Below are 54,781 nucleotides of genomic sequence, written 5' to 3' on the forward strand. Positions count from 1 at the left end.
GGCAGCGGCAGCTCGACGGGCGCCGGCTCCGCCTCGGGCGCGGCCCGCCCGGGTGGCATCGGCGCGGCCGAAGCGGCCGCCGGGCGCGGCATGGGTGGCCTCGGCGCCGGCAGCGCGTCCGGGCGCGGCGGGATGGGCGCGGGCGGCATGGGCCGCGGCCAGAAGGGCGAGGGCGACGAGGACACCGAGCACTCGCGGCCGACGTACCTGGTCGAGGGTGACCCCGACGAGGTCTTCGGCACCGACCTTCGCACGGCCCCGCCGGTCATCGGCGAATAACGGACAAATGAGAAACGGCCCCGGGGAACCGGGGCCGTTTCTCGTTTGCGCAGCTCCCGGAACCAGTAGCCTTCGCTCCGCGTCGGACACCGCGGAGGCCGGGATGACACCTGAGGAATGGCTGGCGAACTTCGAAACGAAGATCGCCGACGTGCGCGAGAAGGCCGAAGAGTTCCGCGTGGGTCTCGAAGCCGCCGGCACGACGGTGGCCTCGCCCGACGGCGCCATCCGCGTCGGCGTCGCCCCCAACGGCTCGCTCACCGACCTGCAGCTCGCCGACTCCGCGCTGGCCGGCAAGTCCGGCGCCAAGCTCGCCGAAGAGATCCTCAAGCTGGCCCGCAAGGCCCAGCGCGGTGCCGCCGTCAACGTCGCCGCCGCGTTCGCGCCGCTGGGCGGGGACTCGGAGGCGATGCACATGGTGACCGGCTACGTCCCGCCGGAGGAGCCCGAAGAGCCACCCGCGCCCGAGCCGGTCCGGGAACGCCGGCTGTGGCAGCACGAGGAGCCGGAAACGCCGCCACCGCCGCCCGTCCGCCGGCCGGCCCGGCCATCGCGCGACGACGATGACGACTTCGGGGACAACACGTTCATGCGCCGGGACTGAGGGGGAGAGAACCCATGACCACCGCGACCTCCGGGGCCGGGATCGCCGACACCTACGCCGGGCTCGTCGACTCGATCAAGGCCGACTCCGAATCCGAGGGCGAGCGCGTCCTCGAGGTGTCGATCAGCGCGGCCGGCGCGGTCGTCGACACCGTCGGCGCCGCGATCGACCCGCTCGGCGCCATCCTCAACGCCGGCGTCGGCTGGCTGCTCGAACACGTCAGCTTCCTGCGCGAGCCGCTCGACGCGCTGCTCGGCAACCCCGACGAGATCAACGCGAACGTCGACCAGCTCAAGTCCGCCGCGGTCGAGATGCACACCCTCGCCCAGGAGCACCGCGAGGACCTGCGCAGCGTCGCCGAATGGACCGGCCAGGCCGCCGACGCCTACCGCGACAGCCTCTCGAAGATGGCCGAGGAGCTCGAGTCGCTCGGCAAGACCCTCGACGGGACCGCCGCCGTCGCGGGCATCTCCGGCATGCTCGTCTGCACGCTGCGCGGCATCGTCTTCGGGCTCATCTCCTCGGTGATCGCCGAGCTGATCCGCGACGCGCTGATCGCGGCGGCCTCGGCCGTGTGCACCTTCGGCGGGTCGATCGCCGCGTTCTGCGGGGTCGCGTCGGCCCGCGCCGCGGCGACCGCGTCGAAGATCGCCGGCAAGATCAGCAAGCTCCTCGAGGGCTTCGGCCGCCAGGGCGGCCGGCTCGCCAAGCTGCTGGAGGCGATGGAGAAGCTGACGAAGGGCCTCGACCGGTTCTCCACCGTCGGCGGGCTCGCGATGGGCGCCTACCAGGCCGCCAAGCCGTACGACACCCAGCAGCCGGCGGAGGCGTGACGTGGTCACCCACCACACGGACGTCACGCCGACGCACCACACCAGTACCCCGCATCCCGAAACCCCCACGACGCATCCCACCGAGCCACGCCCGGCGCGCGAACCGCACCCGAGCGACGGCGGCCACAGCGGCGGGTACGGGCTGCACACCGAGTCGCTCGGCACGATGGAGGGCAACCTCGGCCAGACCCGGGACAAGGTCCACGCGGTCGGGCGGACGGTCGCGGCCACGAACCTCGGACCCCAGTCGCTGGGACTCGCCGGGGCGGGGATGGCGGGTGTGTTCAACGGCCACGTGACGGCGGCCCAGGAGCACGTCGCGCTGGCCGCGAAGGCGGTGGACGCCGCCGGGGAGCGCACGAAGGCCGTCCGCGAGCACTACGAGACGACCGAGGCGAACAACGCGACGACGATCGCGTCGGCGGGTAAGCCGGTCGACGCGCCCCCGGCCAAATCCGGCGGTGGTGGCGGCGGCGACAACCCGCCTCCGACCCCGCCGGGCGGTGGCGGTGGGATGGACAACAACGGCGGCCACCACGCGTCCGACGACGAGCTGCGCGGGCAGTACACGCGCGAGTCGATGCAGACGCGTCCGACGTCGACCGACGACCAGATCCGCGACGCGGCCGCCCGCCTGGGCTACGACCCGGACCAGCACCTGGCGATGACGCTGAAGCCGACCGCGGACCTGACCCCGGCGCAGCGGGCGGAGATCGTCGCGGTCCGCGACGAGCTGCGTGCCGACCCGGGCGAGATCATGACGAAGGTCGTGAAGCCGGAGATCGGCGAGGCCACGCTGGCGAACCAGACCACCTACGTGGACGCCCACAAGGGCACGACGGAGACGAACTACCCCACCTCGGTGGCCGGCTCGATCGCCCGCGGCAGCGACACGTCCCAGTACGGGACGCCCGGCGAGTTCCGCGACAAGCTCGCGCTCGACGACAAGGGCCTCGGCTGGACACCGATCAAGGCGAACGCGAACGAGGCCTACCAGCTGCGCTTCCCCGCGTCGGGCAAGGCCGACGCGATGGAGATCAGCTACGGCGGGACCGACCCGGTCACCGCGGGGGACATGCAGGGCCTGTCGCACCAGTCCGCGCCCCGCGAGATGCAGCCGCCGTTCCTCGGCACCGGCTACACGGGCGGCGGGGTGCCGGAGTGGCTCCACGCGCCACGGGGCTACGCGGGCCGTGGTGAGATGTGGCTCGTGCACGCGGACGGGACGGAGTCCCTGGCGGGGGTCTACCTGCCCGACCGCGGCTGGTTCGACGTACGCGGCCGAGGAGGGGCGAATGCCGGAAATCCGTAGAGTCTCGCCCGCCGAGCGGGCGGTCTACCGGGGCGAGACCTACGACGCGGCCGAACGGGTGCCCGCGGACGTGCAGCTCTACCGCGACGGCGTGCCCTGGAAGCTCGTGCCCATCACCGATCTCGACGAGTGGTACACGATCCGCGTCCGGGGCACCTTCCTCGAGCACGAGTTCGAGGTGGTGGACGAGCGTGACGGCCGCTACTCGCTGTTCCTGATGGCCGGCGACGGCAAGTGGGCGGCCCGTGTCTGGGCCGAGCCGGAGCGCCACCCGGACGTCGACTTCCAGCGGCAGGACCAGTTCACCTTCGTGGCCGTCGTGCCGAAGCACCTGGTCACCGACCTGCGCGAAATGCGCACCGACCACCTCCGGCCGGGTGGCGCCCGATGAGCGCCGACGCACCGGCCGGGCTCTCCGGCGCCACCGTGGTCCAGCTCCCGGTGAAGCCCGGGCTCGCCGGTCTCTACCTCGGCAACGTGCTCGTCCCCGGCCGCTTCGAGCCGCACCGCGTCCAGGGGTTCGCCGGCCGCGTCGAGGACGTCGCCGAGCTGGACACTGCGGCCACCGTCCGCAACTACGGCCTGGCGAAGATCCCCGGCTGGGGGCCGCTGGACGAGCTGTACCTGCTGCGGTTCACCGCCGGGCACCCCTTCCCGTTCCGCACCTCCTACGGCTCCACGGACCGGGAGATCGCCGCCGAGCTGGGGATGTCGCGGGTGTACCCGCCGCCGTTCCTCGGCACCGGGTACTTCCCCGGCGAGGACCACCCGCTGCCCGAGTACGTCCTGCGGCTGATCGAGCTCCCCGTCGGCGCCGAGCTGTGGGTGCGCCGCCTCGACAACACCGAGGAGCGCCTCGGCCAGTACCACAGCCGGAAGGTGGGCTGGATCCCCGAGCGGAAGGACGCCTTCGGCGAGGCGACCTGGTTCCCGCCGCCGGTGCCGCTCCCGCCGCTCGTGCGGCGCGGCTACACCGCGCGTTACCGCGGCGGCGACTTCGACGCCGAGTTCGCCGGCCCGGGCCGGGTCGTCCTGCACCCGTTGCCGGGCGCCGCGGCCCCGGCCGACTTCGGCGAGACCTACGGGCACCGGATGAAGGCGCTCGACCAGGTCGAGCTGGCCGAGCTGACCTTCGTGCGGACGCTGTGCCGGTGGCGCGGTGGCACGTTCGAAATCCTCGGCCGCACGCGGGAGTCCGCCGACCTGCACCTGGTCGACGAGGACTACGTGCTCGCCCGCGACCTCGGACTGTCCGAAGTGGACTACCGGGTGTGGCGCCGGACCGTGCCGGCCGCCGAGCTCACCGACGTCCGGACCGAGTCCGTGCCGGTGCCGCTCGAAGGGCGGCTTCAGTAGCGGTAGAACTTCTCCGCCCGGCCCTGGCGGACCAGCTTGAGCCACTGCAGGAACGCCTTCGGGTCGCGCTTCACGCCCACGAAGTACAGGCCGAAGCGGACGATCTCGAGCGCGCCGATCTTCCGCATGCCCGGCTGCGACAGCAGGTAGCCGCGGTTGCGGTAGGTGTAGTAGCGCTTGACCTCGTTCTCGGGGTCCTGCGCGTGGAACTTGCCGCCCAGCATCGGCTTGAACTCGTCGGAGCCGTCCGGGTGCAGGTACTTCGTCTTCAGCGACGTGCCGAACGGCAGGCCCGAGCGGGCCAGCCGCCGGTGCAGCTCGACCTCGTCGCCGCGGAAGAACAGCCGCAGGTCCGGCACGCCCACGACGTCCAAAGTGGACGCGCGGAAGAGCGCGCCGTTCATCAGGGACGCGATGCCGGGCAGGAAGTCCACGCCCAGCTCGGACTGCGACCGCTTCCAGGTGAGGCCGCGGCGCAGCGGGAAGGCCAGCTTGTCCGGGGCGTCGATGTTAGACACCACCGGCGAAATCTCGGCCAGGCCGCGCTTTTCGGCCTCTTCCAGCAGGATCGCCAGCACGTTCTCGTCGGCCGGGCGGCCGTCGTCGTCGGCCAGCCAGACCCAGTCCGCGCCGAGCGAGAGCGCGTGCAGCATGCCCAGCGCGAACCCGCCGGCGCCGCCGAGGTTCCGGTGCGACGGCAGGTACGTGTGCGGCAGCGGGTAGTTCTCGACGACCTCGCGCGCGGAGTCGTCCGGCCCGTTGTCCACCACCACCAGGTGATCGACCGGCCGGGTCTGGGCCGCGATGACCTTCAGCGAGTCCGCGAGCAGCTCGCGCCGGTGCCGCGTGACGACCACGCCGACGACCGCACCTTCGGGCAGCTGCCGCGTCTCGCTCGTCATCATTCCCCGCCGTTCTTCGTCGCTGCCGGTTCGATGCCGAAGCGCTCCAGGGTTTCCTGGCTCATGTTGTCGAAGGGGTCGCGCCCCTTGTACGCCGTGAGGACGTCCCGCAGCGAACCCTGTTGCTTGAGGTGACCTTCATCCATCCAGATGGCGGAGTCGCACAGCTCGAACAGGAACTCGTCCGAGTGGCTGGCGAAGACCAGGATGCCGGAGCGCTTCACCAGGTCCTTGAGCCGGTCGCGCGCCTTGTTGAGGAACGCCGCGTCGACCGCGCCGATGCCCTCGTCGAGGATCAGGATCTCCGGGTCGATCGAGGTGACGACGCCGAGCGCGAGCCGCACCCGCATGCCGGTGGAGTACGTCCGCAGCGGCATCTGCAGGTAGTCGCCGAGCTCGGTGAACTCCGCGATGTCGTCGACCCGCTTCTCCATCTCCTTGGCGGTCATGCCGAGGAAGAGGCCGCGGATGATGATGTTCTCGACGCCGGAGATCTCCGGGTCCATGCCGATGCCGAGGTCGAACACCGGCGCGATCTTGCCCTGGATCCGCGACGAGCCGCGGGTGGGCTCGTAGATGCCCGCGAGCAGCCGCAGCAGCGTGGACTTGCCGGCGCCGTTGTGCCCGACCAGGCCGACGCGGTCGCCCTCGCGCAGGTTCAGGGTCACGTCGTGCAGGGCCTCGATGATCGGCACCTTGGACTCGGTGCCGATCTTGCCGCCGACCTTGCCCAGGACGCGCTTCTTCATCGACCGGGTCTTCGCGTCGAAGATCGGGAAGTCGACGAAGGCGTTGTGAACGTCAATGGAAACCATGTGTCACACCCAGTAGGAGACGCGGGCACGGTAGTTGCGCATCGCGACGAGCGCGAGCGCCCAGCCGACGACGGTGATGGAGCCGACCACGATCCAGTTGCCGACGCTGAACTCCTGGCCGAGCAGCGGTGCGCGGACCACCTGGATGAAGTGGTAGAGCGGGTTCGCCTTGACGATCGGCAGGATCCACGAAACGCCTTCCCGGGCGCCGCCGCTCATCAGCTGGTCCACCGGCCAGACGATCGGCGTGCCGTAGAACAGCAGCTGGATCAGCGAGTTCACGACCTGCGGGATGTCGCGGAAGCGGGTCGAGATGATCCCGAACAGCAGCGTCACCCAGGCGGCGTTGACCGCCAGCAGCAGGAACCCGGGGATGGCCAGCAGGATGTTCCAGCTGAGGCCCGGGTGGCAGATGTGGTCGGGGAGGCACGTTCCGTTGCCCAGCAGGGAGTACTGCTTGCTGAGGGCGCCGAAGAAGATCGCCAGCACGGCCACGTAGACGATCATGTTGTGCGCCAGCATCAGCGTCTGCCGCCACACCGTGCGCAGCATGTAGACGCTCAGCGGCGCCGGGAGCTGCTTGATCAGCCCCTCGTTGGCGATGAACGTTTCCATGCCTTCGGACAGGCAACCGCTGATGAAGCCCCAGATGATGAAGCCGGTGGAGATGTAGGGCAGGAACACCTCGACGGGCAGCTTGAACAGCTGCGAGTACAGCAGCCCGAGCCCGAGGGCGAGGACCGCTTGGCTGATGGTGATCCAGAACGGCCCGATCACCGAGCGGCGGTACCGCTGCTTGATGTCCTGCCAGCCGAGGTGACCCCACAGCTCGCGAGCGTTGAACCCGGCCTTGATGTCGGCAAAGGCACGCGCGAACGTCTTGCTGTCCGACGCCGGCGGCGCCGACGTCGCAACGGGTGAGTTCGCGGCCTGAACCGTGCTGGTGGCATGCACGTGGACGAGGGTACCGATGGGATGCTGGGCGGCCGGGCCACCCCGCCCGTGTGATAGAGCTGTGAGACCGCTACGCGGCGGGCGGTGTCACCCGTACTGGTACTTTCTCCGCTTATGACTGCTGCTCTCGGCGCGGCGAGCCTCATGGTCAACCTGCTCGCGGCGTATGCCGATCGGCCGGACCCCCGCTCGGTGGCCGTCGTCGGAAACCAGCCGCTCCCGCCCGACCCCCAGCGGGCGAAGGCGGTCGACGCCTGTGACCTGGTCATCCGCGTCAACGGCTTCGTCGTCGACAAGCCCGGCGAGGAGATCGTCGGCACCCGGACGCACGTCGTGGTGTTCAACCGCGCGATCCGGGCCACCCCGTACGTCTTCCAGGACTACCGCAGGCGGCTCTACCTGCTGGTCGAGCCCGGCCGGATGCACTGGGAGCCGGAGGACGTGCCGGGCTGGTGGCCCGCCGACCTCGGCGCGGTCCCGGTGTCGAACCGCGAGGTCGTGCTGCCGCTGTCGGACGCGCTCGGCCTGCCGACGCGCGACGAGCCGACGTGGTCGACCACCGGCACGCTGGCGGCGTGGATCGCGCGGACGGCGTTCCCGACCGCGCAGCTCGTGCTCACCGGGTTCTCGTTCATCGACAACCCCGACCAGACCTCGTGGGAGCACGCCGCCGGCGACTCCTGCATCGTCGGGCCGGAGCACCAGATCGCCGCCGAGGGGCGGCTGCTGGACTCCTGGACCAAGACCGCGGTGACATGCGGGGCTTCGCCCCGAGTCGGGGGCTCCGCCACCCGAACCCCCGAAAGCGGCGTAACCACCCTCCTGCGCTGACGCGCCTCCCCACCCAGGTAAGGAACACCATGGCTGTCCAGAAACTCGGCAGAGGACTGCTCGAGCGGATCGTCCGGGTCGTCGACTTCCGCGTCGACGAGCGCACCCGCGGCCTCGCCGAGCGCGTCAACAACCTCGAGCACGCCACCGCCGACCACCGGCGCCGGCTCGACAGCGCCGAGCACGGCCTCGAGCAGGCCCGCGGTGACCTGCGCTGGGCCCGGGCCGAGCTCGACCGGCTGATCCCGCACGTGGCCGCCCAGGAGGGCCGCCTGGAGACGCTGCGCGAGTCGATGTCGCTCGTCCCGAACGCCGACGCCCCGCAGATCGCCGAAGCCCGCACGCTGATCGAGGAGATCCAGCGGCAGCACGCGCAGATCCGCGTCCGGCTCGCCGGCATCTCCCGCTACGAGGACCGGCTGCGCCGCCTCGAGGACTCGCTCAGCGTCCCGGCAGGCGAATGACCGCCGTTCTGCGCGAAGCGGACGAAACCGACCTGGACCGGATCCGCCGGTGGCGCAACCACCCGGCGGTCCGGCAGGTGAGCTTCACCACCCACGAGATCGGCGCCGACGAGCACCGCGCGTGGTTCGCGAAGGTGCTCGACGACCCCACCCGGCGGGTGCTGGTCTACCTGCACGACGGCGTCCCGGCCGGGGTCGTCCTGTTCGCCGACGTCGACGGTGGCAGCGCCGAATGGAGCTTCTACCTCGACAACGAGGGCTTGGGCCGGAACGTGCTCGCCGCCTGGCTGCGGCTCGAGCAGGCGGCGGTCGACTACGCCTTCGACGAGCTGGGCCTCGACGTCGTCGGCGGCGCCACCCTGGCGGACAACCGACAGGTGCTGCAGCTGCACAAGCGGTTCGGCTTCACCGAAGCACGCAGGTATGTTCGGGACGTCGACGGCGTGCCCCGCGAAGTGGTCTGGACCGAACTGCGGGCCGCCGACCGCCGCCAGGGAAGGAAGCGATAGCCCGATGACCACCGAGGTGCGCATCGGCGCCCACGTCGTCTCGCCCGAGCAGCCGCCGTTCGTGATCGCCGAGATGTCCGGCAACCACAACGGCGACCTCGGCCGCGCGCTGGAGATCGTCGACGCGATCGCGGAAAGCGGCGCGCAGGCGGTCAAGCTGCAGACCTACCGGCCGGACACGATCACCATCGACGTCGACACCCCGGCGTTCCGGATCGGCGACTCGCACTCCCTGTGGGGCGGCGAGAACCTGTACAAGCTGTACGAAAAGGCCCACACGCCGTGGGAGTGGCACGAACCGCTCTTCGAGCGCGCCCGCGCGCGCGGCCTGGAGATCTTCTCGAGCCCGTTCGACCCGACGGCCGTCGAGCTGCTGGAGTCCCTCGGCGCGCCGGCGTACAAGATCGCGTCGTCGGAGATCGTCGACCTGCCGCTGGTCGAGCTGTGCGCGCGCACCGGCAAGCCGCTGGTCATCTCCACCGGCATGGCGAACGTCGCCGAGATCGACGCGGCGGTCCGCACCGCGCGGGCGGCGGGCAACGACCAGCTGATCGTGCTCGGCTGCACCGCGAGCTACCCGGCGTCGCCTTCGGAGAGCAACCTGCGCGGCCTGCCGCTGCTGGCGGGGCTCACGCAGACGCTGGTGGGCCTGTCCGACCACACGCCGGGCATCGGCGCGCCGGTCGCGGCCGTCGCGCTGGGCGCGGTGGCGATCGAGAAGCACGTGACGCTCGCCCGCGGTGACGGCGGCGTCGACTCGGACTTCTCGCTGGAGCCGGCCGAGCTGGCGGCGTTGGTCACCGAGACGCACCGGGCGTGGGAAGCGCTGGGCGCGCCGGTGCTCGGGCCGCGCGAGAGCGAGGCCGAGGGGCTGCGCTTCCGCCGTTCGCTCTACGTCGTCGAGGACGTCCGGGCCGGCGAAGAGGTGACGCCGGCGAACGTCCGGTCGATCCGGCCGGCCGGCGGGCTGGCCCCGGCCGAGATCACCAAGGTCGTGGGGCGCACCTTCCGCGTCGACGCCGCGAAGGGCACGCCCCTGACCTGGGACCTGCTCTAGAAGAACGCGCGCACGGCGTCGATCACGCGGTCGACGTCGGCGTCCGTCAGCGCTGGGAACAGCGGCAGCGAAAGCTCCTGCTCGTAGTACGCCTCGGCGTTCGGGCACAGGCCGCGCCGGTAGCCGAGGTCCTCGAACACCGGGTGCCAGTAGACCGGGATGTAGTTGACCTGCACCCCGATGCCGACGCCGCGCAGGTGCTCGAACAGCGCCTTGCGCCGGCCCTCGAGCACGCGCAGCGGGTAGAGGTGCCACACCGGGTCGGCGCCCGGCCGGCTCGGCGGTGTCGCCACGCCGTCGACGTCGCTCAGCGCGGCGGTGTAGCGGGCGTGGATCTCCGCGCGGCGCTTCTTGAACTCCGCGAGCCGGGTGAGCTGGCTGGACCCGAGCGCGCAGAGGACGTCCGGCAGGCGATAGTTCAGGCCGAACTCGTGGACTTCCTGGTGCCAGCCGCCTTCGTCCGGGTGGCGCTGGTCGGCGCGGTCGCGGACCAGGCCGTGGTTGCGGAACTTCCGCGCCCGGTCCAGGAGGCGCTCGCCGGGGGTGACGACCGCGCCGCCCTCGGCCGTCGTGAGGTTCTTGGTCGGGAAGAACGAGAACGTCGTCAGGTCGGCGATCGAGCCCACCGGGCGGCCCTGCCAGGAGCCGCCGACGGAGTGCGCCGCGTCCTCCAGGAGCAGCGCGCCCGCGTCGTGGGCCGTTTCGGCGAGCGCGTCCAGCTCGGCCGGGTGGCCGGCGTAGTCGACGGCCGCGACGACCTTCGTGCGCTCGGTCACGGCCGCTTTCGCCGCCTCGACGTCGAGGTTGCCGGTGTCCGGCTCGACGTCGGCGAAGACCACCTTCGCGCCGAACAGCGCGGCCGTCGCGGCGGTCGCCACGAACGTCATCGGGCTCGTGACGACCTCGTCGCCCGGCTTGACGTCTGCCGCCGCGTACGCGACGTGCAGGGCCGCCGTGCCCGAGGTGACCGCCACCGCGGGCGTGCCGCCGGTGTGCGCCGCAAGGTCCGTCTCGAACCGCTGGACTGCGGGCCCGGTGGTCAGCCAGTCGCCGCGCAGGACGTCGACGACGGCCTGGATGTCCTCTTCGCTGACCGACTGGCGGCCGTAGGGGAGGAACGGCTCAGGCATGCTGCTCGACCAGCTCGCGCAGCTCTTCCGGGTTCAGCCAGAGGTCGTTGGTGTCCGAGCGGTAGGCGAACCCGTCCGGCATCGGCGTGCCGTCGGCCGGCGGCTGGTAGCCCCAGCCCGCGAGGTGCGGCTGGACGACGTAGCGGTCCTTGAGCTGGACCGTCCGGCGCGCGTCGTCGGGGGCGATCATCTCCTCGTGCAGCTTCTCGCCCGGGCGGATGCCGACCTCGTGCATCTCGCTGCCCGGCGCGATCGCCTGGGCCAGGTCGACCAGCCGCATGCTCGGGATCCGCGGCACGTACAGCTCACCGCCGTGCATCTGGTCGAAGGAGTCGACGACGAACCGCACGGCCTGGGGGAGCGTGATCCAGAACCGGGTCATGTCCTTGTGCGTGATCGGCAGCGACTCGCCCTGCTCGGCCAGCTTGCGGAAGAACGGGATGACGCTGCCCCGCGAGCCCATGACGTTGCCGTAGCGGACCACGGAGAAGCGCGTCACGTGCGCCGCCGCGTAGTGGTTGCCGCTGATGAACATCCGGTCGGCGCACAGCTTGGTCGCGCCGTAGAGGTTGATCGGGCTCGACGCCTTGTCCGTCGACAGCGCGACGACCTTCTTGACGCCGGTGTCGATCGCCGCCTCGATCACGTTCTGCGAGCCCATGACGTTGGTCTGGACGAACTCGAACGGGTTGTACTCGCCGGTGTCGACCTGCTTGAGCGCGGCGGCGTGCACGACGTAGTCGACGCCGTGCATGGCGCGCTCGAGCCGGCGCCGGTCGCGGATGTCGCCGATGAACCAGCGCAGCCGCGGGTCGTCGCCGAACAGCTGGCGCGTCTCGTACTGCTTCAGCTCGTCGCGGGAGAGCACGACCAGCCGGCTCGGGTTCAGTTCGGCGAGCGCGTGCGCGATGAACGCCTTGCCGAAGGAACCGGTCCCGCCGGTGAGCAGGATGCTGGAGCCATCCAGCTCGGACATCGTTGACCTCCGCGTTTCGGTGACTGTGGCCGTCGGCCATCATGTCACCCATGCGTGAAGCGCCCGTGGTCAACGCCGTCATCCAGGCCCGGTCGTCGTCGACCAGGCTCCCCGGCAAGGTGCTGCGCCCGCTCGGCGGCCGCAGCGTGCTGGGCTGGGTCGTCCGGGCCGCGGCGGCCGCACCCGGCGTCGACCAGGTGGTGGTCGCGACCTCTTCGGACGCCTCCGACGACGCCGTCGCCGTCGAGGCGGCCCGCTGCGGGGCTGCGGTGGTGAGGGGCCCGCTCGACGACGTCCTCGAGCGGTTCGCGGTGGCGGTGCGCGAGCACCCGGCCGACGCCGTGATCAGGCTCACCGCGGACTGCCCGCTGCTGGACCCGGCGCTGATCGGCCAGCTCGCGACGCTGTGGCGTGCCCAGCCGTCGCTGGACTACCTGAGCACGACCCTGGTCCGGACGCTGCCGCGCGGCTTCGACGCCGAGCTGGTGCGGGCCGACGTGCTGCTCGAGCAGGTTGCGTCCGCGGTCGGCGCCCATCGCGAACACGTGACCTCGGCGATCTATTCGCAGCCGCTGCGCTACTCGTGCGCCGGGGTCGTGGTGAGTCCTCCGGCCGACGACCTGCGCGTGACGCTCGACACCGCCGAGGACTGGGAGCTGCTGTCGGCGATCGTCGACGAGCTGGGCGACCGCGTCGGCGACTGGCGGGCGGTGGTCGCGCTGCTGCGGGCGCGGCCGGAGCTGGTGGCGCTGAACGCGCACGTCGAGCAGAAGAAGGTCGGCCGGTGAGGCTGCTGCTCCGGGCGGACGCGTCGGGTTCGATCGGGGCCGGGCACATCTCGCGGATCGTCGCCTACGCCGAGCGCGCGGTGGCGCGGGGTTTCTCGGTCGCGTTTTCGGGAAGCGTGGACAACGCGGAGTGGCTCGCGGCGCGGCTCGACGAGCTGGGCGTCGCCCGGGTGCCGTTCGACGCGACGGGCTTCGACGCGGTGATCGTCGACCACTACGGCCTCGGCGACCTGCGCGAAGAGGTCAACGCGGCGGGCGCACTGCTCGTCTCGATCGAGGACGACGTGTTCGGCCGCCGTCCGGCGGACATCGTCGTGGACTCGGGCTTCGCACCCGCGCCCCGGCCGGACGACGGCTCGGACGTCCTGCTGCGCGGGATCGAGTACGCGCCGCTCCGGGACGTCGTGCTGGCCACGCGCCGCGCGCCGGCGGGCCCGCCACCCCACGTCACGGTGGTCCTGGGCGGCGGCGCCGAGTGGTCTTCGACAGTCGCGTTGCTGCTTCGCGCTCTTCGCGACACGGAGCTGCCCTTCGTGGCGGACGCGCTCGTGCGCGGGGAGCCTTCGGTGCCCTCACTGCTGCCTGGCCAGTCGATCCGGGTCGCGCCACCGAGTCCGGCGTTGCTGGAGCTGTTCGCGACGACGGACGTCGCGGTGAGCGCGGCCGGGATGACGTTCGTGGAGCTGTGCTGCCTCGGCGTCCCGGCGGCGGTGGTGCAGCTGGTGGACAACCAGGAGACGGGGTACAGCGCCGCGCTGGAGCTGGGCCTGGGCATCGGTCTCGGCCACGCGGACACCCTCGCGGACCGGCTGCCGGCGGTCACGGCGTCGCTGCGCTCACTGCTGTCCGACGCTTCGCTGCGCGCGTCGCTGGCGGCCACGGCGTCGTCCACAGTGGACGGCAGAGGTGTCGACCGCGTCCTGGATCGGCTGGCTTCGAGGACGGGAACTGTCCGCGATGCTTCGTACCGTTGAGGCATGACCACACCGTTTCGCATCGAGATCCCGCAGGCTTCGCTCGACGACCTCCGCAGCCGCTTGGCGAACACCCGCTGGCCGGACCAGCCGGCCGGCGCGGGCTGGCGGCTCGGGGCGCCGGTCGACTACGTGCGTGAGCTGGCCGAGTACTGGCGCACGGGCTTCGACTGGCGGGCGCAGGAGGAGCGGCTCAACGGCTTCCCGCAGTTCACGACGGAGATCGACGGCACGAAGGTGCACTTCCTGCACGTGGTCTCACCGGAGCCGTCGGCGACGCCGGTGCTGCTGACGCACGGCTGGCCGGGCTCGATCGTCGAGTTCCTGGACGTCATCGGCCCGCTGACGGACCCGCGCGCGTACGGCGGCGACCCGGCTACGGCGCTGACGGTGGTGGTCCCGTCGATCCCGGGCTACGGCTTCTCGGGCCCGACGCCGACCCCGGACTGGGGCCCGGACCGGATCGCCCGGGCGTTCGCGACGCTGATGACAAGGTTGGGCTACGAGCACTTCGGCGCCCACGGCGGCGACTGGGGCGCGATCATCTCCCGGGAGCTGGCGGTGCAGTTCCCGTCGCGCGTGCGGGGCATCCACGTGACCATGCTGCCGACGGCGGTGGTCCGCACACCGGCGGACCTGGAGGGCCTGCCGGACGCCGAACTCGGCCGGCGTTCACTGGAGAAGGGCCAAGCGTTCGCGGCGACGGGAACGGGCTACGCGATGATCCAGGCGACGAAGCCGCAAACGCTTGCGTACGGCCTCCACGATTCCCCGGCGGGCCAGCTGGCGTGGATCGCGGAGAAGTTCCGCTCGTTCTCGAACACCTCGGCGGATTTGATCGACCGCGACGACCTGCTGACGGACGTGTCGATTTATTGGTTCACGGAGACGGCGAACTCATCGGCCCGGCTGTACGCGGCTTTGACGGGTGGGTGGGGAGCACCGCCACAGCCCAATACGGTCCCGACCGGCGTAGCGGTCTTCCCGGACGACATCGGGTTGCCGATCCGGACGCTGGCCGAGCGGACGGACAAGATCGTCCGCTGGACGGAGTTTCCACGGGGCGGGCACTTCCCGGCGCTGGAGGAACCGGACGCCCTGATCGGCGACATCCGGGAGTTCTTCGGAAGCCTGTGAAGCCGGGGCCACGGGAGCCGTGCCTAGACGGGTTCGAGACCGTGCTTCACACAGCCGCTCCTCGGCGCCGACCGACGTGTCCTCGCGGTTCTTGAGCCTGCGGGTGCGGATCCGGATCGCCGATCGGGTCCGCTGGCCTCGCTGCGGACGATCGCGGCGAAGCGGGAACTGGACCGCAACCAGCAGTCCGACGGCACCCATCACCCGCATACCGCGCACGGGTGGCAGCGCGGCGCGCTTGCCCCGACGCCGGGAAGCTGGTTGTGGATCCGGAGTTGTGGGCGCGCACCACCCGCCACGTGATGCTGCTGCACTCGCCCGACGGTTACACCCCGGCCTTCGTCCGCGATGTCCTCAATTGCCAAGATGGCCACGCTGCCGAAGCAGCTGCGGCCGTCCTTAACCTGGGATCAGAGCAACGAGGTCCGCGGTCGGGTGCCGTTGCGGAGCATGGCGTAGAGAACATCGCAGCGGCGGCGGGCGAGGCAGATCAGCGCGGCGTTGTGCTCTTCCTGTCGTAGTAGCGTAGTAGGTCCCGCTGGCCGGGGCGGGACAGCGAGGCATAGGCGGCGAGGAAGAACGCGCGTTTGAGCTGGCGGTAGCCGGTCCGGGCGGCGGTCCAGCCGTTCGCCCGTGCGAGGCGCGTGGACATTCGCGATCGCGGTGAGTTTGCGGCGCCCGGCTTTGGCGATGCCAGGCTATCGCCACCCCCGGACCAACCAGCCTCAAAGCCGACTTATCCACAGGGGTTGTCCACATCCCCCTCAGTCTGTGGACAACCCCTCTCCCCGAAGAATCAGAGGAATCAGAGGTACTGCCCAGTCCCCGAAATCCCCGGCCCATGCGGCGCCTCAGGCCCCGCACCAGCGGAAGGCCCGGCAGGCAACCCCCGCCGCATCTGCTCGAGCTGTACCCGAGCCGCCATCTGCTGGGCGAACAGCGCCGTCTGGATTCCGCTGAACAACCCCTCCAGCCACCCGACGAGCTGCGCCTGCGCGATCCGCAGCTCCGCGTCCGAAGGCGTCGAGTCGTCGGTGAAGGGGTGGACCAGGCGCTCCAGCTCGCTCTGCAGCTCCGGCGCCAGCGCGTTCGCCAGCTCCTTCACCGACGTCTGGTGGATCTCGCGCACCCGCGTGCGGGACGCGTCGTCCAGCGGTGCCGCGCGGACCTCCTCCAGCAGCTGCTTGATCATCGTGCCGATGCGCATCACCTTGGCCGGCTCTTCGATGAGCTCGCCCACCGCCTCGGCGTGCTCCGCGCCCTCGACCGGTGAGCCGTCCTTTCCGACTACCACCACGTGGGGTGAAGATTGCTGGCCCGCGTCACCCGCTGTGAAGTTCGGCTCGGTCATGTGCTCCATCCTGGCTCGCCTTCGCCACGCTCCGCGACACCCACGGGGCGTCCGTCTCCGAGCGTAGCCGCAATCGGGGTTCCCGGTGGCTCTCCACCCAACCCCGGGCGCGCGGCGAAACCGCACGTCCGTACGGTGTCCACATGGCGTTCGACGTCGCTCGTATCCGTGGGCTCTTTCCCGCGCTGGGTGACGGCTGGATTCACTTCGACGGCGCCGCCGGAATGCTGGTCCCGGAACAGGTCGCTTCGGCCGTTTCCACGGCGATGCGCGCCCCGGTGTCCGGGCCGGGTGGAGCGTTTCCGGCCTCACAACGCGCGGAAAGCATCGTGACCGCGGCCCGCCGGGCCGTGGCCGACCTGGTCGGGGCCGACCCGGCCGCCGTCGTGCTCGGGCCGAGCGCGCCGGTGATGCTGCGCCGGCTCTGTGACGCGCTCGCCGAGCGCTGGACGATCGGCGACGAGGTCGTCGTGTCGAGGCTCGACGAACAAGCCAACCTCGCGCCGTGGCAACGCGCCGCGAAACGCGTCGGGGCCGTCGTGCGCTGGGGTGAGATCGACATTGAAACGTGCGAACTGCCCGCGTGGCAGTACGAGCAGCTCGTGTCGGCGCGCACCAAGGCCGTCGCGGTCACGCTCGCGTCCGGGTCCGTCGGCACCCGGCCGGACGTCCCGACGATCATCGAGTTCGCCAAGCGGGTCGGCGCGCTCGTCGTCGTCGACGCCACCTACGCCGCGCCCTTCCTGCCGCTCGACATCAACGCGCTCGGCGCCGACGTCATGGTCGTCTCCGCGCAGGCGTGGGGCGGCCCGTCCGTCGGCGCGCTCGTCTTCCGCGACCCGGAGCTGATCGAGCGGATCCCGTCGGTCTCGCTCGACCCGACCGCCCGCGGCGCCGCCCGGCTCGAGCTCGGCCCGCACGCGTACCCGCTGCTGGCCGGGCTGATCGCGTCGATCGACTACCTGGCGGGCCTCGACGACGCCGCCGCCGGGTCACGCCGCGAGCGCCTGGTCACCTCGCTCGGCTCGGCGAAGTCGTACCACGCCGGGCTGCTCGCGCAGCTGTCCACGGAACTGCTGTCGTTGCGGCACATCATGGTCATCGGCAACGCGATGAGACGCATTCCCGCGCTCGCGTTCGCCGTCGCCGGCAAGAAGGCGCCCGAAGTCGCCGAATACCTGGCGTCGCAGGGGTTGTGCGCCTTCGCCGACGACGGTGCGGCGGGCGTCTTCGCGTCGCTGGGAGTCGGAGAAGTGGGCGGCGCCGTGCGGATCGGGCTCGCCCACTACTCCAACGTCTTCGAAATCAACCAGCTGGTGCGGGTCCTCGAAGAACTGCGTTAGGACTTCGCGGCCAGCAGGATCTTCCCGAACACCGAGCCTTCGTCCATCGCGCGGTGCGCCGACGCGGCTTCGGCCATCGGCACGACCTGGTCGACGATCGGCTTCACGGTGCCCTCGGAAACCAGCGGCCACAGGTTTTCCCGGACGTCGGCGACGATCGCGGCCTTCTGCTCCAGCGGCCGGAACCGCAGGCCCGCGGCGAACACCTGGGCCCGCTTGCCGAGCAGCGCCCCGACGTTCAGCTCGCCCTTGACCCCGCCCTGCATGCCGATGATCACCAGCCGGCCGTCCTGCTGCAGCGCGTTCACGTTGCGCCCCAGGTAGGACGCGCCCATGTTGTCGAGGATGACGTTCGCGCCGCCGGTCTCCTTCCGGAGCACCTCGACGAAGTCCTCGTCCTTGTAGTTGATCGCGATGTCGGCGCCGAGCTGGCGGCAGCGGTCGAGCCGCTCCGCCGAACCCGCGGTGACGGCGACGGTCGCGCCGAGCGCCTTGCCGACCTGGATCGCGTGCGTGCCGATGCCGCCGGCGCCGCCGTGGACCAGCAGCACCTCGCCTTCGGTGAGCTTCGCGTGCATCACGACGTTCGCCCAGACCGTGCACGCCACCTCGGGCAGCGCGGCGGCGGTGATCAGGTCCACCTCGGCCGGCACGGGCAGCAGCTGCCCGGCCGGGACGGCGGCCTTCTGCGCGTAACCACCGCCGGCGAGCAGCGCGCAGACCTCGTCGCCGACCGCCCAGCCTTCGACACCTTCGCCGAGTTCGGTGATCGTGCCGGAGCACTCCAGGCCGATGGTTTCGCTGGCGCCAGGCGGCGGCGGGTAGTTGCCCTGCCGCTGCAGGAGGTCCGCGCGGTTGACTCCGCTCGCCGCGACGTCCAGCAGCACTTCGCCGGGCCCGGGACGCGGATCCGCGACCTCCGCCCACTCGAGAACGTCCGGGTCACCTGGTTCACGGATGGTGATCGCGTACATGTGTCGACTGTATACCGGCCGCTGAACTTCCCGCCGAATGACGCATTGACGTACTACTCATTCGGAACAAAGGTGAGCAACCATGTCACCCATTCGAAGAAGAATCCTGCCGCCGGTGGCCCTGGCCGCCTGCGCGACGCTGGCGCTCGGCCTGACCCCGGCCGCCGCCGCGAACACGGTCCCCGACGGCCCCGCCCTGGCGAAGCAGCTCGTCAAGAAGGTCGGCGTCGACGGCGTCAACCGGCACCTCATCGCCCTGCAGCGGATCGCCGACACCAACGGCGGCACCCGGGCGGCGAGCACCGAAGGCCACAAGAAGTCCGCCGAGTACATCGCGAACAAGCTCACCGCGGCCGGCTTCCAGGTGACCCGCCAGGAGTTCCCGTTCACCTACGCGGAGACCCTGGCCGAGAAGCTCACCGCGGGCGGCGCGAACGTCCCGGTCATCGCGATGGAGTACACCGTCTCGACGCCCGTCGGCGGCATCACCGCGCCGCTCGCCGTCGTCCCGGTCGACGACACCAGCGGCTGCGAGGCCACGGACTACAGCGCCGACGTCGCCGGCAAGATCGCGCTGATCAAGCGCGGCGGCTGCTCGTTCGCGCAGAAGCAGGAGACCGCCGCGGCGGCCGGCGCGATCGGCGCCATCGTCTACAACAACACCGACGGCGCCCTGAACGGGACCCTGGGGGACCCGGCCGTCGCCAAGATCCCGACCGGTGGCGTGACGGCGGCCGCGGGCGCGCAGCTGGCCACCCTCGGCGGCCAGAGCGTGACGCTGGAGCTGCGGGCCTTCCAGGAGGCGCGGACCAGCTACAACGTCATCGCCGAGACCAAGACCGGGCGCAAGGACAACGTCGTGATGCTCGGGTCGCACCTCGACAGCGTCCCGGCGGGCCCGGGCATCAACGACAACGGCTCCGGCTCGGCGACCCTGCTCGAGACGGCGCTGCAGCTGGGGAGCAGCCCGAAGGTCAACAACGCCGTCCGGTTCGGCTTCTGGAGCTCGGAGGAGTTCGGGCTGATCGGCTCGACCTACTACGTCGACCAGCTGAGCTTCGAGCAGCAGCTGGACATCGCGCTGTACCTGAACTTCGACATGATCGGCTCGCCGAACGCCGGGTACTTCGCCTACGACGGTGACAACTCCGACGGCGTCGGCGCGGGCCCCGGCCCGTACGGCTCGGCGCAGATCGAGAAGACCTTCGTCGACTTCATGCAGGCCGCGCGGGGCGTCTCGCTGGAGGGCACCGACTTCACCGGCCGCTCGGACTACGGCGAGTTCATCGCCGTCGGCATCCCGGCCGGCGGTCTGGACACCGGCGCCGAGGTGCTGAAGACCCCGGCGCAGGCGGCGAAGTGGGGCGGCACGGCGAACATCGCATTCGACCCGTGCTACCACCAGGCCTGCGACAACCTGGGCAACATCGACCGGGTCGCGCTGGACCGCAACGCGGACGGCGTCGCCTGGGCCCTCGGCGTCTACGCGACGAGCACCGAGAGCGTCAACGGCGTCAAGCCGGGCAAGAGCAAGACGGTCAAGCAGAAGGCCGCCGAACGCGGCGCGCAGCGGAACTTCTCCGCTCGTGCCGTCGCCGGTGACCCGCACGCGCTGACCGCGTAAGCACGGAAAAGGGGCCGTCCCACGCCGGGACGGCCCCTTTTTTCGTGTCTCAGCCCAGGTTGCTGGTGCCGAACGTGTCGCACCGCGCGGGTTCGCCGGTCTGGAAGCCGGTGGTGAACCACTTCTTGCGCTGCGCGGACGTGCCGTGGGTGAACTTCGAGCGGTCGACCTGGCCGCCGCCGAGGTTCTGCTGGATGTAGTCGTCACCGATGCGGGACGCGGTGTCCAGCGCGGACGCGATGTCGTCCTGGGTGATGTCGGTGATCAGCGGCTTGCCGCTGTCGGTCGGCGTCGTCGAGGCGTGGTTGGCCCAGACACCGGCGTAGCAGTCGGCCTGCAGCTCCAGCCGGACCGAACCGGACGTCGGGCCGGTGCCCGTGCCCTTCTTCGACGTCCCGAGCAGGTTCTGCACGTGATGGCCGTACTCGTGGGCGAGCACGTAGGACTCGGTGAAGAGGCCGCCCTGCGCGCCGAAGCGCGTCTTCAGCTCGTCGAAGAAGGAGAGGTCGATGTAGACCTTGGAGTCGGCCGGGCAGTAGAACGGCCCCGTGTCGGAGGTGGCGCTGCCGCACCCGGTGCGGACGCCGCCGTTGAAGAAGTTCGTCGTCGACTTCCGGTAGGTCGAGCCGGAGCGCGCGAACTGCTGCGTCCAGTAGTCCTGCACGGAGTTGACGACCGCGACGATCGCGCAGTCGTGGTTGCTGTTGGCGTCGGAGCCCTTCTTGCACTGGCTGTCGAGCTTCGAGTTGTCGACCTGCTGGCCGGACCCGACGCTGCCGAGCCCGCCACTCAGGCCGCTGCCGCCGCTCCCGCCGATGCTCACCCCGCCGAGCTGGGAGAGCACGAAGTAGATGATCAGGCCCACCACGCCGAGCCCGCCACCACCGAGTGCCACGCGGCCGCCGATCCCGCCGCCACCACCGCCGCTACCGCGCAGGTCCTGGACCTCGGAGGTGTCCAGGCCGGCGTCGTCGTCGAACCTCACCCGCGAATGGTACTGCGCCGTTCGTTACCGATCCGACCGCAGCCACGGCGGAAACCGGCACCTTGCGCTGATCGGCTGCGAAACGTCTCCGCCTCCTTTGGCCGGATCGGTAACGAGCCCGGGCCACCGCCGTCGCGCTGACGGCGGCAACCCGGGCTCTGGTACCGAGGTTATGTCTTTGTTTCGGTCGAGCGGTTGGCCGCGGCCGGGCCGGCGTTCAGGCGCTGTCGTCCCGACTGCCGAGGTCGGGACGCGATACAGGCCCGATCGACGCCGAATGCGTGAACGCACCGTAGAAGCCCGCTGACATGCTGTTCGCAATCGCGCCCGGCCCGTTCGGATGCCGTTCCGGTCGCGGGGACACAGCTGGCGGTCAACCGCGAGAATCACCCGCCACGCAACCACCTGACCTCTCCTGGTGGGGAGCCGGGCCGACGCGCCGCCGTCGCCGCGCCATACCCTGGCCGACCGGCCACCGACAAGCAGAATGCGCCTTTTCCGCCCGAGTCTCAACCTTTTCGTGACCCCACCTTCGGGCGATGTTGCGACGGCATTTTTACCGGCATCGGATCGGACTCGGACCGCGCGGTCCCTTGATCAGCGTTCTACGCTGCCTTATGACCGAGGAGCGGCCTGTGCGTTGGTTGGACGAAGCCGAGATGGCGGCGTGGCGCTCCTACATCGTCGCGACCCTGCGGCTGCGGCAGCGGCTGCACCGCGAGCTGGCCGTGCAGCACGACGTGTCACTGGTCGACTACGAAGTGCTGGTGTGCCTGGAGATGCAGGCCGGCCACCGGATGCGGATGTCGGAGCTGGCGGTCCTGATGGGATCGACGAAGAGCCGGCTGTCCCACCAGATCGGCCGGCTCGAGGACGCGGGGGTGGTCCGGCGGGCCCGCGACCCGGAGGACAAGCGCGGCGTCATCACGGAGCTGACGGAGGAGGGACTGGCGTTGCTCCGGACCGCGGCGCCGACCCACCTGGAAGGGGTGCGAGAGCACCTCATCGACCTGTTGAGCCCCGAAGAGCAGGCGACGATCGCCGCCGCGTTCGACCGGGTGCTCGAGCACCTGTCGGAGGTGGACTGACCCGGGCGCGGCTACTCCGCGCCCGGGGCCTGGAGCGGTAGCGGTGGGATTCGAACCCACGGAGAGGTTGCCCCCTCGCATGTTTTCAAGACATGTTCCTTCGGCCGCTCGGACACGCTACCTCGCTCCACGAGGGTAGCCGACGCACTCGGCGGCAACCTGAACCCGGCCCGCGACGTGCTTCCGGCATGGGAACGGGCCAACGCGGTGGTGCGGTCGGGGCTTTCGCGATCCTGGGGTTGCTGGCGCTGGCCCTGGCCGGCGTCTTCGGAGCCCAGACGTACGACGAAACGCGTTCGCGCGTGCTGCCGGCCCGCGTGACGGCGGTGGACGACGCCCACCACCGCGTGACGGTGGCCTACACCGCCCCGGACGGCACCCCGGCGACCAGGACGGTGTCGACCGGCACGGCCAAGCCCGGCCGGCACCCCGTCGGCCGGCCGGTCGAGCTCCGCTACTGGCCCGAGACCGGCCGCGTCGACCTCGACGAGGGGATCCCGCCGGTCGCGGGGCTGGCGGTCGCCGGGGCGTTCGTGCCGATCGCGGCGGTGGGTTTCGCTGTGTCGCTGCGGCGGATGCGGGCCCGGTCGTGAAGGCGCGCCCGGTGACTGCGGGCGGGCTGCTCCTGCTGGTGCTCTTCGTGGCGTCCCTGTTCGGGATCGGGTTCCTCGTGGACCACTACCGAGACCGCGCGGGCTCGGTGGTGGCCCCGGCGACGGTCGAGCGGCTCAGCGCCGTGGACGAGGTCGTGGCGCTGGTCGGCGACCGGTACTACGACGTGCGGACCAGTTGGAAGTACGACCGCCGCACGCGCAAGTGGTCCGGGCCGGGGTACGTGCGAGGCAGCCACTTCGAGGTCCGCTACTGGCCCCACGAAGACCGGATCGCCCAGGACACCGCCGGCGAAGTGTGGCTGCCGGGTTCGTGGGCGATCGCCATCCCGTTCACCGGCGCCGCCGTCGGGTTCGGCGGCCTGGTGCTCTCGGCCCGCCGGTCTACGTCCAGCTCAGCGTGAGCGCCGCTCCTTGCGCCCGGCCCGCCTCCGCGGCCGGCGTGCGGGCCGTCGGGTCCAGCGGGTTCTCGCCGATCGCCGCCACGGCTTCCTCGTCCGGGGTGACCAGCGTGACTGCCGCGCCCGCCGCGCGCAGGTCGTCCAGCACCGCCGACAGCGGCTTCTCCATCGGGAGCGGGGAATCCGCGCCCAGCGGGGAAATCACCGTGACGCGTGTGGCGCCCGCGGCGTAGTCGGCGTTCTCGGCCGAGCGGACGCCGCCGTCGACGTAGCGGCGGCCTTCGATCGTCACCGCCGGCCAGACGCCCGGGACCGCGCAGCTCGCCGCCACCGCGTCGACCAGCGACACCCCCGACGCGCGGTCGAAGCGGCGTGGCTCGCCCGTTTCCGCGTCGACCGCCACGATCACCAAGCGCTGCTCCGGCCAGTCGTGGGACGGCAGCCGCGCCTCGATCACCGCGTGGCGCTCCGCCTCCGGCACCGTCGGCGCCGCGAGCGCCAGCTTGCCGACCGCGCGACGGATCTCCGCCGGGTCCGTGGCGCCGGTGACCGCGCCGCCGAAGTCGGCCGCGAACTTCTCGAAGTCGATTTCGGCCGGGATCTCCGGCGCCTGGCGCGCCGGGTCGACCTGGCGCGCGAACAGCTCCTCCAGGGAAAGCCCGCTCGTCACCTGCGCCGCGACCGCCGAACCCGCGGACGTGCCGACGAACAGGTCGGCTCCCGTCAGGTCCTGGCCGTGCTCGGCCAAGCCCACCAGCAACCCCGTCGTCCACGCGATTCCGGCGACCCCGCCGCCGCCCAGCACCAAAGCCTGTCCGCCCATGGCCGACACCTTAGCGACGGGGTCCGACAGTTACGGCCGCTTCAACGCCTGGGCCGCGATCCGCGCCCGCACCTCGGGCCGCCGCAGCGGCGGCACCGTCGCCGGCGGCTGACGGCGTTCGGGCAGCTGCTCCAGCAGCCGCGTGGTGATTTCCGTGATCTCGGCGACCGCGGCTTCGAACGGCTCGCGCGTGGCGTCCGACAGCGACTGCACGCCGGTCACCTTGCGGACGTACTGGCGCGCCGCGGCCTCGATCTCCTCGTCGGTCGCGGCCGGCTGGAGTCCACGGAGGGTGGTGATGTTTCGGCACATAGCGCCCAGGGTACGACTCTTCGGAGCCCCGGATCACACGGTTGGGTAGGCCCGGCCCAACGTCGTTGACGCCCCGGGCCGCGCTTGGGCAGTGTCGGGGAAGTGCCTCTCAGACCGCGTCCCTTCCGCTCCGCCCGCCCCGAACCCGCGACCGTCGCAGAGGAACTCCCGGAAACCCCCATCCCGGAACAGGCCTGGCCGCGCGTGCGGGCCGATGAGCTCGTCACCCTCGTGGCCCACGTCTTCACGGCCCACGGCTACCCCGAAACCCGCGCCCGGATCGCCGCGGAAGCGCTCTGCCACGGCGATTTGACCGGCTCCCCGCAGCACGGCGTCGCCGACCTGACCCGCGTGCACCTGCCCCAGCTGGAAACCGGGCTGGTCGTGCCGCACGCCAAGCCGCTGATGATCGCCGACCGCGGCGCCGCGGCGCTGCTCGACTACCGCCGCGCGCCCGGGTTGTGGGCGGTCGGCGACGCGATGGACCGGGCGGTGACGCGGGCCGGCCGCTTCGGTGTCGGGCTCGTCTCGCTGCGGGGTGTCGGGCCGTTCGGCCGGGCCGGGCACCACGCCGCGCGCGCCCTGCCGCACGCGATGATCGGGCTGGTGCTCGCCGCGGGCGGCGAACCCGGCTCGCCGATGAACCCGCTGGGCATGGCCGCGCCGGGCGGCGCGTACCCGGAGTTCGTGTTCGACGTCGACCGCCCGGGCGCGGAAGCCGCCGGGCTGACGCTGCTGGTCGAGGTCCTCGCCGGGGTCCTCTCCGGCGTCGCCGACCACGAGCACGACACGGGCCTGCTGGTGCTGGCGATCGCGCCGACGACCCTGCGCAGCGCCGACGGCTTCTACCGCGCGGCGAGCGCGCTGTTCGGCAGCATGCTCGGCTGGGAGGGCGGCGCGCCGATCCGCTACCCCGGCTGGCGCGAGGCCCAGCACCTGGAGCAGTGCCGGGCGTTGGGCGTGCCACTGGCCGGCCCGATCCGCCGCGAGCTGGACGGCCTGGCCTCGTCCCTCGGCCTGCCCCCGCTCACCAGCGTCGGCTGACGCCCGGCTTTCAAACGCCCCAATGTGGCGTTGGGTGCGTTGGACGCACCGAACGCCACATTGGGTGCGTTGGATGCGCCGAACGCCACATTGGGGCGCATCGGGCCCGGGTCAGCGGACCAGGATCACCTTGCCGCGGTCCGGGCCCACCGCCACCACGTCGCCGTCGGTCAGCTGGCGGCCGCGGCGGGTCTCGACCTCGCCGTTGACCGTGACCTCCTCCGCGTCGATCAGGTCCTTCGCGTGGGAGCCGTCTTCGGCGAGGCCGGCCAGCTTCAGGAACTGGCCGAGCCGGATGGGCTCGCCGGTGATGGGTACGTCGACGGGATCGCTCATACCCGCATCATGCCCGGGCGGTCGTCTGCCGGTAGAGGGCCTGCACGTCCGTGTCGAAGTAGCTCGAATACGACGTGTCCGGGTCGTCGCCGCCGTACTCGAAGCCGCCGATGACGCCGATCACCGTGCCCAGCCGGGTCTTCGGGTCCTGGCCGGTGACCCACGGGCCGCCGCTGGTGCCGGTCGGGAAGCCCGCGCAGTCCACCTTCCGCTGGTAGGTGTCCTGCTTGCTGGTGGTGTTCTGGCAGACGGCGGGCGCTTCGGAGTCGTCCGGGTAGCCGGTCAGGGTGATGGCCTGCTCGAACGGGCCGCCGGTGCCCAGGGTGTTCGCGCCGACCAGGCTTTCCAGCGGCTTCGTGGCGCCCACCTGGTGCGCGGTGGCGAAGCCGACGTCGAGGTCCGGGTCCGACGACGCGCTCCAGCCCGGCGCGACGAGCTCGTCCGACACCGTCCAGAAGCCGAAGGGCGCGACGCCGTCGTGGTAGGCCGGGGCGAAGGTGACGCCGCCGAGGTAGTCGCCGCCCTCGCCGTCGTGGATGCAGTGGGCCGCCGTCAGCAGGACGTCGCCCTGCTGGCTGTGGACGACGCTGGCGGTGCAGTAGTGCGCCCCGTCGATGAACAACGCGCCGATCGCGGGGCTGGACACCGCGGGCAGGTCGGGCGTCGACACCGGGACGGCTTCGACGACGTCCGGGGTCGTCGCGTCCGCGGTACGGGTCTGCCGGGCCGCGACGACCACGACGAAAGCCGCGCCGAGCAGCAGGACCGCGGCAAGGGATAGCAAGACGGCGGACCGCCGCACGCGCATCGCCTCCTGTCTGCCGCGAACCCGACCGGATCACCATAAGACGTCGCACCGACACAACGAGCACACCCACAGCAAGCTCACAGCCGCTAGTATCCGTAACTCCGGAGTAACACCTGAGGGAGAGCCGATGAAGCAGTTCGCGGACAAGGTCGTGGTGGTCACCGGGGCGGGCTCGGGGATCGGGCGGGCACTTTCGGTCGAGTTCGCGCGGCGCGGGGCGAAGGTCGCGCTCTCCGACGTCGACGCGGCGAACGCGGAGGAGACAGCGAAGCTGGCCGGCGACAACGCCCGCCCGTTCACCCTCGACGTCGCCGACCGGGCCGCCGTCCTCGCGCACGCCGACGAGGTCGCCGAGGAGTTCGGCCGCGTCAACGTCGTCGTCAACAACGCGGGCGTGGCGCTCGGCGCGACCGTCGAAGAGATGACGTTCGAGGACTACGACTGGCTGATGGGGATCAACCTCGGCGGCGTCGTCAACGGGACGAAGGCCTTCCTGCCGCACCTGATCGCCTCCGGTGAAGGGCACGTCGTGAACATTTCCAGCGTGTTCGGCTTCGTCGGCGTGCCGACGCAGAGCGCGTACAACGCGGCGAAGTTCGCCGTTCGCGGATTCACCGAAGCACTGCGCGAAGAAATGCTGATCGCGCGTCACCCGGTCGCCGTCAGCTGCGTGCACCCCGGCGGCATCAAGACGAACATCGTGCGCAACGCGCGCAGCATCGCCGACGACCAGGAGGAGGCCGCCCAGGGCTTCGAACGGATCGCCCGGACGACGCCGGAGAAGGCGGCGCAGACGATCCTGCGCGGCATCGAGCGGAAGTCGGCGCGGATCCTCATCGGACCGGACGCCTACGTCATCGACGCGATCCCGCGCGTGCTCGGCTCGGCGTACCAGCGGCCGCTGGCCGTCCTCGCGCGGATGGGACTCAAACAAATGGGCAACTGACCTTCACTCATTCAGGTTGCCTTTCTGACAGCGTCGTCCGAAATGGTCCAGAATGCGTGGGGTCCGCGAGCCCGTACCGGAGGTCCCCCGATGCTTCGCACCGCACCGCGCAGCAGTGCGACCCGTTCGTCCAGCGACCGCACCGCGGTGGAGTTGCTGGACCGCACCGGCATCGTCGCGGCGAGCCTGCCCCGCCGCCGGCGCACCGACGACGACCTGCCCGCGGCCGAGCCGATCTACACCCGGCCGCCGGTGTGCGACCAGGACCTGCGCCCGAAGTCCGTGGTGATCCGCCGCCGCGCCCGCACGTGGCTCGGCGGCGGCGCCGCGGTGCTGCTCGTCGCGGCCGGGTGGCTGGGCGGCGGGCTGTTCACCGGTGGGCTGTTCGCCCCGGCGCCCGCCGACGACGTCGCCCAGGTCGACCAGCGTCCGGCGGTCGCCGCCGCGGCCCCCGCGCCCGAGCCGCCGGCCCCGCAGGCGCCGCCCGTCACGCCGCCGCCGAAGACCGTGTTCGTGCCGGTGCCCGCGAAGCCCGCGCCGAAGCAGGTTCAGGTGCAGGCGAAACCGCAGGCGAAGAAGGCCGTCCCCGAGGAGGACGAGGCACGCGTCGACCTGCCGCCGTCGACGTCGGCCACGCCGAACCCGGTGCAGTCCTGGGTGAACGCCGCCGAAAGCATGATGCGGCAGTACCAGTACACGACGACCGTCCGCCGCTGAGTCAGGCGTCGCTCCAGCGGTACTCGTGCTCCGGGCGCCCGGTGGCGCCGTAGCGCAAGCGCATCTGGACCGTTCCCGACTCCGCCAGCGCCGTCAGGTACCGCTGCGCCGTCGCCCGTGCCATGCCCAGCTCGCCCGCCACCTCCGCGGCCGACAACGGCCGCCCGGCCCGCCGCAGCTGCTCCGAAACCAGCCGGGACGTCGCCGTCGACTGGCCCTTCGGCGCGGACGTGCGGTCCTGGTCGTGCAGCACCCGGTACGCGCGGTCGACGTCGTCCTGGGCCAGCGCCCGGTCTTCGCCGAGCAGGCCGCGGAAGCGCGCGTACGACGTCAGGCGTTCGGCGAGCTGACGGGTCGTGAACGGCTTGATCAGGTAGTTCAGCGCGCCCGCCCGGATCGCCGCGGCCACCGACGCGCTGTCGGTCGCCGCGGACAGCACGATCGTGTCGGTCTGCAGCTCCGGGAGCACCGCGAGGCCGGACTCGTCGGGCAGGTAGACGTCGAGCAGCACCAGGTCCGGCGCCAGCTCGCGCACCCTCGCCCGCGCCTCCGCGGCGGTGTGCGCGGTGCCGACGACGGCGAAGCCGCCGACCTCCTCGACGAACCCGGCGTGCACCCCGGCGACCCGGAAGTCGTCGTCGACGATGAGCGTGCGGATCATCGGTCCTCCGTCAGCATTCCGGGCAGCTTCGCGACGAACAGGGCGCCGGCCTCGCCGTCGCCGGGGCCGGCCAGCCAGACGTCGCCGCCGCGGGCGCGGGCGGCTTGGCGGGCCAGCGCCAGCCCGAGTCCGTGCCCTGGCGTGATCTTCGTCGAGACGCCTTCGTCGAACAACGTCCGCCGCAGGTCTTCGGGCACGCCGGGGCCACTGTCCACAACGGACAGGTGCAGGGTGTCGCCCTCGGCGAGCAGGCTGACTTCGACCGTCGCCGGCCGGCGCGGGCCCATCCGGGCGGCGTGCAGGGCGTTGTCGACGAGGTTGCCGATCACCGTGTTCGCGGCGATCGGGTCGGTCACCGTCGTCGGCACCCAGGTGTCGTCGGCGAGCTTCAGCGTGAGGCCCTTTTCCTGCGCCTGCTCGGTTTTCGCGACGAGCAGCGCCTGCAGGTACGGGTCGGCGACGGCGTCGCCCAGCTCGCTCGGCCGCGCCGACGTCGAGTCCGTCAGGGTCTGCAGGTATTCGACGGCCTCGGTGTGGTGGCCGAGCTGGAGCAGCCCGTAGAGCGTGTGCAGCCGGTTCGCGAACTCGTGCCGCTGCGCGCGCAGGCCGTCGGACAGCACGCGGATGCCGTCGAGCTCGCGGGTGAGCGTGTCGAGGTCGGTGCGGTCGCGGAAGGTCAGCACGGTGCCGATGTCGCGGTCGTCGAGCCGGACCGCGCGCGAGTTGATCACGAGCACGCGGTTTCCCGCCACCGCGAGGAGGTTGTCGACCGGCCGTCCTTCGGCGACGGCCTTGTGCAGGCGCGGCGAAAGCTCCAGTTCGGACAGAGCCGCGCCGAGCGGGAGTTCGGTGCCCAGCAAGCGTTCGGCTTCGTCGTTGCGCACCGAGACGCGGTTCGCGTCGTCGACGGCGAGCACGCCTTCGCCGATCCCGTGCAACACGGCTTCGCGCTCGTAGAGCAGCTCGGTCAGCTCGTGCGGTTCGAGGCCGTGCGTGACGCGGCGCAGGCGCCGGTTGAGCAGCGCCGACGCACCCGCGCCGAGCAGCAGCGCGCCGCCCGCGAACAGCAGTGTGATCACCAGCAGCCGGTTGAAGTCGCCGGTCGGGTCGCCGACCTCGAAGCCGACACTCACCTCGCCGACCACGCGCTTTCCCTGCCAGATCGGGGTCTTGCTGCGCACGGACAGCCCGAGCGTGCCGCTCTGCACCGCGCTGACCTCGTCGCCGCCGGCGAGGGCCACGTCCGGCGGGGTGCTCACCGGCTTCCCGATCTCGCTCTCGGTCGGGTGCGCGAGCCGGATGCCGTCGTCGTCGGTGATCACGACGAACAACGCCTCGTTGACCTTCGTGACGGCGAGGACGCGTTCTTCCAGCGCTCCGCCGGGGATCCTCGCGGCCGCGTTCGCGACGACGACCGGGTCCGCGGCGACGGACTTCGCGATGGCCAGCGCGCGGCGGCCGTACTGGTCGGTGAGGGTGCGCGAGAGGAGCACGCTGACCAGCGCGACGCCGATCCCGACCACGAGCAGGACGACGCCGATCTGCAGCAGCAGCACCTGCCTGCTGAACCGCATCCGCGGGAAGAGCGCCCTCTTTGGCATGACTGGGGACCATACCCCCTGGTCAGCGCCGTGCGCTAAATGAGCAAAACATTCAGAACGCGCAGCTGCGACGCAGAACGTCGACAAGCTTCACGCGGACGCCACGCCTACTTAACGTCCTCTCCCAACGCGTGACCCCCACCACGTGACGAAGGAGTCACCTCCCCATGGTTCCCCCACTGATCGAACTCACCGGAGCCACCAAACGGTTCCCGAGCGGGTCCGGTTCCGTGCACACGGCCGTCCGCGACCTGACCATGACCGTGCAGCCCGGCGAGTTCGTCGCCGTCGTCGGCCCCACGGGGTGCGGCAAGTCGACGACGCTCTCGCTGGTCTCCGGCCTGCAGCCGCCGTCCGCCGGCCGGGTGCGGGTGAACGGCGAGGACGTGAAGTCCATTCCGGACGGTGTCGGCTACATGTTCCAGACCGACGCGGTGATGCCGTGGCGTTCGGTGCTCGACAACGTCGCGTCCGGCCCGCGGTTCCGCGGGGTCCCGAAGGCCGAGGCCCGCGCGCAGGCCGTCGACTGGATCGCCCGCGTCGGCCTCGCCGGCTTCGAGAAGTATTACCCGCACCAGCTCTCCGGCGGCATGCGCAAGCGCGTCGCGCTGGCGCAGACGCTCGTCACCAAGCCGAAGATCATGCTGATGGACGAGCCGTTCTCGGCACTCGACGTCCAGACGCGCGCGCTGATGCAGGACGAGCTGCTGCGCCTGTGGTCCGGCTCCGGCGCGGCGGTCATCTTCGTGACGCACGACCTCGACGAGGCGATCGCGCTGGCGGACAAGGTCGTCGTGCTGACGACGTCGCCGGCCACCGTGAAGGACGTCTTCGAGATCCCGCTGGAGCGGCCGCGGAAGGTCGAGGACCTCCGGCTCACCGACGAGTTCCGCAAGCTCTACGCCGACATCTGGGAATCGCTGCGCAGCGAGGTCGACAAGGCCCGCGAGAAGGGAGCGACCAATGTCGCTTGAGACCCCCGCGGCCCCGGCCACTTCGCTACCGGTGCTGGAAACCGAGCAGGACATCCTCACGAAGGCGAAGCGGGCGACGTCCCGCCGCCGGCGCAACACCTGGCTGCTGCGGCTGGCGCTGGTGGTCGCCTGGCTCGGCAGCTGGGAGCTGACCGCCACCTACTGGATCGACCCGTTCTTCTACTCGAAGCCGTCGCGCATCTGGGAGCGGCTGGTCGAGTGGGTCACGGCCGGGACCGACTTCGGCTCGCTCTGGTACCAGCTGTGGGTCACCGTCGAGGAAGCCCTGGTCGGCTTCGCCATCGGCGCCGTGGCCGGCGTGATCTTCGGCGTGGTCCTGGGCCGCAGCCGGTACCTGGCCGACGTGCTCGCGCCGTTCATCAAGGCCGCCAACGCCGTGCCGCGCATCGTGCTCGCTTCGCTGTTCGTCATCTGGTTCGGCCTGGGGCTGGCGTCGAAGGTCGCCACCGTCGTCGTGCTGGTGTTCTTCGTGGTGTTCTTCAACGCCTTCACCGGCGCCCGTGAAGTGGACCGCAACCTGATCGACAACGCACGCATCCTCGGCGCCGGCCGGATGCAGGTGATCAAGGCGATCGTGCTGCCGAGCGCGACCTCGTGGATCCTCTCCTCGCTGCACACCGCGTTCGGCTTCGCGCTAATCGGCGCGGTCGTCGGTGAATACGCCGGCTCGAAGGCCGGCATCGGCTTCCTCATCTCGAACGCGCAGGGCACGTTCGACTCCGCGGGCATCTACGCCGCGATGATCATCATCACCGTCGTCGCCCTGTTCGCCGAGTGGGGCATCGGGAACCTCGAAGGCCGGCTGCTGCGGTGGCGGCCCTCGATGTCCACCTCCAGCGACCAGACCGTCATCTGAAAGGGAACGAATCGATGAGGATTCGCCGGATCGCCGTCGCGGTCACCGCGCTGACCGTGGTGGCCGGACTGACCACCGCCTGCCAGGACTCGCGCACCGCCGCGACGGGCGAGGGTGGCAAGCCGAAGGTCACGATCATGGTCGGTGGCCTGGAAAAGGTCATCTACCTGCCCGCCATGCTCACCCAGCAGCTCGGGAACTTCGCCGCGCAGGGCATCGACGTCGAGCTGCAGAGCGAGCAGTCGGGCGCCAACGCCGAGACCGCCCTCGTGGCCGGGCAGGTGCAGGGCGTGGTCGGGTTCTACGACCACACGATCGACCTGCAGGCCAAGGACCAGTGCATCAAGAGCGTGGTGCAGATGGCCAACATCCCGGGTGAGGCCGAGGTGATCGGCACCGCGCACGCGGACCAGATCAAGAGCTCGGCCGACTTCAAGGGCAAGAAGCTGGGCGTGACGTCACTCGGGTCGTCCACCGACTTCCTGACGAAGGCGCTGGCGGCCAAGTCGGGTGTGGGCGCGGACCAGTACACGCCGGTGAAGGTCGGCGCCGGGCAGACGTTCATCGCGAGCCTGGACAACGGCGGCATCGACGGCGGCATGACGACCGACCCGACGATCGCGCAGCTGACCAACACGGGCAAGGCGAAGGTGCTCTACGACCTGCGGACGGTCGAGGGCACGAAGGCCGCGCTGGGCGGGCTGTACCCGGCGTCGTCGCTGTACATGGGCTGCGATTTCGTGGACCGCAACAAGGACGCCGTGCAGAAGCTGGCCAACGCCTTCGTGGCCACGCTGAAGTGGATCAGCCAGCACAGCCCGGAGGAGATCGCGGCGAAGATGCCGGCTTCCTACAGCGGCGGTGACAAGGCGCTGTACGTCAAGTCCATCAAGTACAGCATCGGGATGTTCAACGCCGACGGGAAGATGGACGCGGGCGGCGCCAAGAACGCGCTCGAGGTGCTTTCCAGCTTCTCGAAGAACGTGCAGCCGAAGAAGGACTCGATCGACCTGTCGAAGACTTACACGACCGAGTTCGTCGACGCGGCAGCGAAGCAGGGCTAGCCAGGCCCCGCTCACCTGACCGGGCGGTTGGTGAGCGATATCGACCCGTAAAGGCCTCTTTCCCCCGCGGAGGCCTTTACGGGTCTTTTCGGACAATGGCAAGACCATGCGAAAGTAGCTACCTTCTTTTTCGCGTTGCTCCAACACTTGGGGAACGGTTTTCCCGGTCCCCATCGGTGAACGGAGTCCCGCTATGTCCAGATTCGTTTCCTCGCGCGCTGCCCGCGTCCTCACGGCCGTCGCCGCGGCGGCCGCCGGCTTGGCCGTTTCCGGCACGGCCCACGCCGCGGTCGAATACGGTTCCCACTTCCATGGTCACCAGTTCTCGGGCGGGAACTGGGGTGGTTACGTCAGTTTCGGCAGCTTCACGACGGCCACCGCGAGCTGGACCGAGCCGACCGTGACCTGCCGGTCGAGCAACGACCTGTTCGCGCCGTGGGTCGGCATCGACGGCGACGGATCGTCCACAGTGGAGCAGACCGGCGTCGAGACGGACTGCTCGAGCGGGCGTCCGGTGTATTCGGCCTGGTACGAAATGTACCCGGCCGCGCCGGTGTACTACAACGTGTCCGTCGGCGCGGGCGACCACATCACCGCGACGGTGACCCGCACCGCCACCAACACCTACCGGCTGGACCTGTCCGACACGACCAAGGGCTGGACCAAGACGACCACGAAGTCGCTGACGTCGAAGCACGCGTCGGCGGAGGCGATCATCGAGTCGCCGACCGACTCCTACCCGACCATTTCGGGCGGCATCAAGTTCACCGGCGTCAAGTTCAACGGGACGAACCTGGCCTCGACCAGCCCGTCCGCGCTGAACGCCGACGACCGCGGCACGAACACCTGGATCCCGGGCGCGATCGGCTCGGACGGCCAGAGCTTCACGATCTCGCGCCACTGACCTATTTCAGGTTGTTGATCGCCCACGCGACCACCATCACCGCGAGGATCAGCGAAATGACGGCTTGCAGCATCATCGTCAGCTTCGCCCAGATCCGCAGCGGCATGACGTCGGTGGGGCTGAAGGCCGCGGCGTTGGTGAACGAGAAGTAGAGGTAGTCCAGGTAGGACGGTTCCCAGTCCTGGTGCGCCAGGTCCGGGTCGGCCATCTGCGGGAACTGCAGGTCGGGGAACTCCGCCCGGCCTGCAGCCCGCCTGCCGGGGCCGCCGCGGTCGAACTCCCAGTACCAGAGCGAGAACGCGACGATGTTGGTCCAGTAGACGACCCCGCCGGTGACCAGCACGGCGCCGGCGTGGTCGCCGATGGTGCCCCGCGCGATGCCGTAGACCAGCGTGACGGCGGAGAACGCGTTCACCGCCGTCACGGCGGCGACGAGCAGCAGCGAGATGACCCGCTCGACCGCGCTGAACTGCGACATCCGCCCCGGGTTGACCAGCAGCAGCGCGACGACGAGCAGCCCGGAGACGGCGGGCAGCAGCCACCGCGGGTGCAGCGCCATGTCATCGGGCACGGCGACCTGCAACACGAGCGTGCCGACGACGACACCCATCGCGGGCCACCGGGTCTCGCCGGAGGTCCGCCGCCGCCACGCGGGAAGAGCAGCTTCAGTCACCCGCCCACGCTAGGCCAACGCGCCGCTTTCACGTGAAAGCTACGCGCCCAGGTCGCCGCTTTCACGTGAAAGCGGCGCTCAGCCGGCCGGGGCGGTGGTGACTTCGCCGGGGAGTTTGCGGGCCACGTCCGTGCGGGAGCGGGCGCCGAGTTTCCGCAGCACCTTCGCGACGTGCTGCTCCACCGTGCGCGGCGACAGGAACAGCCCGTCCGCGATCTCCCGGTTCGTCCGGCCCTCCGCGAGCATCCGCGCCACTTCGCGTTCCCGTGGGGAAAGTTCGCTGCCGTACCCGCGGCGCCCGCGTTGCGAGGGCGCCCACGCGCCGTGCTCGCGCAGCTGGTGGCGGCAGCGTCCGGCGTCGCGGGTCGCGCCGAGCTGCTCGTACGCCTCGGCCGCCGCCGTCAGCTCTTCGACGGCGTCGCGGTTGCCCGCGGCAAGACGGCACATCGCCGCCCGCTCACGCATCGTCGTCGCGGGGTACGGCATCGGCAGCGCCGCGTAACCCGTCGCGGCGTCGTCGAACAACGCGGCCGCCGCCAGGTGCTTGCCGCGTGCTTCGAGCAGTACCGCCCGGCCGGCCACCAGGGCCGCCGACGCCACCGGCGCGTCCCGGCCCTCGATGCCGCGGGCGAACGCCTCCACCACGTTGTCGGCTTCCGGCCACCGCCCGGCCCGGGCGTACGCCTGCGCCGCCGCCGGGACCAGCGCGGCCGCCCAGATCCAGACGTCCTTGCGCCCGGCCGCGGCCACCGCGGTGTCGGCCACCGCGCACGCGCCGTCGACGTCGTCGGTCGCGAGGAGCACCGTGATCAGCACCCCGGCCGCGGACAGCACCACCGGGATCGGGCCGCGGTCCGGCGCGTGCACGCTCGCCGCGGTCAGGTGCCGTTGCGCGGCGGCGAACTCCCCGCGCACCGCGGCCAGCCCGCCGAGCACCAGCGAAGACTCCATGACGATCGGGCCGAGCTCCGGATAGCTGTCCCGCAGCTGCTCGGCCGCTTCGGCGAGCCCGCTCCACCGCCCGCGCACCCAGTCCAGCCGGACGCGGGTGCCCTGGATCAGCCCGATCGCGTACAGCGCGCCCGCGTCGGTCGCCCGCCGGACGCCCTCGGTGACCAGCCGTTCCGCGCGGTCCAGGTGCCCGGCCCACGACTGGCCGTCGGCGAGGTTGCACCACAGCCGGGCCAGCTGGACGCGCTCGGCGACCGTGCCGACGGTGTCCGGCAGTGCTTCGAACTCCGCCCACGCCGAACCGTCCCCGACGTGCGACGCCGCGGCGATGCGGTCGGCGGTCAGGGCGAGCCGCAGCTCGGGGTCGTCGAGCCGCTCGTAGACGTCGTTCGCCCGGGCGCGCCAGGATTCGTGCCACGACACCGGGGTCAGCCCGTCGATGGGCTGCGCGAGCAGGGTGATCCCGCGGGCCGCGAGGTCGGGCCGGTCGGTCAGCTCGCCGACCGCGCGCTCGACCTCCAGCCGGCCGCGGCCGAGCCCGCCGATGGTCCGGACCTGCAGCATGCCGAGGCTCAGCCGGATCGAGCCGCGGACCGACGGCGGCAGCGTCACCTCTTCCAGGACGCGTTCCAGGGTGCCGATCACGTCGGGGCGGAACCCGCGCAGCGCGACCTGGCTGAGCTTGCCGGCCACGCGCCCGACATCAGATTCTGCCGGCCCGGGTTCGGCGAGCACGGACTGCAGGAGGTCGATCGCGCGGGACGTCTCGCCGCGCGTGATGGCCTCGTCGGCGGCCGCTTCCGCGTAGTGCCGCCACTGGTCGACGCGGCCCGCGGCCCGCGAATGCCGTGCCAGCAACGTGAGCGGCGGCGAGGGCTGCGCGGCGAGCACGCGGATCGCCTGCGCGTGCAGCAACGCGCGTTCGGGCCCGCTCACCGTGTCGTAGACGGCCTTGCGCGCCAAGGGGTGCCGGAAGCCGTACTTGCCGTCGCCGACCTCGCCGAGCACCCCGCCGGCCAACGCCGCGAGCAGCGCGGCGCGGAGCGGGTCGCCGGTGAGCCCGGCCAGCTCGCCGAGCACCGCGGCTTCGGCGCCGACCCCGAGCACCGCGGCCGCGCCGGCCAGCTGGACGGCCGGCGCCGGCAGCGCGGCCAGCCGTTCGGTGACCGCTTCCCGCAGCAGCACCGGCACTTCGAGGTTCTCCAGCATCCGGTCGGAAAGCACTTCGCCGACCGGCAGCCGCTCGGCCGCTTCCCGCAGCGCCCGCAGTGTTTCCTCCACCACGAACGGGATCCCGGCGGTGCACTCGTGCAGCTTCGCCGCGAACTCGTCGGTCACCCGGGGCAGGTCGAGGAGCTCGACGGCCAGCCCGCGCACGGCGGAGACGTCGAGCGCACCCAGCGCGACGCGCGCGGAGTGCACGGCGGGGTCGGTCCGGAACGGGGCACTCCACGTCACCGCCCCCGCGTCGGTGGCCGACCGGGAGGTGGCGACGACGGCCAGTTCCGGCGGCATCGCGCCGGCGAGGAACCGCATGAGGTCGCGGGTGTCCTCGTCGGCCCACTGCAGGTCGTCGACGAGCACGAGCGCCGGCCCGCACGCGTGCAGCAGCTCCCGGACCGCGCGGAAGACGCGGTGTCGTTCGGCGACCGGGTCGGTGAGGGGTTCGGGCCGCGGGGGAAGCGCTTCCGCGAGCTCCGGCAGCAACGGCCGCAGCACGCCGGCGACCGGGCTCAGCGACCCGAGCGGGCGGTCGCCGACGCTGCGAAGCGCTTCCAAGATGGGCCCGTAGGGGAACGGCTCCCGCAGTGGTTGGCAGGCGCCGCTGAGCACGCGACCGCCCTCGAACTCCTTGCGGCGCCCGATCTCGGCCAGCAGCCGGGTGCGGCCCATGCCGGGCTCACCCTCGATCAGGACGGCGGCCGGACGGTGCCGGAGCACGTCGACGATCGCGTCCAGCTCGGTGTCGCGGCCGGTCAGCCGGGCGGGTCCCGACCGGACCGACACCGAGGTCGGGCGGGGCGTCGTCAGCCACATCATGACCTCCTCGGCGCGCTCCGGGGGTAGCTCGCGGAGCCTAAGCAGGGCTCGACGCTCCGTAAACCATTAACCGAATAGGTGGTCGGCACGGTCGTCGCACGTCTGCCTACCGGCTGTCACCGGTTTGCCGCGGGAATCGCCGGTCGCGGGTCACGCCGCGTGCGAAACGTCGGTGATTCGCACGTTCCGGCGGTGCTTAACACGTTCAGGCCCATCGAGCGGCTACCGAAAGTAGTTCGCGGAAACCCTACTTAAGGACCTGTCCGACCGGGTGACAGACCACGGCGCGGACCGCTTGGAGCAGGGGATTCGTCCGGAGTGAATGCGTATACCCATTCGCCGGGCGCCCGGATTGCACCGTAACGCCCACTGCGGGGACCCTCACCCGGGGGAGTACCACTGCGTGGCCGGTGCAGAGCCGCGCGTAACCACCTAGGGAGAAGCATGAAGATCGCCAGACTCTTCGGTGCCGCTGCCGCCGCGGTGACGATGACGGGCGCGCTCGTCGCGGTCGCCGTCCCCGCGTCGGGCCAGGACCTGCTGAACCCCGACATCGTGCCCGCGATGCAGCGCGACCTGGGCCTGACCCACGACCAGGTGCTGACGCGGCTGAAGAGTGAAGACGTCGCGACCAAGGTCACCGAGGCCGTCGGCGCGACGCTCGGCGACGCCTTCGGCGGCGCCACCTACAACGCCGCCACGGGCAAGGCGCACATCCAGACGACGAACGCCGCGTCGGTCGGCAAGATCCAGGCGGCCGGGGCCGAGGCCGAGGTCGTGAAGTTCAGCGCTCGCCAGCTCGACTCCACTGTGGACACCCTGAACGCCCGCGACAACGCGGCCCCGTACGCGATCACCGGCTGGGGCGTCGACTCCATCACCAACCGCGTCACCCTGACGGTGCTGCAGGGGCAGCGCGGCGCGGCCGACACCTTCCTCACGCAGTCCGGTGTGGACAAGTCGTCGGTCACGATCCTGGAGACGGCCGCGAAGCCGTCGCTGTACGCCAACATCCGCGGTGGTGACGCCTACTACATCGGCGGCTCTTCGCGCTGCTCGGTCGGGTTCTCGACGACCACCGGCTTCCTGACCGCCGGGCACTGCGCCGCCCTGACCGGCGGCGGCCGGCTGACCGGCTCCAACGGCGCCGCGCTCGGCTCGTGGGGTGCCTACCGGTTCCCGGGCAGCGACTACGCGCGGGTGAACACGAGCAGCGGCTGGACCCCGGTGGCCTCGATGAACAACGGCACCGCGGTGCGGGGTTACTCGAACGCGGCGACCGGAACGTCGGTCTGCAAGGCCGGCTCCACGACCGGCTGGACCTGCGGCACCATCGGCGCCAAGAACCAGAGCGTCCGCTACGCCGAGGGCACGGTCAACGGCATGACGGCGACGAACGTCCGCTCGGCGGCGGGTGACTCGGGCGGCGGCTTCATCAGCGGCAACTCGGCGCAGGGCATCCTGTCCGGTGGCAACACCGCGACGACGTACTTCTTCCCGATCGGCGCCGCGCTGTCGGCGACCGGTGCCACGCTGAAGACCAGCTGACCTGCTCCCGGAATGGCGAAAGGGCGGGTTTCGACTGCCTCCAGCGCAGTCGAAACCCGCCCTTCGTTCCTCGCCGCGGGAATGGGAGGTTCAGGGGTCAGACGTTGCTGATCTCCTCGATCAGCCCGTCGACGTCGAAGTGCGCGCTCTCGTCGCCGAGCGGCACCAGCTCGTAGGACGCCTCGAGGAACGTCCGGATGTCTTCGACCTCGAGCTCGAACGACGCATAGCCGTCCGGTGACTCGATTTCCAGGGTCAGGAAGTCTTCGTCGTCGGACAGGTCCGGGCGGATCCGGACGTCACCGAGACCGGCGGGCTCGTCGAGGCCGGCCACCAGCAGGTCACGCGCGAAGGTCCACTCGATCCACCGGCCGCGCTCGGTCCGGAACGCCACGGTGACCGCGAACGGCTCTTCGGCGTGGTAGGAGAGGCGGGACAGGACGGGCGTGGTGCTCTCGTTCAGCACCACGAACTGGCTCTGGTGAACGGCGTCGGTCTGCATGGCCCCTCCTGGAGTCCGGGTGGTTCGCGCGGCGCGAACTGTTCGAGGAGGAGATGACCAGGCATGACGGTCATGACGAAGAAACTCTCACGTTCACTTGATCGGTTGCATCCGTCCATTGTGGTGTAACACCGGGCACATACCCCTTGCGCTCAGGCGGCGACTGTTGGTGACGGTTCGCGCAGGGCCGCGGGCAGTTTCTTCCGCAGGACGAGCAGGGCCGGGATCGCCGCCACGCAGGTCAGGGTCAGGACGGACCAGGTCAGCGCGTTGCCGGCGCTGAGCAGGGCGGCCAGCAGGCCCGGGGCGAGCGCGATGGGCAGGCCCCAGGAGAGCTGGAAGATCGAGCTGGCCCGGCCTTCGGCGCCGGGTGGCGCGGCCGCGGCGGCCGCCGCGGTGCCGGTGGGGCCGAACATCGCCTCCGCGACCGAGAAGCCGAGGCTCGTCACGAGGATCAGCCCGGTGGCCACGCGCAGCGGGACGAGTTCCACCGGGATCAGCAGCGCGAAGGAAATCGCGAACAGCGCGGCCGAGCCGACGAGGGCCGCCGTCCGGCTGCGGTGGGCGAGCAGCGCGACGATCGGCCGCTGCGCCGTGACGACGACCACGGTGCCGAGCGTGATCGCGGCCCCGGCGATCCACTGTGGACCGTGCAGCAGGTCACGGACGACGATCGGCAGCACGGCGAACTTGCTCGCGCTGGCGAGCGTGAAAGCCATGTGAGTGACGCAGAACCCGGTGAACGCCCGATTCCCGAGCACCGCCCGCCAGCTCCCCGAGGCGGCACTTTCACGTGAAAGTGCCGCCTCCTGGTGGTCGCTTTCACGTGAAAGCGACGGCAGGAGCGCGATCAGGGCCGCCGCCACCGCGAAGCTGGCCGCGTTCACGTACGCGAGCAAGTGGAAGGCCCAGGGGCTCGTGATCGTCGGCAGCACCGCCGTCGCCGCCGCGCCGACGCCCGCGCCCGCGAACCGGCCCACCGTCTGCGTCGCCAGCATCCGGTCCGTTTCGCGACCCGACGTGAGCCGCGCGACCATCGGCGCGTTGCACGTCCAGAACAGCCGGTCGCCGAACCCGGCCACCACCGACACGACGATCACCTGCCAGCTGGTGTGGACCAGTGGGTACGCGGCGAAGGCGGCGATCCGCACGACGTTGCCGGTGACGAGCAGCGCCCGCGGCCCGAACCGGTCCATCGCGGCGCCGGTCGCCGGGCCGGTGACGAGCGCCAGCAGCGCGCCGGTGCTCAGCGACGTCCCCGCGTCGAGCAGGCCCATGCCCTGCCCGTGCACGAGGAACAGCAGGGCGAACGGCACCCACAGCCCGCTGCCGAGCGCGTCGATCAAGGTCGCGGCCAGGAAGATCCGCCGGTTTCGGAGCATGTTCCCCCCAGGTGAACAGCGCTCCAGGCTAGCGCGCGGGCGGCCTACGGCCCCAGCGGCAGGTCGAGCCCCACCTTCACCCGGTCCATCGCCACGCTCGTGGTGAAGTGCCGGACGTTCGGGTTGTCGAAGAACATCCGCCGGGTGAAGGCCTCGAACCCGGCCATGTCCGGGCACGTCACGATCAGCACGAAGTCCGCGTTGCCGGTGACGTAGTAACACTGCTGCACGCAGTCGTCGGCGAGGACCTGGCGGCGGAACGCGTCGAGGACCGCGAGGTTCTCCCGCTCCATCTCGACCATCACCACGAACGTCATGCTCAGCCCGAGCGCGGCCGGCGAGAGCACCGCCACCTCGCGCTCGATGACGCCCGTTTCGCGCAGCCGCTTGATCCGCCGTTGCACCGCCGCGGCCGACAGGCCGACCTTCGCGCCGATCGTTTCCGCGATCGTGCGCGCGTCCTCCTGGAGGCAGGCGAGGATGGCGATGTCCAGCTGGTCGAGGTCGGGTGTCTGCACTCCAGCAGGCTAACCGGCACCCCCGACAACTCGCCCCGAGTTCGCCCTGGGCTCACCCCTCCGTGACGGCGCTCACTACTCCGCCCGTGGGGAAGATGAAACAACTTTCTGAGTGAGCTGGAACACAACTCACCGGTCTACCAGGGGGTAGCCCATACAAGTGGAAGACCAGCCGGTCGCTCCGCCAACCCGCCGGCGTGGGGAGGCTCTCCCGTGCCCGCACCTGCCGCCGTGTTGACCGGCCTCGGTTCGTGGTTGCCGACGAAAGTCCTGGACAACCACGAAATCGCCGCCCGGCTCGACACCTCGGACGAGTGGATCCGGACCCGCACCGGGATCCGCGAGCGTCGTGTCGCCGGGCCCGGGGAGTCCACTGTGGACCTTGCCGTCGAGGCCGGCCGCGAAGCGCTCGGCGGCGGCTCCGCCGACATCGTCGTCCTCGCCACCTCCACGCCCGACCAGCCCTGCCCGGCCAGCGCGCCGCAGGTCGCGGCCCGGCTCGGGCTCGGCACGGCCCCGGCGTTCGACGTCAACGCCGTCTGCAGCGGGTTCGTCTACGCGCTGGCCACCGGCGCCGGGTTCATCGCGGGCGGCCTCGCCGAGCGCGTGCTCGTGATCGGCGCCGACACCTTCACCACGCTCATCGACCCCGACGACCGCACCACCGTGCCGATCTTCGGCGACGGCGCGGGCGCGGTCCTGCTGCGTGCGGGCGAGGCCGGCGAGCCGGGCGCGCTCGGGCCGTTCGACCTGCACAGCGAGGGCGACAACGCCGAGCTGCTGTGGGTCGAGGCCGGTGGCGCGCGGCGGCGGCTGTCCGACCAGCCGAGCGACCGCTTCCTCGCGATGCAGGGCACCGCGGTGTTCCGCCACGCCTGCGCGCGGATGGCCGAGTCGTCGCGGACGGTGCTGGAGCGCGCGGGCTGGATGGTCGGCGACGTCGACCGGTTCGTCGGGCACCAGGCGAACATCCGCATCCTCCAGGCGACGGCGAAGCAGCTCGGCATGCCGGCCGACGCCGTGGTCGCCAACATCGACCGGGTCGGCAACACGAGCGCGGCCTCGATCCCGCTCGCCCTGGCCGACGCCCGCGCCGACGGCACCCTCGCCCCCGGTCACCGCGTGCTGCTCAGCGCGTTCGGCGCGGGCCTGACCTGGGGCTCGACCGTGCTGCGCTGGCCGGACCTGGGTCAGCTGTCCTGAGGTTTCGGGCCGGCCGTCCAGGTCGGCGTCGCCTCCTGACGGCCGCGCAGCTCCAGCTCGCCGTGCTTCTCCCAGTAAGCCGCTTCGCTCGGCAGCGCCGCCGAGACGACGGCGTCGCTGGCGAGGATGCGTGACGGCACGGCCTTGGCGAGCTCGGTGAGCCGCGCGGCCTCGTTGACGGCGTCGCCGATCACGGTGTACTCGAGGCGGCTGCTGCTGCCGAGCTGCCCGGCGAACACCGGGCCGCTCGAGACGCCGATGCCCAGGTCGAGCTCGCCGGTCTCGGCGACGGCGTCGCGGATCGCGCGGGCCGCGGCGAGCGCGGCGGTCGGCGCGTCGGCCAGCCGCGTCGGCGCGCCGAAGATGCACAACGCGGCGTCGCCCTGGAACTTGTTGACCAGCCCGCCGCGGGCGCTCACCGCCGAGACGACCGCCGCGAACAGCCGGTTCAGCTTCCCGACCAGCTCCTCCGGCGGGGTGCGGTAGGCCAGCGCGGTCGAGTCGACGACGTCGACGAACAACGCCGTCACCTCGCGGACGTCACCGGAGAGGGAAGCGCCGTACTCGAGCGCGTGCCGGGCGACGTCGGCGCCGACGTGCCGGCCGAAGAGGTCCCGCATCCGCGCCTGTTCGCGCAGGCCCGAGGCGAGCTGGTTGACCGACGTCTGGAGCAGGCCGATCTCGCTGGAGTCGTCGACGTCGACCGTGACGTTGTTGTCGCCGCGCGCGATCCGGTCGAGGGCCACGCGCAGCCGGTGCAGTGGCGCGGCGACCGCCCTGGCCAGCAGCGCGGTGCCGATGGCGCCGACGCCGAGCCCGATCACCGACAGCATGATCAGGCTCGCGGTGTGGTTGCCGGAGCCGAGGTCCGGCGGGGTCGCGATGAGCAGCACCCCGACGAACGGGACGCCGCTGGCCAGCGCCCAGGTGACGACCAGCCGGGTGAGCACGGTGACGGGCAGCGAGCCGCGTGGCGGCAGGATCCCCAGCGCGATGGTCATCACCGGCCGCGCCACCCACTCGGCGGCGAGGTAGGTGAGCCCGACGGTGGTGAGCCCGCCGAGCCCGATCACCGTCGCCATGCCGACGGCGTCGTCCGCGGAGCCGAGCGCCCCGGCGAGCGCGCTGAGCACGGCGGTCCCGATCAGCCAGAGCGTCCCGCTGACCACGGCCATGTCGACGGGCAGCCGCAGCGCCCGCTTGGCCTCGCTCTCCGACGGCGGCCGGCCGAGCACGAACCAGATCGCGGTGCGCCGCTGCAGGAAGGCGGTCCAGGCGGTGCCGACGAGCAGCGAGACGGCGACGATCCCGGCGGCGGTCAGCCCGAGCACCCAGCCGCGGTCGCCGACGTCGTTCGGCAGGCCTTGCAGCAGGAGAAGGAGCGCGACGACGCCGGAGCCGGCCACACTGGACCCGACGCCCAGCCCGGCGAAGCCCAGGCTGGTGCGCAACACCACGCGGAAGTTCTTCACGGCGATCTTGCGCACGGCGTCGATCGTACGGCCGAAAATGCGTGGCCACCCCCGGTGGCCGGTGGTTACCGTGCGGATCATGGACCCACTCGGCCAAGACGAGATCCGGGCGTCGTTCGTCAACTGCACCCGCGGTGAGGCCAAGGGCGTGACGCTGCCCGCTCGGCCCGAGGAAATCCCGTGGGCGAAGCGGGAGTTCCTCGGCTGGCGTGACCCGAAGGCGCCCGGGCGCGCCTACCTCGTGCTGCCGTTCGGCGGTGAGGTGATCGGGCTCGCCCTGCGGGCCGCTCCCGCGCCGAAGTCGCGGCTGCGCAGCAACATCTGCGGCTTCTGCACGACGACCCACGGCCTGGCCGACGTCACGCTGTTCTCCGGCAAGCGCGCCGGGAAGCTCGGCCGCGAGGGCAACACGCTGGGCATCTACGCGTGCGGCAACCTCGGCTGCTGCCAGTACGTGCGCGGCGAGCTGAAGTCCGACGTGCCCCAGCCGTTCGAGACGCTCACGCTCGAGGAGCGCCTCGCGCGGCTGGAGGAGAAGCTGCACAAGTTCGTCGCGCGGGTGCTGGAGTCCCGCTAGAAGCGGTACCGGACGATGTGCGCCATCCGCGCCAGCGGCGGGAAGTACTTGAGCGTCCGCAGCTGGAACCGGGTGAAGGGCCGCAGCCGCGCCATGACGTCCGGCGTGGACCAGTGCGCGGCGTCCAAAGAGGACATCAGGTCGAGGCCGTAGCGCTCCAGCTCGCGCGGGTCGTCGATGCCCCAGTGCAGGGTCGCTTTCGCGCGGCGCACCGGCGTGTTGAGCTTCTGCGCCTTGATGCCGAGCCGGCTGAAGACGTCGCAGATCAGCTCGCCGGACGGGAACTTCGCGACCAGGCGGCGCACCAGCTCGGTGCCGTTCTCCGGGGTCAGGTACATCGTCAGGCCCTCGGCGACGATCAGCGCCGGCCGGTCGGACGGGACCTGGTCGAGCCAGTCGAAGTCGGTCACCGACGTGCCGATGTTCGTGTGGTTCGGCGCGGCCGCGTAGAGCTTTTCGCGCAGCTCGACGACCTCGGGGTAGTCGACGTCGTACCAGTGGACGGTCTCCGGCGGGGCGAGGCGCTGGAAGCGCGTGTCCATGCCACAGCCGAGGTGCAGCACGACCGCGTCCGGGTGCTGCCGCAGGTAGTCGGCGGCCCAGCCGTCGATCGGCTTGGCGCGCAGGACGACGGAGGCGGCGGAGTCGCGCGTGATGCCGAGCTTGGCGAAGTCGTAGTCGATCTGCCGGACGGCCTCGTCCGCGGCGTGGTCGCCCAGCACCGGGTCGGCTTCGCGGCTGTCGAGGGCCCGGCCGTAGAGGGTGGCCAGCATCGTGGCCTTCTCCTCGGTGAAGTGGACCTTCTCCATCACAACCCCCAGAAGTTTCACAATGTTGTGAAAAGTCTAGCGCGATTCGGGGTGCGCGGCGAAGTCGTGCGCGTAGGTCTTGGCGTCGACCAGGTGCTTGAGGGTCAGCTCGCGCGCCGCGGCCGGGTCGGCCCGGCGGATGGCGTCGAGGATGGCGCGGTGGTCGTCGACGGCCTTGCGGATCTGCCCGGGCAGCCGCAGCGCGGCCCGGCGCTCCTCGCCGACCAGGGCGAGCACGGACCGCAGCAGCCCGGAGACGTCGTCGTTGCCGGCGTTCTGGGCGATCACCCGGTGGAACTCGGCGTCGGTGGCGATGACACGCAGCATGTCGCCGTCCTCGGCGGCCTGGGCCATCTCGGCGACGTTGTCCTCGAGCCGGCTGACGGTCTTGGCCGTCGCGTGCCGGGCGAGCCGGTCGGCCAGCGTCGGCTCGACGGTCGCCCGCAGGTCGAACAGCTTCTCGACGAGCTGGTCGTGCTCGGTGAACCAGGTGCGCAGCGGCTGTTCCTGCTGCTCACGGACGTAGGTGCCGGAGCCGGCGCGGATCTGGACGTACCCGATGGAGTCGAGCACGCGCAGCGCCTGCCGCAGCGACCCGCGGCTGATGCCGAGGTCTTCGCACAGGGTCCGTTCGGCGGGCAGCCGGGAGCCCGGCGGCAGCTCGCCGGAGTCGATCAGCGACCGCAGCCGGTCGACGGTCGCGCTCCAGACCTGCTCGGTGTCCACGGCCCCATCCTGTCAGCTCGCGAAACTGTCGGTGGTCACTGTCATGATCACGGCATGGACATCCTGGGGGCGTGGGTGCGGGGCTGGGCGGTGTCGCGGGCGGCGCCACCGCCGGTTCCCGAAGGCGATGGTTACCGGGTCGACGTCGGCCTGCCCGGGCACCGGGTGCGCTACCTGCTGCGGTCGCCGGCCACGGTGGCCGAGCGGGCGCGGACGGTGGCCCGGCCGGGCACGTGGCTGAAGACGTGCGGCTCGCGTTCGGCAGTGGAGGCGGCCTTGACGGCGGAGTGGGAGGTGAGGGACACGGAGTACTTGATGTCCTTCGACGGCGCTCTTCCGGCGGCCGAGGTCCCGGCGCCGTACGCGGTTTCGGTGACCGGCACGGGGCCGGTGTGGAGTGTGGCGGTGACGTCCGGCGCATCGCCCGCGGCGCGCGGCTGGGTCGCGGTGGATTCGGGCGTGGCGGTGTTCGACCGGATCGAAACCGAGCCCGCGCACCGGCGTCGCGGCCTCGGCCGGGTGGTGATGCACCGGCTGGCCGTGGCGGCGGGAGCACGCTCGTCGGTCCTGCTGGCGTCGGCGGCCGGGCGCGAGCTGTACGGCGCGCTCGGCTGGCGGGTGGTGTCCGAAGTGGTGCCGGCGCACGTCCCGGAAGGAGCGGCATGACCGCACGGTTCAAGGACCTGGCGCTGGACGCGAACGACCACCAGGCCCTGGCGGACTGGTGGTGCCGGGCGCTGGGTTACGTCCGCCGCGACTCGCTCACCGGCGACTCGCGCCCGGAGAGCTGGCCGGTCCCGATCGCCGACCCGGCGGAAACCGGCCCGCTGATCTGGCTCAACCCCGTGCCCGAAGCGAAATCGGCCAAGAACCGCCTGCACTGGGACGTCTTCGGCGACCCGGCGGAGCTGCTGGCCCTGGGCGCGACGCTGGTCCGCGAGCCGGGCGACGACATCGAATGGACGGTGCTGGCGGACCCGGAAGGCAACGAGTTCTGCGTCTTCACCCCGCGCTGAGGTGTCTGGCCCGCCACATCTGCGCCCCTCCGCTTCGCGGCCCCCGGCGAAGATGCTTAGGCTCCGCACGTGAGTGCTAAATGACGTGGTGGCACGCGGTGATCGTCCTGGTCGCCGGGATCTGGGCGGGGACCATCAACGCCGTCGTCGGGTCGGGGACGCTCGTGACGTTCCCCGTCCTGGTCGCGCTGGGCTACTCGCCCGTGACCGCGACGACGTCGAACGCCATCGGCCTGGCGCCCGGCACCGTCAGCGGCGCCTGGGGGTACCGGCACGAGCTCACGGGCTACTGGCGGCAGACCGCGCAGTTCGCCGTCGCGTCGTTCCTCGGCGCGATCGGCGGCACCATCCTGCTGCTCTCGCTGCCGAAGGACGCCTTCGAGGCCGTTGTCCCGGTGCTCGTCGGGCTCGCCGTGATCCTCGTGATCGTGCAGCCGCGCGTCTCCAAGTGGGTCGCGAAGCGCCGCGAAGAAAACGGCGAAGAGCACAAAGCCGGGCCGCTGCTGATGTTCTTCATCTTCCTCATCGGCATCTACGGCGGGTACTTCACCGCCGCGCAGGGTGTGATGCTGATGGCCGTGATGGGGATGCTGCTGTCCGAGCCGCTGCAGAAGCTCAACGGCGTCAAGAACACCCTCGCCGCCGTGGTCAACATCGTCGCCGGCGTGATCTACGCGTTCGTCGCGCCGATCAGCTGGCCCGTCGTGCTCTGGCTGGCCATCGGCTCCACCGCCGGCGGCTTCCTCGGCGCGAAGATCGGCCGGAAGCTGCCGCCGGCGGTGTTGCGCGGCGTGATCGTGGTCATCGGCGTCGCCGCCGTGATCCAGCTGGTGGTCAAGCAGTTCAGCGACTGAAGTCGCGCGCCGCGGCCAGGAAGAGGTCGTTCTCCTCGCGGGTCCCGATGGTCACGCGCACGCCGTCGCCGGCGAACGGCCGCACGATCAGCTTGCGGTCCAGCGCGTGCTCGGCGAACGGCACCGCCTGCGCACCCAGCGGCAGCCAGACGAAGTTCGCCTGCGTCTCGGGCACCTGGTAACCCGCCTCGAGCAGCGCGTTCCGCACCCGCTCGCGCTCGACGACGATCTCCTGGCACCGCTCGAGCAGCTCGCCGGCCGCGTCGAGGGACGCCAGCGCGGCGACCTGGGCCAGCATGTTCACCGAGAACGCCACGTACACCTGCCGCAGCGCGTCCGCGATCGCTTCGGGCGCGACCGCGTAACCCACGCGAAGCCCGGCGAGGCCGTACGCCTTCGAGAACGTGCGGAGCACCATGACGTTCGAGCGCGTGCGGGTGTACTCGACGCCGTCGGGCACCTCGGCGTCGGTGACGAACTCTTTGTACGCCTCGTCGAGCACGACCAGCACGCGCGCGGGGACGGCGTCCAGGAACCGCTCCAGCTCGGCGCGGCGGATCGCCGTGCCGGTCGGGTTGTTCGGGTTGCAGACGAAGACCACGCGCGTGCGGTCGGTGATCGCCGCGAGCATCGCGTCGAGGTCGAGCTCCTGGCCCTCGGTGATCGGGACCTTCACCGACACGGCGTTCGCGACCTGCGTGACGATCGGGTACGCCTCGAACGAGCGCCAGCCGAAGATGACCTCGTCGCCGGGCGCGCAGACCGCCTGGATCGTCTGCTGGCACAGCGACACCGAGCCGCAGCCGATCGCGACGTGCGCGAGCGGCACGTCCAGGTCACGGGCCAGCCGCTCGCGCAGCACCTGCGAACCGGTGTCCGGGTAGCGGTTGATGCCGGCCGCGGCCTCGGCGATGGCCCGCGTGACGCTCGGCAGCGCGCCGCCGGGCACCTCGTTGCTCGCCAGCTTGATCGCGCCTTCGATCGTCCGGCCGGGGACGTATTTCGGCAACGATTCGAGATCGGCACGCGGGGACACGGACGACATCTTCGGCGCTCCTGGAAATCGACGGGACGATCCCGTCACCGTATCTTTTCCGCCCGCCGCCCCGCGAGTCCCTTCAGACGGTCGGTGCGGTGGCCACCTGCTTAACTGGGTTCCTCCCGTTCACCTCGAAGTGATTGAGTGACGCAATGACGTCGACCAGCACCGTGGACTACCAGCGCACCGACGGCCGCACCCTGCGGCTGACCTTTTCGGCGCCCGACGGCGCGCTACGCGGCGGTTTGGTGGTGCTGCACGAGGCCGACGGGGTCACCGACGGGGTGAAGATGCTGCTCGCCAGCCTCGCCCTCGAGGGCTGGCTGACCGTCACCCCGCACCTCGAAAACGCCGAGCTGACGCAGCAGGACCTGCTCGACGCGACGGACGTCACACTCGCTTGGCTCGTCGAGCGCGGTGTCCAGGGTGACCTCCTCGGCGTGATGGGCTTCGACCTGGGCGGCACCGCGGCTCTCGTCGTCGCTTCGCACCGCCGGCTGGGCGCCGCGGTGAGCGTCGGCGGGCAGCAGACCGCGGAGCTGCCCGCGCTGGTCGAGATCGCCGGGAAGCTCACCAGCCCGTGGCTCGGCATGTACGGCGACGCGGGCGACGAGGCGGGTGGCGCCGAGGTCGAGCGGCTGCGCGACGCGGCGGCGTCGGCGAAGGTCGCCACGAACGTTGTCCACTACCCGGGCGCGAACCACCGCTTCGACGCCGATCCCGGCGCGGCCGCCGAGGCGTGGCAGCGCACCCTGAACTGGTTCGACGCGCACCTGCGCTAGGCGGGATTACAGTCGTGAGGTGACGCACACCGCCGACGCCCCCGAAGTGCTCTGGCGCCCTGAGCCGAGCCACGTTGCCGACACCAAGATCGAAGCCTTCCGCCAGTGGCTGCGTGCCGAACGCGGCGTGGAGGTGGACGACTACCGCTCGCTCTGGGAGTTCTCCGTCGAGCGCGGACCGGAGTTCTGGGCGGCGGTCGCGGACTTCCTGGGTGTGCGCTGGCACGACCAGCCGGGCGAAATCCTCTCGGGCGAGATGCCGAACGCCGTCTGGTTCGAAGGCTCGACGCTGAACTACGCCGAGCACGCGCTCACCCCCGGCGTCGCGGGGGCCACGAAGGGCGACGACGAGACCGCGGTGATCTTCCACCGCGAGGACGGCTTCGCCGAGCACCTCACCTACGGCAAGCTCCGCGCGCAGGTCGCGGCCGCCCGCGCGGCGTTCCTCGAACTCGGCGTCGGCAAGGGCGACCGCGTCGTCGCGCTGGCCCCGAACTGCCCGCAGACACTGGTCGCGTTCCTCGCCGCGGCGAGCATCGGCGCGGTCTGGTCGTCGTGCTCGCCGGACTTCGGCGTCCGCGCGGTCGCGGACCGCTTCGTGCAGATCGAGCCGAAGGTGCTCTTCGCGGTCAACGCCTACGCGTACAACGGCCGCCAGTTCGACATCCGGGCCACGCTCGAGGACCTGCGAGGCAAGCTGCCGTCGCTGGCCGCGACCGTGGTCGCCCAGTACGTCGGCGACGGCCGGCTGGAGGGCGCGCTCGACTGGGAAGAGCTGCTCGCGAAGCACGAAGGCGCGCCGCTGCTGTTCGAGCCGGTCGAGTTCGCGCACCCGCTGTGGGTGCTCTACTCGTCGGGCACCACGGGCCTGCCGAAGGGCATCGTCCACGGTCACGGCGGCATCGTCCTGGAACACCTCAAGGCCCTGGCGCTGCAGACCGACCTCGGCCCGGGCGACCGGTTCTTCTGGTTCAGCACCACCGGCTGGATGATGTGGAACTTCCTCATCTCCGGCCTGCTGGTCGGCACCACGATCGTCCTGTACGACGGCAACCCGGGCTACCCGGACCTGAACGCGCTCTGGCACCTGGCCGAGCAGCACCGCGTCACCTACTTCGGCACGTCGGCGCCGTACATCCAGAGCTGCCTCAAGAAGGGCATCAAGCCCGCCGAGCGCTACGACCTGACGGCGCTGCGCGCGCTGGGCTCCACGGGCGCGCCGCTCAGCGTCGAAGGCTTCCGGTGGATCGTGAACGAGGTCGGTTCGCGCGTCCAGATCTGCTCGGTGTCCGGCGGCACCGACCTGTGCGCCGCGTTCGTCGCGTCGGCGCCCGACGTGCCGGTCTGGCTGGGGGAGCTGTCGTGCCCGGCGCTGGGCGCCGCGGTCAACGCGTTCGACGAGGCCGGGAACGCCGTCGTCGAGCAGGTCGGCGAGCTGGTCATCACGAAGCCGATGCCGTCGATGCCGGTGTTCTTCTGGAACGACCCCGACGGCTCGCGGCTGCGTGAGGCGTACTTCGAGATGTACCCGGGGTTGTGGCGCCACGGCGACTGGATCCGCGTCACGAACCGCGGGTCGGCGGTGATCTACGGCCGCAGCGACTCGACGCTCAATCGCGGCGGCGTCCGGATGGGCACGGCCGAGTTCTACCGGGTCGTCGAGGGCTACGACGAGATCGCGGACTCCCTGGTCGTGGACACCTCGGCGGCCGGCAACGAGGACGGGCAGCTGATCTGCTTCGTCGTGCTCGCCGGCGGCGCGAAGCTCGAAGACGTCGAGCCGGCGCTGCGGAAGGAGCTCCGCAGCGCGCTGTCACCACGCCATGTACCCGATCGGTTCGTCGTGGTTTCCGAGGTTCCTCGTACCTTGAACGGTAAGAAGTGTGAGGTACCGGTGAAGAAGATCCTCGCCGGAGTGGCTCCCGACCGGGCCGTCAGCCGCGACGCGCTGGCCAACCCGGCGGCGTTGACGCCGTTCGTGGAGCTCGCCGGGGGGTAGATGGGGGAAGCATGATCGTCCACCACGGGTTGCACAGGTGGTGACGGGGACACGCGCGCAGACCACCTGGCGGGTGGCGGGGGCCACCACCGTCGGGGTGATCACGTGGGTGACCCGGCTGGCGGGGCTGATGACACTCGTGTCGGTCCTGGTGCCGGCCGGGCGCCGCAACCTGCGCGGGCACCTCTCGGAGTGGCTGGAGCTGCCGCAGGAGGCGACGGTCGCGGCGGCCACCGTCGCGCTGGTCACCGGCGTGCTGCTGGTGCTGCTGGCCGCGGGCCTGCGCCGTCGCAAGCGCCGCGCGTGGCAGCTGGCGGTCGGCGCGACGGTGCTGCTCACGGTGTCGCACATCGGCCTCAAGCACGTCTTCGGCGCCGGGCTGGTGTCGGTCGTGCTGCTGGTGGGCCTGATCGCGAGCCGGCGCTACTTCGTCGCGAAGCCGGACCCGGTGGTCGGCCGCTGGCGCGCGGTGCGCGTGTTCCTGCAGCTGGCGCTGGCCGGGTTCGTGATCAACGTCATCCTGCTGTCGGTGGCCTCGCGCGCAGTGCTGGAGCCGATGAGCTTCCCGGACCGCGTGGCGGAGTCCGCGCTGGCGCTCGTCGGGGCCAGCGGGCCCGCGGTGTTCCGCCAGATGTGGCTCGAGGACATGACGGCGGCCGTCGGGCTGCTGTTCGGCCTCGCCGCGGTCCTGGTGTCGGCGTACTTCCTGCTGCGCTCGGCCGAGCCGGCGCCCCGCCTGACCGACGACGAGGTCGACCGCCTGCACAAGCTCCTGAACGAGCACGGCGAGCGTGACTCGCTGGGCTATTTCGCGCTGCGGCGCGACAAGTTCGCGGTGTTCTCGCGCACGGGCAAGGCGGCGGTCACCTACCGCGTGATCGCCGGGGTGGCGCTGTGCTCGGCGGATCCGCTGGGCGACCACGAGGCGTGGCCGGGCGCGATCGAGGAGTACCTGGAGGTCTGCCGCCGCAACGGCTGGGTCCCGGCGGCGATGGGCGTGTCGGAGCTGGGCGCGACGGTCTGGGCGCGCTTCGGCCTGGAGGTCCTGGAGATCGGCGACGAAGCGGTGGTCGACGTCGACGGGTTCACGTTGGACGGACGCGTCATGCGCGGCGTCCGCCAGGCCGCGGCACGCACGAAGCGCGCGGGCTACAAGGTGCTGGTGCGCCGGACCGAGGACCTTCGCCCGGGCGAGCTGGCGGAGCTGGAGGCCCTGGCGGCGAACTGGCGCGGCACGGACACCGAGCGCGGCTTCTCGATGGCGCTGGGCCGCATGGGCGACCCGGGCTCGGTCCTGGTGACGGCGGAACAGGGCGGCCGCGTGCGGGGCGTGCTCCAGTTCGTCCCGTGGGGCACGGCGGGGCTCTCGCTGGACGTGATGCGCCGCGACCGCACGGCCGACAACGGCGTCAACGAGCTGATGATCTCGGAGCTCCTGCTGGCGGCCCGGCGCCACGATGTGTCGCAGGTGTCCCTGAACTTCGCGGCGTTCCGCGCGCTGATGGAACAGGGCCAGCGCATCGGCGCCGGCCCGGTGGCGCGCATGTCCGCGAAGGTCCTGCACTTCTTCTCGCGCTGGATCCAGATCGAGACGCTGTACAAGTTCAACGCGAAGTTCCAGCCCCGCTGGGTCCCGCGGTACCTGGTTTACCCGGGCGTCCGCGAGCTACCCCGCGTGGGCATCGCGACGTTCGAGGCGGAGGGGCTCGGCGGACGCTCCCCACGCCTGCTCAGACTGCTGCGACGGGCCTGAGGGGGGTGCCGTTCAGGGGTGATCGGGGGGTGTGTAACCTATCTGAGCAGTGGTCGTTGGGCCCAGGAGGCTTCGCCTAGTCTGGTCTATGGCGCCGCACTGCTAATGCGGTTGGGGGTAACCCCCCCTCCCGGGTTCAAATCCCGGAGCCTCCGCTGGTACCCGGTTCGCCGGGTGCTAGGTTAGAGAACAACTGAACACGCGCCCGTAGCTCAGCTGGATAGAGCATCTGACTACGGATCAGAAGGTCAGGGGTTCGAATCCCTTCGGGCGCACGTCTGGTTGAGACAGCGAAGAGGCCCTCCCGTTCTCGGGAGGGCCTCTTTCTTGTGTGCACTAAGCCGTTCGGCCCCTTCGGGCGTGTACCCCGGCGAACGTCGGGTCGACGAGGGGAAGTTCGGGGAATGAAACGCATCATCGTGTCGATCGTGGTCGTCCTGTTCGGGGCGATGGCGATCGTGGGCGGGGTGCTCAAGCTGGACGACACGACCGCCCGCTGTGACGGGCGCATCATGGTCTCCGGCGACGAGTGCGTGACGACCAACGCCGCCGGGGACGAGACCGGCCGCAAG

Annotated in this window: 57 protein-coding genes, 3 tRNA genes and 2 pseudogenes (1 of these 62 cut by a window edge); 37 read left to right on the forward strand and 25 right to left on the reverse strand. The window is 71.2% G+C overall.

Annotated features, from left to right (window positions below):
• From M8542_RS43275 to M8542_RS43300, 6 genes and pseudogenes are all read left to right on the forward strand, one after another.
• A pseudogene (locus M8542_RS43275) lies at positions 1–279 on the forward strand (hypothetical protein); the annotation flags it as partial.
• 103 nt (positions 280–382) lie between these two features.
• Entirely contained in the window at positions 383–883 is a 501-nt protein-coding gene (locus M8542_RS43280) for a YbaB/EbfC family nucleoid-associated protein (RefSeq protein WP_257926217.1), read from the forward strand.
• 14 nt (positions 884–897) lie between these two features.
• Positions 898–1,716 (forward strand): WXG100 family type VII secretion target, encoded by an 819-nt coding sequence (locus M8542_RS43285; RefSeq protein ID WP_257926218.1) that lies wholly within the window; start codon positions 898–900, stop codon positions 1,714–1,716.
• Between the two features lies 1 nt (position 1,717).
• Positions 1,718–3,028 carry a hypothetical protein gene (locus M8542_RS43290; RefSeq protein WP_257926219.1) on the forward strand — a complete coding sequence of 437 codons (1,311 nt, stop codon included), beginning with the start codon at positions 1,718–1,720 and terminating at the stop codon, positions 3,026–3,028.
• On the forward strand, positions 3,012–3,419 hold the full coding sequence (locus M8542_RS43295) for a hypothetical protein (protein ID WP_257926220.1): 408 nt from the start codon (positions 3,012–3,014) through the stop codon (positions 3,417–3,419). Before M8542_RS43290 ends, M8542_RS43295 begins: the two co-directional genes overlap by 17 nt.
• Entirely contained in the window at positions 3,416–4,384 is a 969-nt protein-coding gene (locus M8542_RS43300) for a hypothetical protein (RefSeq protein WP_257926221.1), read from the forward strand. Before M8542_RS43295 ends, M8542_RS43300 begins: the two co-directional genes overlap by 4 nt.
• Here the strand turns inward: M8542_RS43300 and glfT1 are convergent.
• From glfT1 to wzm, 3 genes are read right to left on the reverse strand one after another with little or no spacing between them, the layout of a single operon-like run.
• A complete protein-coding gene (gene glfT1 / locus M8542_RS43305) occupies positions 4,378–5,286 on the reverse strand; it encodes a galactofuranosyltransferase GlfT1 (RefSeq protein ID WP_257926222.1) in 909 nt (302 codons plus the stop codon). The two genes, M8542_RS43300 and glfT1, sit on opposite strands and share 7 nt — an antisense overlap.
• A complete protein-coding gene (gene wzt / locus M8542_RS43310; protein WP_257926223.1) occupies positions 5,286–6,101 on the reverse strand; it encodes a galactan export ABC transporter ATP-binding subunit Wzt/RfbE in 816 nt (271 codons plus the stop codon). Before wzt ends, glfT1 begins: the two co-directional genes overlap by 1 nt.
• 3 nt (positions 6,102–6,104) lie before the next feature.
• A complete protein-coding gene (gene wzm, locus M8542_RS43315; protein WP_257926224.1) occupies positions 6,105–7,055 on the reverse strand; it encodes a galactan export ABC transporter permease subunit Wzm/RfbD in 951 nt (316 codons plus the stop codon).
• Positions 7,056–7,199: 144 nt separating this feature from the next.
• Here wzm and M8542_RS43320 point away from each other — a divergent pair, with 144 nt between their 5' ends.
• Genes M8542_RS43320 through pseI form a run of 4 tightly spaced genes read left to right on the forward strand, consistent with a single transcriptional unit; the run spans position 7,200 to position 9,916 of the window.
• On the forward strand, positions 7,200–7,886 hold the full coding sequence (locus tag M8542_RS43320) for a glycosyltransferase family 29 protein (protein ID WP_257926334.1): 687 nt from the start codon (positions 7,200–7,202) through the stop codon (positions 7,884–7,886).
• 29 nt (positions 7,887–7,915) lie between these two features.
• Positions 7,916–8,350, forward strand: a complete 435-nt coding sequence (locus tag M8542_RS43325; protein ID WP_257926225.1) for a hypothetical protein — start codon at positions 7,916–7,918, stop codon at positions 8,348–8,350.
• Entirely contained in the window at positions 8,347–8,859 is a 513-nt protein-coding gene (locus M8542_RS43330; RefSeq protein WP_257926226.1) for a GNAT family N-acetyltransferase, read from the forward strand. Before M8542_RS43325 ends, M8542_RS43330 begins: the two co-directional genes overlap by 4 nt.
• A 4-nt stretch (positions 8,860–8,863) precedes the next feature.
• Positions 8,864–9,916 (forward strand): pseudaminic acid synthase, encoded by a 1,053-nt coding sequence (pseI, locus tag M8542_RS43335; protein ID WP_257926227.1) that lies wholly within the window; start codon positions 8,864–8,866, stop codon positions 9,914–9,916.
• Here pseI and pseC read toward each other — a convergent pair.
• Entirely contained in the window at positions 9,913–11,046 is a 1,134-nt protein-coding gene (gene pseC / locus M8542_RS43340; RefSeq protein ID WP_257926228.1) for a UDP-4-amino-4,6-dideoxy-N-acetyl-beta-L-altrosamine transaminase, read from the reverse strand. The genes pseI and pseC overlap by 4 nt on opposite strands.
• On the reverse strand, positions 11,039–12,022 hold the full coding sequence (gene pseB, locus M8542_RS43345; RefSeq protein ID WP_257926229.1) for a UDP-N-acetylglucosamine 4,6-dehydratase (inverting): 984 nt from the start codon (positions 12,020–12,022) through the stop codon (positions 11,039–11,041). The genes pseC and pseB overlap by 8 nt, the downstream gene beginning before the upstream one ends.
• A gap of 41 nt (positions 12,023–12,063) precedes the next feature.
• Here pseB and M8542_RS43350 point away from each other — a divergent pair, with 41 nt between their 5' ends.
• Genes M8542_RS43350 through M8542_RS43360 form a run of 3 tightly spaced genes read left to right on the forward strand, consistent with a single transcriptional unit; the run spans position 12,064 to position 14,921 of the window.
• Positions 12,064–12,810, forward strand: coding sequence for a cytidylyltransferase domain-containing protein (locus tag M8542_RS43350; RefSeq protein ID WP_257926230.1), 747 nt, complete (start codon positions 12,064–12,066; stop codon positions 12,808–12,810).
• On the forward strand, positions 12,807–13,784 hold the full coding sequence (locus tag M8542_RS43355) for a spore coat protein (RefSeq protein ID WP_257926231.1): 978 nt from the start codon (positions 12,807–12,809) through the stop codon (positions 13,782–13,784). The genes M8542_RS43350 and M8542_RS43355 overlap by 4 nt, the downstream gene beginning before the upstream one ends.
• A gap of 3 nt (positions 13,785–13,787) precedes the next feature.
• Positions 13,788–14,921, forward strand: coding sequence for an epoxide hydrolase family protein (locus M8542_RS43360; protein ID WP_257926232.1), 1,134 nt, complete (start codon positions 13,788–13,790; stop codon positions 14,919–14,921).
• 410 nt (positions 14,922–15,331) lie between these two features.
• Here the strand turns inward: M8542_RS43360 and M8542_RS43365 are convergent.
• A pseudogene (locus M8542_RS43365) lies at positions 15,332–15,534 on the reverse strand (IS110 family transposase); the annotation flags it as partial.
• 192 nt (positions 15,535–15,726) lie between these two features.
• Positions 15,727–16,281: a bacterial proteasome activator family protein gene (locus M8542_RS43370; RefSeq protein WP_257926233.1), complete on the reverse strand. Its 555-nt coding sequence runs from the start codon at positions 16,279–16,281 to the stop codon at positions 15,727–15,729.
• A gap of 134 nt (positions 16,282–16,415) precedes the next feature.
• On the opposite strand from M8542_RS43370, the gene M8542_RS43375 reads away from it, so the two are divergent.
• Entirely contained in the window at positions 16,416–17,615 is a 1,200-nt protein-coding gene (locus tag M8542_RS43375) for a cysteine desulfurase-like protein (RefSeq protein ID WP_257926234.1), read from the forward strand.
• Here M8542_RS43375 and M8542_RS43380 read toward each other — a convergent pair.
• Positions 17,612–18,589 carry an NAD(P)H-quinone oxidoreductase gene (locus M8542_RS43380; RefSeq protein WP_257926235.1) on the reverse strand — a complete coding sequence of 326 codons (978 nt, stop codon included), beginning with the start codon at positions 18,587–18,589 and terminating at the stop codon, positions 17,612–17,614. The two genes, M8542_RS43375 and M8542_RS43380, sit on opposite strands and share 4 nt — an antisense overlap.
• An 82-nt stretch (positions 18,590–18,671) precedes the next feature.
• Between M8542_RS43380 and M8542_RS43385 the strand changes: the two genes are divergently transcribed.
• Positions 18,672–20,213, forward strand: a complete 1,542-nt coding sequence (locus tag M8542_RS43385) for a M28 family metallopeptidase (protein ID WP_257926236.1) — start codon at positions 18,672–18,674, stop codon at positions 20,211–20,213.
• Between the two features lie 49 nt (positions 20,214–20,262).
• On the opposite strand, the gene ypfJ is transcribed toward M8542_RS43385, so the two are convergent.
• On the reverse strand, positions 20,263–21,198 hold the full coding sequence (ypfJ, locus tag M8542_RS43390; protein WP_257926237.1) for a KPN_02809 family neutral zinc metallopeptidase: 936 nt from the start codon (positions 21,196–21,198) through the stop codon (positions 20,263–20,265).
• Positions 21,199–21,815: 617 nt separating this feature from the next.
• On the opposite strand from ypfJ, the gene M8542_RS43395 reads away from it, so the two are divergent.
• Entirely contained in the window at positions 21,816–22,286 is a 471-nt protein-coding gene (locus M8542_RS43395) for a MarR family winged helix-turn-helix transcriptional regulator (RefSeq protein WP_257926238.1), read from the forward strand.
• 35 nt (positions 22,287–22,321) lie between these two features.
• On the opposite strand, the gene M8542_RS43400 is transcribed toward M8542_RS43395, so the two are convergent.
• Positions 22,322–22,408: transfer RNA gene (locus M8542_RS43400), tRNA-Ser, on the reverse strand.
• Between the two features lie 66 nt (positions 22,409–22,474).
• Between M8542_RS43400 and M8542_RS43405 the strand changes: the two genes are divergently transcribed.
• Positions 22,475–22,879 (forward strand): hypothetical protein, encoded by a 405-nt coding sequence (locus M8542_RS43405; protein ID WP_257926239.1) that lies wholly within the window; start codon positions 22,475–22,477, stop codon positions 22,877–22,879.
• A gap of 11 nt (positions 22,880–22,890) precedes the next feature.
• Complete coding sequence (locus M8542_RS43410) at positions 22,891–23,301, forward strand: hypothetical protein (protein WP_257926240.1); 411 nt, start codon at positions 22,891–22,893, stop codon at positions 23,299–23,301.
• Here M8542_RS43410 and M8542_RS43415 read toward each other — a convergent pair.
• The gene (locus tag M8542_RS43415; RefSeq protein WP_257926241.1) at positions 23,282–24,121 is read right to left on the reverse strand and encodes a patatin-like phospholipase family protein; all 840 of its coding nucleotides are present in this window, start codon (positions 24,119–24,121) and stop codon (positions 23,282–23,284) included. The two genes, M8542_RS43410 and M8542_RS43415, sit on opposite strands and share 20 nt — an antisense overlap.
• Positions 24,122–24,151: 30 nt before the next feature.
• Entirely contained in the window at positions 24,152–24,433 is a 282-nt protein-coding gene (locus M8542_RS43420) for a DUF2277 domain-containing protein (RefSeq protein WP_257926242.1), read from the reverse strand.
• A gap of 102 nt (positions 24,434–24,535) precedes the next feature.
• On the opposite strand from M8542_RS43420, the gene M8542_RS43425 reads away from it, so the two are divergent.
• Positions 24,536–25,477 carry an Ldh family oxidoreductase gene (locus tag M8542_RS43425; protein ID WP_257926243.1) on the forward strand — a complete coding sequence of 314 codons (942 nt, stop codon included), beginning with the start codon at positions 24,536–24,538 and terminating at the stop codon, positions 25,475–25,477.
• Positions 25,478–25,588: 111 nt separating this feature from the next.
• Here the strand turns inward: M8542_RS43425 and M8542_RS43430 are convergent, their stop codons facing one another.
• Both M8542_RS43430 and M8542_RS43435 read right to left on the reverse strand, forming a co-directional pair.
• A complete protein-coding gene (locus tag M8542_RS43430) occupies positions 25,589–25,813 on the reverse strand; it encodes an RNA-binding S4 domain-containing protein (RefSeq protein ID WP_257926244.1) in 225 nt (74 codons plus the stop codon).
• A 7-nt stretch (positions 25,814–25,820) separates the two neighbouring features.
• Positions 25,821–26,621, reverse strand: a complete 801-nt coding sequence (locus tag M8542_RS43435) for a trypsin-like serine peptidase (RefSeq protein ID WP_257926245.1) — start codon at positions 26,619–26,621, stop codon at positions 25,821–25,823.
• Between the two features lie 127 nt (positions 26,622–26,748).
• Between M8542_RS43435 and M8542_RS43440 the strand changes: the two genes are divergently transcribed.
• The gene (locus M8542_RS43440; protein WP_257926246.1) at positions 26,749–27,567 is read left to right on the forward strand and encodes an SDR family oxidoreductase; all 819 of its coding nucleotides are present in this window, start codon (positions 26,749–26,751) and stop codon (positions 27,565–27,567) included.
• Between the two features lie 90 nt (positions 27,568–27,657).
• A complete protein-coding gene (locus M8542_RS43445) occupies positions 27,658–28,284 on the forward strand; it encodes a hypothetical protein (RefSeq protein ID WP_257926247.1) in 627 nt (208 codons plus the stop codon).
• A 1-nt stretch (position 28,285) separates the two neighbouring features.
• Here the strand turns inward: M8542_RS43445 and M8542_RS43450 are convergent, their stop codons facing one another.
• Positions 28,286–28,945, reverse strand: a complete 660-nt coding sequence (locus tag M8542_RS43450) for a response regulator (RefSeq protein ID WP_257926248.1) — start codon at positions 28,943–28,945, stop codon at positions 28,286–28,288.
• A complete protein-coding gene (locus M8542_RS43455) occupies positions 28,942–30,519 on the reverse strand; it encodes a sensor histidine kinase (protein WP_257926335.1) in 1,578 nt (525 codons plus the stop codon). The genes M8542_RS43450 and M8542_RS43455 overlap by 4 nt, the downstream gene beginning before the upstream one ends.
• Before the next feature lie 194 nt (positions 30,520–30,713).
• On the opposite strand from M8542_RS43455, the gene M8542_RS43460 reads away from it, so the two are divergent.
• From M8542_RS43460 to M8542_RS43475, 4 genes are all read left to right on the forward strand, one after another.
• Entirely contained in the window at positions 30,714–31,520 is an 807-nt protein-coding gene (locus tag M8542_RS43460; RefSeq protein ID WP_257926249.1) for an ABC transporter ATP-binding protein, read from the forward strand.
• A complete protein-coding gene (locus M8542_RS43465) occupies positions 31,510–32,397 on the forward strand; it encodes an ABC transporter permease (protein ID WP_257926250.1) in 888 nt (295 codons plus the stop codon). The genes M8542_RS43460 and M8542_RS43465 overlap by 11 nt, the downstream gene beginning before the upstream one ends.
• 14 nt (positions 32,398–32,411) lie before the next feature.
• Complete coding sequence (locus M8542_RS43470) at positions 32,412–33,461, forward strand: ABC transporter substrate-binding protein (RefSeq protein WP_257926251.1); 1,050 nt, start codon at positions 32,412–32,414, stop codon at positions 33,459–33,461.
• Positions 33,462–33,654: 193 nt separating this feature from the next.
• Positions 33,655–34,365, forward strand: a complete 711-nt coding sequence (locus tag M8542_RS43475; protein WP_257926252.1) for a G1 family glutamic endopeptidase — start codon at positions 33,655–33,657, stop codon at positions 34,363–34,365.
• 1 nt (position 34,366) lies between these two features.
• Here M8542_RS43475 and M8542_RS43480 read toward each other — a convergent pair whose 3' ends face one another.
• Both M8542_RS43480 and M8542_RS43485 read right to left on the reverse strand, forming a co-directional pair.
• The gene (locus tag M8542_RS43480) at positions 34,367–34,975 is read right to left on the reverse strand and encodes a DUF1345 domain-containing protein (RefSeq protein ID WP_257926336.1); all 609 of its coding nucleotides are present in this window, start codon (positions 34,973–34,975) and stop codon (positions 34,367–34,369) included.
• A gap of 141 nt (positions 34,976–35,116) precedes the next feature.
• Entirely contained in the window at positions 35,117–38,026 is a 2,910-nt protein-coding gene (locus M8542_RS43485; protein WP_257926253.1) for an ATP-binding protein, read from the reverse strand.
• 447 nt (positions 38,027–38,473) lie between these two features.
• Here M8542_RS43485 and M8542_RS43490 point away from each other — a divergent pair, with 447 nt between their 5' ends.
• Positions 38,474–39,577, forward strand: coding sequence for a S1 family peptidase (locus M8542_RS43490; RefSeq protein WP_257926254.1), 1,104 nt, complete (start codon positions 38,474–38,476; stop codon positions 39,575–39,577).
• Between the two features lie 97 nt (positions 39,578–39,674).
• On the opposite strand, the gene M8542_RS43495 is transcribed toward M8542_RS43490, so the two are convergent.
• The 3 genes from M8542_RS43495 to M8542_RS43505 all read right to left on the reverse strand — a co-directional run bounded on the left by M8542_RS43495 (position 39,675) and on the right by M8542_RS43505 (position 41,979).
• On the reverse strand, positions 39,675–40,079 hold the full coding sequence (locus M8542_RS43495) for an SsgA family sporulation/cell division regulator (RefSeq protein ID WP_257926255.1): 405 nt from the start codon (positions 40,077–40,079) through the stop codon (positions 39,675–39,677).
• Positions 40,080–40,231: 152 nt separating this feature from the next.
• Positions 40,232–41,461, reverse strand: coding sequence for an MFS transporter (locus M8542_RS43500; protein WP_257926256.1), 1,230 nt, complete (start codon positions 41,459–41,461; stop codon positions 40,232–40,234).
• Between the two features lie 44 nt (positions 41,462–41,505).
• Positions 41,506–41,979 carry an Lrp/AsnC family transcriptional regulator gene (locus M8542_RS43505; RefSeq protein ID WP_257926257.1) on the reverse strand — a complete coding sequence of 158 codons (474 nt, stop codon included), beginning with the start codon at positions 41,977–41,979 and terminating at the stop codon, positions 41,506–41,508.
• Positions 41,980–42,192: 213 nt separating this feature from the next.
• Here M8542_RS43505 and M8542_RS43510 point away from each other — a divergent pair, with 213 nt between their 5' ends.
• Positions 42,193–43,182, forward strand: coding sequence for a beta-ketoacyl-ACP synthase III (locus M8542_RS43510; RefSeq protein ID WP_257926258.1), 990 nt, complete (start codon positions 42,193–42,195; stop codon positions 43,180–43,182).
• Here M8542_RS43510 and M8542_RS43515 read toward each other — a convergent pair.
• Complete coding sequence (locus M8542_RS43515) at positions 43,170–44,669, reverse strand: adenylate/guanylate cyclase domain-containing protein (protein ID WP_257926259.1); 1,500 nt, start codon at positions 44,667–44,669, stop codon at positions 43,170–43,172. The genes M8542_RS43510 and M8542_RS43515 overlap by 13 nt on opposite strands.
• Before the next feature lie 64 nt (positions 44,670–44,733).
• Between M8542_RS43515 and M8542_RS43520 the strand changes: the two genes are divergently transcribed.
• On the forward strand, positions 44,734–45,231 hold the full coding sequence (locus M8542_RS43520; RefSeq protein ID WP_257926260.1) for an FBP domain-containing protein: 498 nt from the start codon (positions 44,734–44,736) through the stop codon (positions 45,229–45,231).
• Here the strand turns inward: M8542_RS43520 and M8542_RS43525 are convergent.
• Positions 45,228–46,040, reverse strand: coding sequence for a class I SAM-dependent methyltransferase (locus M8542_RS43525; protein ID WP_257926261.1), 813 nt, complete (start codon positions 46,038–46,040; stop codon positions 45,228–45,230). The genes M8542_RS43520 and M8542_RS43525 overlap by 4 nt on opposite strands.
• A gap of 36 nt (positions 46,041–46,076) precedes the next feature.
• Entirely contained in the window at positions 46,077–46,766 is a 690-nt protein-coding gene (locus M8542_RS43530) for a FadR/GntR family transcriptional regulator (protein WP_257926262.1), read from the reverse strand.
• A 54-nt stretch (positions 46,767–46,820) separates the two neighbouring features.
• Here M8542_RS43530 and M8542_RS43535 point away from each other — a divergent pair, with 54 nt between their 5' ends.
• The 3 genes from M8542_RS43535 to M8542_RS43545 all read left to right on the forward strand — a co-directional run bounded on the left by M8542_RS43535 (position 46,821) and on the right by M8542_RS43545 (position 48,636).
• Positions 46,821–47,432: a GNAT family N-acetyltransferase gene (locus M8542_RS43535; RefSeq protein ID WP_257926263.1), complete on the forward strand. Its 612-nt coding sequence runs from the start codon at positions 46,821–46,823 to the stop codon at positions 47,430–47,432.
• Positions 47,429–47,782, forward strand: coding sequence for a VOC family protein (locus M8542_RS43540; RefSeq protein ID WP_257926264.1), 354 nt, complete (start codon positions 47,429–47,431; stop codon positions 47,780–47,782). The genes M8542_RS43535 and M8542_RS43540 overlap by 4 nt, the downstream gene beginning before the upstream one ends.
• Positions 47,783–47,862: 80 nt before the next feature.
• Entirely contained in the window at positions 47,863–48,636 is a 774-nt protein-coding gene (locus M8542_RS43545; protein WP_257926265.1) for a sulfite exporter TauE/SafE family protein, read from the forward strand.
• Here M8542_RS43545 and hisC read toward each other — a convergent pair.
• Positions 48,626–49,681 carry a histidinol-phosphate transaminase gene (hisC, locus tag M8542_RS43550; RefSeq protein ID WP_257926266.1) on the reverse strand — a complete coding sequence of 352 codons (1,056 nt, stop codon included), beginning with the start codon at positions 49,679–49,681 and terminating at the stop codon, positions 48,626–48,628. The two genes, M8542_RS43545 and hisC, sit on opposite strands and share 11 nt — an antisense overlap.
• 146 nt (positions 49,682–49,827) lie before the next feature.
• On the opposite strand from hisC, the gene M8542_RS43555 reads away from it, so the two are divergent.
• The 6 genes from M8542_RS43555 to M8542_RS43580 form a co-directional block, all read left to right on the forward strand.
• Entirely contained in the window at positions 49,828–50,457 is a 630-nt protein-coding gene (locus M8542_RS43555; RefSeq protein ID WP_257926267.1) for a dienelactone hydrolase family protein, read from the forward strand.
• Positions 50,458–50,476: 19 nt separating this feature from the next.
• Positions 50,477–52,456 carry an acetoacetate--CoA ligase gene (locus M8542_RS43560; protein WP_257926268.1) on the forward strand — a complete coding sequence of 660 codons (1,980 nt, stop codon included), beginning with the start codon at positions 50,477–50,479 and terminating at the stop codon, positions 52,454–52,456.
• A gap of 37 nt (positions 52,457–52,493) precedes the next feature.
• Positions 52,494–54,209: a phosphatidylglycerol lysyltransferase domain-containing protein gene (locus tag M8542_RS43565; RefSeq protein ID WP_257926269.1), complete on the forward strand. Its 1,716-nt coding sequence runs from the start codon at positions 52,494–52,496 to the stop codon at positions 54,207–54,209.
• 65 nt (positions 54,210–54,274) lie between these two features.
• Positions 54,275–54,364: transfer RNA gene (locus tag M8542_RS43570), tRNA-Ser, on the forward strand.
• A 46-nt stretch (positions 54,365–54,410) separates the two neighbouring features.
• Positions 54,411–54,484 (forward strand) — tRNA-Arg (locus M8542_RS43575).
• Positions 54,485–54,613: 129 nt separating this feature from the next.
• Positions 54,614–54,781 carry the start of a hypothetical protein gene (locus M8542_RS43580; RefSeq protein ID WP_257926270.1) on the forward strand. 381 nt of this gene lie beyond the right edge of the window, so the window shows 168 of its 549 coding nt (coding positions 1–168); its start codon is at positions 54,614–54,616; the stop codon falls past the right edge of the window.

This window comes from Amycolatopsis iheyensis, from assembly GCF_024703995.1.
GTDB lineage: Bacteria > Actinomycetota > Actinomycetes > Mycobacteriales > Pseudonocardiaceae > Amycolatopsis > Amycolatopsis iheyensis.

Coding starts and splice junctions, on each gene's coding strand:
- M8542_RS43495 (WP_257926255.1), bottom strand. CDS start 40,079: ATGCAGACCGACGCCGTTCACCAGAGCCAGTTCGTGGTGCTGAACGAG.
- M8542_RS43415 (WP_257926241.1), bottom strand. CDS start 24,121: ATGGGCGGACAGGCTTTGGTGCTGGGCGGCGGCGGGGTCGCCGGAATC.
- M8542_RS43295 (WP_257926220.1), top strand. CDS start 3,012: ATGCCGGAAATCCGTAGAGTCTCGCCCGCCGAGCGGGCGGTCTACCGG.
- M8542_RS43350 (WP_257926230.1), top strand. CDS start 12,064: ATGTCACCCATGCGTGAAGCGCCCGTGGTCAACGCCGTCATCCAGGCC.
- M8542_RS43465 (WP_257926250.1), top strand. CDS start 31,510: ATGTCGCTTGAGACCCCCGCGGCCCCGGCCACTTCGCTACCGGTGCTG.
- M8542_RS43375 (WP_257926234.1), top strand. CDS start 16,416: ATGGCGTTCGACGTCGCTCGTATCCGTGGGCTCTTTCCCGCGCTGGGT.
- pseI (WP_257926227.1), top strand. CDS start 8,864: ATGACCACCGAGGTGCGCATCGGCGCCCACGTCGTCTCGCCCGAGCAG.
- M8542_RS43280 (WP_257926217.1), top strand. CDS start 383: ATGACACCTGAGGAATGGCTGGCGAACTTCGAAACGAAGATCGCCGAC.
- M8542_RS43440 (WP_257926246.1), top strand. CDS start 26,749: ATGAAGCAGTTCGCGGACAAGGTCGTGGTGGTCACCGGGGCGGGCTCG.
- M8542_RS43525 (WP_257926261.1), bottom strand. CDS start 46,040: ATGGAGAAGGTCCACTTCACCGAGGAGAAGGCCACGATGCTGGCCACC.
- hisC (WP_257926266.1), bottom strand. CDS start 49,681: ATGTCGTCCGTGTCCCCGCGTGCCGATCTCGAATCGTTGCCGAAATAC.
- M8542_RS43445 (WP_257926247.1), top strand. CDS start 27,658: ATGCTTCGCACCGCACCGCGCAGCAGTGCGACCCGTTCGTCCAGCGAC.
- M8542_RS43385 (WP_257926236.1), top strand. CDS start 18,672: ATGTCACCCATTCGAAGAAGAATCCTGCCGCCGGTGGCCCTGGCCGCC.
- M8542_RS43450 (WP_257926248.1), bottom strand. CDS start 28,945: ATGATCCGCACGCTCATCGTCGACGACGACTTCCGGGTCGCCGGGGTG.
- M8542_RS43555 (WP_257926267.1), top strand. CDS start 49,828: ATGACGTCGACCAGCACCGTGGACTACCAGCGCACCGACGGCCGCACC.
- M8542_RS43475 (WP_257926252.1), top strand. CDS start 33,655: ATGTCCAGATTCGTTTCCTCGCGCGCTGCCCGCGTCCTCACGGCCGTC.
- wzt (WP_257926223.1), bottom strand. CDS start 6,101: ATGGTTTCCATTGACGTTCACAACGCCTTCGTCGACTTCCCGATCTTC.
- M8542_RS43420 (WP_257926242.1), bottom strand. CDS start 24,433: ATGTGCCGAAACATCACCACCCTCCGTGGACTCCAGCCGGCCGCGACC.
- M8542_RS43405 (WP_257926239.1), top strand. CDS start 22,475: ATGGGAACGGGCCAACGCGGTGGTGCGGTCGGGGCTTTCGCGATCCTG.
- glfT1 (WP_257926222.1), bottom strand. CDS start 5,286: ATGACGAGCGAGACGCGGCAGCTGCCCGAAGGTGCGGTCGTCGGCGTG.
- M8542_RS43370 (WP_257926233.1), bottom strand. CDS start 16,281: ATGGAGCACATGACCGAGCCGAACTTCACAGCGGGTGACGCGGGCCAG.
- pseC (WP_257926228.1), bottom strand. CDS start 11,046: ATGCCTGAGCCGTTCCTCCCCTACGGCCGCCAGTCGGTCAGCGAAGAG.
- M8542_RS43455 (WP_257926335.1), bottom strand. CDS start 30,519: ATGCGGTTCAGCAGGCAGGTGCTGCTGCTGCAGATCGGCGTCGTCCTG.
- M8542_RS43430 (WP_257926244.1), bottom strand. CDS start 25,813: ATGAGCGATCCCGTCGACGTACCCATCACCGGCGAGCCCATCCGGCTC.
- M8542_RS43490 (WP_257926254.1), top strand. CDS start 38,474: ATGAAGATCGCCAGACTCTTCGGTGCCGCTGCCGCCGCGGTGACGATG.
- M8542_RS43395 (WP_257926238.1), top strand. CDS start 21,816: ATGACCGAGGAGCGGCCTGTGCGTTGGTTGGACGAAGCCGAGATGGCG.
- M8542_RS43330 (WP_257926226.1), top strand. CDS start 8,347: ATGACCGCCGTTCTGCGCGAAGCGGACGAAACCGACCTGGACCGGATC.
- M8542_RS43480 (WP_257926336.1), bottom strand. CDS start 34,975: ATGGGTGTCGTCGTCGGCACGCTCGTGTTGCAGGTCGCCGTGCCCGAT.
- M8542_RS43520 (WP_257926260.1), top strand. CDS start 44,734: ATGGACCCACTCGGCCAAGACGAGATCCGGGCGTCGTTCGTCAACTGC.
- pseB (WP_257926229.1), bottom strand. CDS start 12,022: ATGTCCGAGCTGGATGGCTCCAGCATCCTGCTCACCGGCGGGACCGGT.
- M8542_RS43460 (WP_257926249.1), top strand. CDS start 30,714: ATGGTTCCCCCACTGATCGAACTCACCGGAGCCACCAAACGGTTCCCG.
- M8542_RS43300 (WP_257926221.1), top strand. CDS start 3,416: ATGAGCGCCGACGCACCGGCCGGGCTCTCCGGCGCCACCGTGGTCCAG.
- M8542_RS43285 (WP_257926218.1), top strand. CDS start 898: ATGACCACCGCGACCTCCGGGGCCGGGATCGCCGACACCTACGCCGGG.
- M8542_RS43435 (WP_257926245.1), bottom strand. CDS start 26,621: ATGCGCGTGCGGCGGTCCGCCGTCTTGCTATCCCTTGCCGCGGTCCTG.
- M8542_RS43470 (WP_257926251.1), top strand. CDS start 32,412: ATGAGGATTCGCCGGATCGCCGTCGCGGTCACCGCGCTGACCGTGGTG.
- M8542_RS43325 (WP_257926225.1), top strand. CDS start 7,916: ATGGCTGTCCAGAAACTCGGCAGAGGACTGCTCGAGCGGATCGTCCGG.
- M8542_RS43360 (WP_257926232.1), top strand. CDS start 13,788: ATGACCACACCGTTTCGCATCGAGATCCCGCAGGCTTCGCTCGACGAC.
- M8542_RS43545 (WP_257926265.1), top strand. CDS start 47,863: ATGACGTGGTGGCACGCGGTGATCGTCCTGGTCGCCGGGATCTGGGCG.
- M8542_RS43500 (WP_257926256.1), bottom strand. CDS start 41,461: ATGCTCCGAAACCGGCGGATCTTCCTGGCCGCGACCTTGATCGACGCG.
- M8542_RS43535 (WP_257926263.1), top strand. CDS start 46,821: ATGGACATCCTGGGGGCGTGGGTGCGGGGCTGGGCGGTGTCGCGGGCG.
- M8542_RS43540 (WP_257926264.1), top strand. CDS start 47,429: ATGACCGCACGGTTCAAGGACCTGGCGCTGGACGCGAACGACCACCAG.
- M8542_RS43380 (WP_257926235.1), bottom strand. CDS start 18,589: ATGTACGCGATCACCATCCGTGAACCAGGTGACCCGGACGTTCTCGAG.
- M8542_RS43320 (WP_257926334.1), top strand. CDS start 7,200: ATGGTCAACCTGCTCGCGGCGTATGCCGATCGGCCGGACCCCCGCTCG.
- M8542_RS43485 (WP_257926253.1), bottom strand. CDS start 38,026: ATGTGGCTGACGACGCCCCGCCCGACCTCGGTGTCGGTCCGGTCGGGA.